The organism is Microbacterium sp. 16-032 (genome assembly GCF_041079455.1).
GTDB classification, from domain to species: domain Bacteria; phylum Actinomycetota; class Actinomycetes; order Actinomycetales; family Microbacteriaceae; genus Microbacterium; species Microbacterium testaceum_A.
In genome coordinates this window covers 443,777-500,277 of sequence record NZ_JBFYGQ010000004.1, presented here as the reverse complement: position 1 = coordinate 500,277, position 56,501 = coordinate 443,777, and the positions used below count along the sequence as shown (strand labels likewise).

At 70.8% G+C, this 56,501-nt stretch carries 51 protein-coding genes and 1 tRNA gene (2 of these 52 running past the window's edge); 18 read left to right on the top strand and 34 right to left on the bottom strand.

The genetic code is table 11. The features are described 5' to 3' along the window. From AB6V31_RS11255 to AB6V31_RS11245, 3 genes are all read right to left on the bottom strand, one after another. Positions 1 to 924, bottom strand: partial view of an MFS transporter gene (locus tag AB6V31_RS11255; RefSeq protein ID WP_369365700.1) — the 5' portion only. 492 nt of this gene lie to the left of the window's left edge; only the first 924 of its 1,416 coding nucleotides appear in the window; the start codon lies at positions 922 to 924; the stop codon falls past the left edge of the window. Positions 925 to 1,297: 373 nt separating this feature from the next. Further along, the gene (locus tag AB6V31_RS11250; protein ID WP_056228602.1) at positions 1,298 to 2,092 is read right to left on the bottom strand and encodes an IclR family transcriptional regulator; all 795 of its coding nucleotides are present in this window, start codon (positions 2,090 to 2,092) and stop codon (positions 1,298 to 1,300) included. Between the two features lie 41 nt (positions 2,093 to 2,133). After that, positions 2,134 to 3,189 (bottom strand): D-2-hydroxyacid dehydrogenase, encoded by a 1,056-nt coding sequence (locus AB6V31_RS11245; protein WP_369365698.1) that lies wholly within the window; start codon positions 3,187 to 3,189, stop codon positions 2,134 to 2,136. Between the two features lie 110 nt (positions 3,190 to 3,299). Between AB6V31_RS11245 and AB6V31_RS11240 the strand changes: the two genes are divergently transcribed. After that, complete coding sequence (locus AB6V31_RS11240; RefSeq protein WP_369365696.1) at positions 3,300 to 4,178, top strand: NAD(P)-dependent oxidoreductase; 879 nt, start codon at positions 3,300 to 3,302, stop codon at positions 4,176 to 4,178. Positions 4,179 to 4,244: 66 nt separating this feature from the next. On the opposite strand, the gene AB6V31_RS11235 is transcribed toward AB6V31_RS11240, so the two are convergent. From AB6V31_RS11235 to AB6V31_RS11225, 3 genes are read right to left on the bottom strand one after another with little or no spacing between them, the layout of a single operon-like run. Further along, positions 4,245 to 5,246: a zinc-binding dehydrogenase gene (locus AB6V31_RS11235; RefSeq protein ID WP_056229763.1), complete on the bottom strand. Its 1,002-nt coding sequence runs from the start codon at positions 5,244 to 5,246 to the stop codon at positions 4,245 to 4,247. Between the two features lie 17 nt (positions 5,247 to 5,263). Continuing rightward, positions 5,264 to 6,043, bottom strand: coding sequence for an SDR family oxidoreductase (locus tag AB6V31_RS11230; RefSeq protein ID WP_369365694.1), 780 nt, complete (start codon positions 6,041 to 6,043; stop codon positions 5,264 to 5,266). Then, on the bottom strand, positions 6,040 to 7,428 hold the full coding sequence (locus AB6V31_RS11225) for a GntP family permease (RefSeq protein ID WP_268104283.1): 1,389 nt from the start codon (positions 7,426 to 7,428) through the stop codon (positions 6,040 to 6,042). The genes AB6V31_RS11230 and AB6V31_RS11225 overlap by 4 nt, the downstream gene beginning before the upstream one ends. Before the next feature lie 143 nt (positions 7,429 to 7,571). On the opposite strand from AB6V31_RS11225, the gene AB6V31_RS11220 reads away from it, so the two are divergent. From AB6V31_RS11220 to AB6V31_RS11195, 6 genes are all read left to right on the top strand, one after another. Beyond that, complete coding sequence (locus AB6V31_RS11220) at positions 7,572 to 8,267, top strand: FadR/GntR family transcriptional regulator (RefSeq protein ID WP_074696792.1); 696 nt, start codon at positions 7,572 to 7,574, stop codon at positions 8,265 to 8,267. A 35-nt stretch (positions 8,268 to 8,302) separates the two neighbouring features. Beyond that, positions 8,303 to 8,821: a gluconokinase gene (locus AB6V31_RS11215; protein ID WP_056228625.1), complete on the top strand. Its 519-nt coding sequence runs from the start codon at positions 8,303 to 8,305 to the stop codon at positions 8,819 to 8,821. A gap of 88 nt (positions 8,822 to 8,909) precedes the next feature. Further along, positions 8,910 to 10,505, top strand: a complete 1,596-nt coding sequence (gndA, locus tag AB6V31_RS11210) for an NADP-dependent phosphogluconate dehydrogenase (protein WP_144786132.1) — start codon at positions 8,910 to 8,912, stop codon at positions 10,503 to 10,505. A gap of 16 nt (positions 10,506 to 10,521) precedes the next feature. After that, positions 10,522 to 10,989, top strand: a complete 468-nt coding sequence (locus tag AB6V31_RS11205; RefSeq protein ID WP_056228634.1) for a VanZ family protein — start codon at positions 10,522 to 10,524, stop codon at positions 10,987 to 10,989. Between the two features lie 5 nt (positions 10,990 to 10,994). Beyond that, positions 10,995 to 11,729: a response regulator transcription factor gene (locus AB6V31_RS11200; protein WP_056228637.1), complete on the top strand. Its 735-nt coding sequence runs from the start codon at positions 10,995 to 10,997 to the stop codon at positions 11,727 to 11,729. A gap of 155 nt (positions 11,730 to 11,884) precedes the next feature. Further along, a complete protein-coding gene (locus AB6V31_RS11195) occupies positions 11,885 to 13,348 on the top strand; it encodes a sensor histidine kinase (RefSeq protein WP_369365693.1) in 1,464 nt (487 codons plus the stop codon). A 19-nt stretch (positions 13,349 to 13,367) separates the two neighbouring features. Here AB6V31_RS11195 and AB6V31_RS11190 read toward each other — a convergent pair whose 3' ends face one another. From AB6V31_RS11190 to AB6V31_RS11155, 8 genes are all read right to left on the bottom strand, one after another. Continuing rightward, entirely contained in the window at positions 13,368 to 13,529 is a 162-nt protein-coding gene (locus AB6V31_RS11190) for a hypothetical protein (RefSeq protein WP_369365692.1), read from the bottom strand. After that, positions 13,526 to 14,128 carry a hypothetical protein gene (locus tag AB6V31_RS11185; protein WP_369365690.1) on the bottom strand — a complete coding sequence of 201 codons (603 nt, stop codon included), beginning with the start codon at positions 14,126 to 14,128 and terminating at the stop codon, positions 13,526 to 13,528. Before AB6V31_RS11185 ends, AB6V31_RS11190 begins: the two co-directional genes overlap by 4 nt. 43 nt (positions 14,129 to 14,171) lie before the next feature. Continuing rightward, positions 14,172 to 15,725: an FAD-dependent oxidoreductase gene (locus tag AB6V31_RS11180; protein WP_369365688.1), complete on the bottom strand. Its 1,554-nt coding sequence runs from the start codon at positions 15,723 to 15,725 to the stop codon at positions 14,172 to 14,174. A 49-nt stretch (positions 15,726 to 15,774) separates the two neighbouring features. Further along, complete coding sequence (locus AB6V31_RS11175; RefSeq protein WP_369365686.1) at positions 15,775 to 16,653, bottom strand: FAD:protein FMN transferase; 879 nt, start codon at positions 16,651 to 16,653, stop codon at positions 15,775 to 15,777. Between the two features lie 5 nt (positions 16,654 to 16,658). Next, a complete protein-coding gene (locus AB6V31_RS11170; protein WP_074696781.1) occupies positions 16,659 to 17,156 on the bottom strand; it encodes a hypothetical protein in 498 nt (165 codons plus the stop codon). A 208-nt stretch (positions 17,157 to 17,364) separates the two neighbouring features. Further along, entirely contained in the window at positions 17,365 to 18,399 is a 1,035-nt protein-coding gene (locus AB6V31_RS11165) for a ribose-phosphate diphosphokinase (RefSeq protein WP_268104290.1), read from the bottom strand. Further along, positions 18,389 to 19,837: a bifunctional UDP-N-acetylglucosamine diphosphorylase/glucosamine-1-phosphate N-acetyltransferase GlmU gene (gene glmU / locus AB6V31_RS11160; protein ID WP_369365684.1), complete on the bottom strand. Its 1,449-nt coding sequence runs from the start codon at positions 19,835 to 19,837 to the stop codon at positions 18,389 to 18,391. Before glmU ends, AB6V31_RS11165 begins: the two co-directional genes overlap by 11 nt. A 1-nt stretch (position 19,838) precedes the next feature. After that, a tRNA-Gln gene (locus AB6V31_RS11155) sits at positions 19,839 to 19,910 on the bottom strand. A gap of 103 nt (positions 19,911 to 20,013) precedes the next feature. Here AB6V31_RS11155 and AB6V31_RS11150 point away from each other — a divergent pair. Further along, a complete protein-coding gene (locus AB6V31_RS11150) occupies positions 20,014 to 20,511 on the top strand; it encodes a MarR family winged helix-turn-helix transcriptional regulator (protein WP_143017973.1) in 498 nt (165 codons plus the stop codon). Then, the gene (locus tag AB6V31_RS11145) at positions 20,508 to 21,020 is read left to right on the top strand and encodes a hypothetical protein (protein ID WP_056228662.1); all 513 of its coding nucleotides are present in this window, start codon (positions 20,508 to 20,510) and stop codon (positions 21,018 to 21,020) included. The genes AB6V31_RS11150 and AB6V31_RS11145 overlap by 4 nt, the downstream gene beginning before the upstream one ends. A gap of 47 nt (positions 21,021 to 21,067) precedes the next feature. Here AB6V31_RS11145 and AB6V31_RS11140 read toward each other — a convergent pair whose 3' ends face one another. Beyond that, complete coding sequence (locus AB6V31_RS11140) at positions 21,068 to 21,805, bottom strand: hypothetical protein (RefSeq protein WP_369365682.1); 738 nt, start codon at positions 21,803 to 21,805, stop codon at positions 21,068 to 21,070. Positions 21,806 to 21,959: 154 nt separating this feature from the next. Between AB6V31_RS11140 and AB6V31_RS11135 the strand changes: the two genes are divergently transcribed. Beyond that, positions 21,960 to 23,627 (top strand): PHP domain-containing protein, encoded by a 1,668-nt coding sequence (locus AB6V31_RS11135; protein ID WP_369365680.1) that lies wholly within the window; start codon positions 21,960 to 21,962, stop codon positions 23,625 to 23,627. 67 nt (positions 23,628 to 23,694) lie between these two features. On the opposite strand, the gene AB6V31_RS11130 is transcribed toward AB6V31_RS11135, so the two are convergent. From AB6V31_RS11130 to AB6V31_RS11100, 7 genes are all read right to left on the bottom strand, one after another. Then, positions 23,695 to 25,488 (bottom strand): ABC-F family ATP-binding cassette domain-containing protein, encoded by a 1,794-nt coding sequence (locus AB6V31_RS11130; protein ID WP_369365679.1) that lies wholly within the window; start codon positions 25,486 to 25,488, stop codon positions 23,695 to 23,697. 230 nt (positions 25,489 to 25,718) lie between these two features. Next, a complete protein-coding gene (locus tag AB6V31_RS11125) occupies positions 25,719 to 26,636 on the bottom strand; it encodes an ABC transporter substrate-binding protein (RefSeq protein ID WP_056228676.1) in 918 nt (305 codons plus the stop codon). A 38-nt stretch (positions 26,637 to 26,674) separates the two neighbouring features. Then, complete coding sequence (locus AB6V31_RS11120; RefSeq protein WP_369365678.1) at positions 26,675 to 27,436, bottom strand: ABC transporter permease; 762 nt, start codon at positions 27,434 to 27,436, stop codon at positions 26,675 to 26,677. Then, on the bottom strand, positions 27,433 to 28,113 hold the full coding sequence (locus AB6V31_RS11115; RefSeq protein WP_056228682.1) for an ABC transporter permease: 681 nt from the start codon (positions 28,111 to 28,113) through the stop codon (positions 27,433 to 27,435). Before AB6V31_RS11115 ends, AB6V31_RS11120 begins: the two co-directional genes overlap by 4 nt. Further along, on the bottom strand, positions 28,110 to 28,934 hold the full coding sequence (locus AB6V31_RS11110; protein ID WP_056228686.1) for an ABC transporter ATP-binding protein: 825 nt from the start codon (positions 28,932 to 28,934) through the stop codon (positions 28,110 to 28,112). Before AB6V31_RS11110 ends, AB6V31_RS11115 begins: the two co-directional genes overlap by 4 nt. A gap of 14 nt (positions 28,935 to 28,948) precedes the next feature. Further along, complete coding sequence (locus tag AB6V31_RS11105; RefSeq protein WP_056228689.1) at positions 28,949 to 29,251, bottom strand: DUF427 domain-containing protein; 303 nt, start codon at positions 29,249 to 29,251, stop codon at positions 28,949 to 28,951. 135 nt (positions 29,252 to 29,386) lie between these two features. After that, entirely contained in the window at positions 29,387 to 30,319 is a 933-nt protein-coding gene (locus AB6V31_RS11100; RefSeq protein WP_369365676.1) for a 4-(cytidine 5'-diphospho)-2-C-methyl-D-erythritol kinase, read from the bottom strand. A gap of 241 nt (positions 30,320 to 30,560) precedes the next feature. On the opposite strand from AB6V31_RS11100, the gene AB6V31_RS11095 reads away from it, so the two are divergent. Further along, complete coding sequence (locus AB6V31_RS11095) at positions 30,561 to 32,141, top strand: stealth family protein (RefSeq protein WP_369365675.1); 1,581 nt, start codon at positions 30,561 to 30,563, stop codon at positions 32,139 to 32,141. Here AB6V31_RS11095 and AB6V31_RS11090 read toward each other — a convergent pair. Both AB6V31_RS11090 and rsmA read right to left on the bottom strand, forming a co-directional pair. After that, positions 32,092 to 33,027 carry a phosphodiesterase gene (locus AB6V31_RS11090; RefSeq protein WP_369365673.1) on the bottom strand — a complete coding sequence of 312 codons (936 nt, stop codon included), beginning with the start codon at positions 33,025 to 33,027 and terminating at the stop codon, positions 32,092 to 32,094. The genes AB6V31_RS11095 and AB6V31_RS11090 overlap by 50 nt on opposite strands. A gap of 288 nt (positions 33,028 to 33,315) precedes the next feature. Beyond that, positions 33,316 to 34,158, bottom strand: coding sequence for a 16S rRNA (adenine(1518)-N(6)/adenine(1519)-N(6))-dimethyltransferase RsmA (rsmA, locus tag AB6V31_RS11085; RefSeq protein WP_369365671.1), 843 nt, complete (start codon positions 34,156 to 34,158; stop codon positions 33,316 to 33,318). Between the two features lie 67 nt (positions 34,159 to 34,225). Here rsmA and AB6V31_RS11080 point away from each other — a divergent pair, with 67 nt between their 5' ends. Next, positions 34,226 to 35,686 carry a sugar porter family MFS transporter gene (locus AB6V31_RS11080; protein ID WP_056228707.1) on the top strand — a complete coding sequence of 487 codons (1,461 nt, stop codon included), beginning with the start codon at positions 34,226 to 34,228 and terminating at the stop codon, positions 35,684 to 35,686. Between the two features lie 97 nt (positions 35,687 to 35,783). Here the strand turns inward: AB6V31_RS11080 and AB6V31_RS11075 are convergent, their stop codons facing one another. From AB6V31_RS11075 to rsmI, 3 genes are all read right to left on the bottom strand, one after another. Then, the gene (locus AB6V31_RS11075; protein ID WP_268104925.1) at positions 35,784 to 36,674 is read right to left on the bottom strand and encodes a TatD family hydrolase; all 891 of its coding nucleotides are present in this window, start codon (positions 36,672 to 36,674) and stop codon (positions 35,784 to 35,786) included. 107 nt (positions 36,675 to 36,781) lie between these two features. After that, the gene (metG, locus tag AB6V31_RS11070; RefSeq protein ID WP_268104306.1) at positions 36,782 to 38,356 is read right to left on the bottom strand and encodes a methionine--tRNA ligase; all 1,575 of its coding nucleotides are present in this window, start codon (positions 38,354 to 38,356) and stop codon (positions 36,782 to 36,784) included. 146 nt (positions 38,357 to 38,502) lie between these two features. After that, on the bottom strand, positions 38,503 to 39,321 hold the full coding sequence (gene rsmI, locus AB6V31_RS11065) for a 16S rRNA (cytidine(1402)-2'-O)-methyltransferase (RefSeq protein WP_369365668.1): 819 nt from the start codon (positions 39,319 to 39,321) through the stop codon (positions 38,503 to 38,505). Positions 39,322 to 39,344: 23 nt separating this feature from the next. On the opposite strand from rsmI, the gene AB6V31_RS11060 reads away from it, so the two are divergent. Continuing rightward, the gene (locus tag AB6V31_RS11060; RefSeq protein WP_369365666.1) at positions 39,345 to 40,916 is read left to right on the top strand and encodes a dolichyl-phosphate-mannose--protein mannosyltransferase; all 1,572 of its coding nucleotides are present in this window, start codon (positions 39,345 to 39,347) and stop codon (positions 40,914 to 40,916) included. Between the two features lie 106 nt (positions 40,917 to 41,022). Further along, positions 41,023 to 41,784, top strand: a complete 762-nt coding sequence (locus AB6V31_RS11055) for an AAA family ATPase (protein ID WP_268104310.1) — start codon at positions 41,023 to 41,025, stop codon at positions 41,782 to 41,784. Positions 41,785 to 41,790: 6 nt separating this feature from the next. On the opposite strand, the gene AB6V31_RS11050 is transcribed toward AB6V31_RS11055, so the two are convergent. Continuing rightward, positions 41,791 to 43,608, bottom strand: a complete 1,818-nt coding sequence (locus AB6V31_RS11050) for a thioredoxin domain-containing protein (protein WP_369365664.1) — start codon at positions 43,606 to 43,608, stop codon at positions 41,791 to 41,793. A gap of 19 nt (positions 43,609 to 43,627) precedes the next feature. Continuing rightward, complete coding sequence (locus tag AB6V31_RS11045; protein ID WP_369365663.1) at positions 43,628 to 44,464, bottom strand: aldo/keto reductase; 837 nt, start codon at positions 44,462 to 44,464, stop codon at positions 43,628 to 43,630. A gap of 104 nt (positions 44,465 to 44,568) precedes the next feature. Between AB6V31_RS11045 and AB6V31_RS11040 the strand changes: the two genes are divergently transcribed. The 3 genes from AB6V31_RS11040 to AB6V31_RS11030 all read left to right on the top strand — a co-directional run bounded on the left by AB6V31_RS11040 (position 44,569) and on the right by AB6V31_RS11030 (position 51,510). Next, complete coding sequence (locus tag AB6V31_RS11040; protein ID WP_369365661.1) at positions 44,569 to 45,822, top strand: LCP family protein; 1,254 nt, start codon at positions 44,569 to 44,571, stop codon at positions 45,820 to 45,822. A 64-nt stretch (positions 45,823 to 45,886) separates the two neighbouring features. Then, positions 45,887 to 47,038, top strand: coding sequence for a glycoside hydrolase family 3 N-terminal domain-containing protein (locus AB6V31_RS11035; protein ID WP_369365660.1), 1,152 nt, complete (start codon positions 45,887 to 45,889; stop codon positions 47,036 to 47,038). 158 nt (positions 47,039 to 47,196) lie between these two features. Continuing rightward, on the top strand, positions 47,197 to 51,510 hold the full coding sequence (locus AB6V31_RS11030; RefSeq protein ID WP_369365656.1) for a DUF3418 domain-containing protein: 4,314 nt from the start codon (positions 47,197 to 47,199) through the stop codon (positions 51,508 to 51,510). A gap of 63 nt (positions 51,511 to 51,573) precedes the next feature. Here AB6V31_RS11030 and AB6V31_RS11025 read toward each other — a convergent pair whose 3' ends face one another. Further along, complete coding sequence (locus AB6V31_RS11025) at positions 51,574 to 52,065, bottom strand: MarR family winged helix-turn-helix transcriptional regulator (protein WP_369365655.1); 492 nt, start codon at positions 52,063 to 52,065, stop codon at positions 51,574 to 51,576. 39 nt (positions 52,066 to 52,104) lie between these two features. Here AB6V31_RS11025 and AB6V31_RS11020 point away from each other — a divergent pair, with 39 nt between their 5' ends. Then, positions 52,105 to 52,992: a DMT family transporter gene (locus AB6V31_RS11020; protein ID WP_369365654.1), complete on the top strand. Its 888-nt coding sequence runs from the start codon at positions 52,105 to 52,107 to the stop codon at positions 52,990 to 52,992. 15 nt (positions 52,993 to 53,007) lie between these two features. Here the strand turns inward: AB6V31_RS11020 and AB6V31_RS11015 are convergent, their stop codons facing one another. From AB6V31_RS11015 to mmsB, 4 genes are all read right to left on the bottom strand, one after another. Beyond that, entirely contained in the window at positions 53,008 to 53,832 is an 825-nt protein-coding gene (locus AB6V31_RS11015; RefSeq protein WP_369365652.1) for a hypothetical protein, read from the bottom strand. Then, the gene (locus AB6V31_RS11010; RefSeq protein ID WP_369365651.1) at positions 53,829 to 54,494 is read right to left on the bottom strand and encodes a LuxR C-terminal-related transcriptional regulator; all 666 of its coding nucleotides are present in this window, start codon (positions 54,492 to 54,494) and stop codon (positions 53,829 to 53,831) included. The genes AB6V31_RS11015 and AB6V31_RS11010 overlap by 4 nt, the downstream gene beginning before the upstream one ends. Further along, on the bottom strand, positions 54,482 to 55,810 hold the full coding sequence (locus tag AB6V31_RS11005; protein WP_081349880.1) for a histidine kinase: 1,329 nt from the start codon (positions 55,808 to 55,810) through the stop codon (positions 54,482 to 54,484). Before AB6V31_RS11005 ends, AB6V31_RS11010 begins: the two co-directional genes overlap by 13 nt. A 213-nt stretch (positions 55,811 to 56,023) precedes the next feature. After that, positions 56,024 to 56,501, bottom strand: the final stretch of a protein-coding gene (mmsB, locus tag AB6V31_RS11000) for a multiple monosaccharide ABC transporter permease (protein WP_235556977.1). Its footprint extends 788 nt past the window's final position; the window shows 478 of its 1,266 coding nt (coding positions 789–1,266); the start codon falls outside the window, past its right edge — the gene reads right to left on this strand; it ends in the stop codon at positions 56,024 to 56,026.

Sequence of the window (56,501 nt, the reverse complement as noted above, 5' to 3'; positions counted from 1 at the left end):
CGTCAGCGGCACCGAGAAGATGCCGATGAGCGAGCCGAGCGTGACACCCCACGTCAGCAGGCTGCGGTCGGCCTGGCCGCCGACCGTCGCGACGAAGAACGTCAGCGCCAGGGTGTTGAACATGTAGGAACCGCCGTTCTCGGCCATGCGCAGGCCGATGCCGACGATGACTCCCGGAAGACCGCGCGTGAAGATGTCGCGGATAGGTCGCTCGGCGATCTGCTCGTGCTTCTCGAGCTCGATGAAGGTCGGCGTCTCGCGCAGGCGCATGCGGATGAACAGCGCGAGCAGGATGAGCGCGAACGACGCCAGGAACGGCACGCGCCAGCCCCAGCTGAGCAGCTGGTCTTCGGGCAGCAGCGAGATGAGGCTGAACACGACGGCCGCCAGGAGGGTACCCGCCTGGATGCCGATGAAGGGCAGCGCCGAGAAGAAGCCACGGCGCTTCACCGGGGCGTACTCGGCCATCAGGACCGTGGCCCCCGCCTGCTCGGCACCGGCGCCGAAGCCCTGCAGCAGGCGCATGATCACGAGCAGGATGGGCGCGAGGACGCCCACCGCCTCGTACGTCGGCAGGAGTCCGATGGCCGTGGAGGCGCCGCCCATCAGCAGGATCGTGATGACCAGCACCCACTTGCGTCCGAGCTTGTCGCCGAGGACGCCGAAGAACAGTCCGCCGAACGGGCGCGCGAGGAAGCCCACGCCGTAGGTGGCGAAGGCTGCGACCGTGGCGAGGGCGGGATTGTCCTGCGAGAAGAACAGGACGTTGAAGATCAACGCCGTCGAGAGGCCGTAGAGCGCGAAGTCGAAGTACTCGAGCGCGCTGCCGATGCTCGAGGCGAGCGTTGCGCGGCGGAGGTTCGCTGCGTATTCGGGGTCATCCGTCGGCTGCGTCGTCGTGGTGGATGAAGTGGTCACGGCCATCTCCTTCGATCGGCTGGGGTCTTGCGACTCGGCCGACTGTACCAACAGAGTGGACAGAGTTCAATATGTTGAACAGAATTCGAGGGGCGAGGTGTGGGCAGCGCGGGTTCGGGCGTGATTCGTCGTGGGGAACGGGAATTTCCGCCAGGAACGACGGGATCCGCCCCGAACGGCGCGCGGGGCGCGGCGAGCGCGACGCGCACGCTCATCGGTCGCGATGAGGCGTTGGGGACGCGCGGCGTGCCTGGCAGGCGCGCGGCATGCCCGGCAGGCGCGCGGCACGCCCGGCAGGGCACCGGCGGAGCGCGACGCGCGTGGCGGGGCGACGAGGGCGCGCACGGCGTGCGCGCGTCGAGTGGGGCGGCGCTGCGGGTCAGCCTGCGCGGGACGCGCTGAACGGGTTGGTCAGCGCCGCGGCGGCCTCGCGCAGTGCCGCGCCGACGCGCGCGATGCGTTCGGGCGTGGCATCCGCCGCCGGAAGACCGACCCCCAGCGCCAGCTGCGGGTCGCCGGGCGCCCACCCCTCGAGGGGCACCGCGACACCGACGATGCCGCGGAACGACTCCTCTTCGTCGACCGACCACCCGCGTTCGCGCGAGGCGGCGATCTTGGCGATCACGGCGTCGACGTCGAGGGTGCTGTGGTCGGTGAGCTTGGGCAGCGGGCGTCCGTGCGTGAGAAGAGCCCGCACGTCGTCGTCGGTGCGGGTCATGAGCAGTGCGCGGCCCGTGGCCGACAGTGCCGCGGGGAGGCGCGAGCCGAGGGGCGTGCCCATGCGGATCGAGCGCGAGCCCTCATAGCGGGCGAGGTACAGCGCGTCGGCATCGTCGAGCACGGCGACCTGCACGAGCTCGCTCGCGAGCACCGGCGACGTCTCGCACACGGCGTAGAACTCGCGCACCTGATTGAACTGCGCGGCGAAGGCACCGCCCAGCTCGGCGGTGCGGATGCCGAGACGGTAGCCGAGGGGGACGCGCTCGATCATGCGCCCCGCCTCGAGCGAGAGGCAGAGGTTCGCCGTCGACGACTTCGCCAGACCGAGACCCGCGGCGAGCTCGGTGAGGGTCAGGGTGCGCCCCGCCTCGGCCAGCAGGCCCAGGAGCCGGATGCTGCGCCCCACGGCCGGCGCCGGATCGCGCGCGATCTCACTCACGTCGTCGTCGCTCACCGCGGCCCCCTCGTCTCGCCGGCATCGCGGATCGCGACACCTCAGTAGAACTCGACCGTATCGACAACGGCCCGCATCGGCTCGCCGTCGATGAGGCGCGTGGCGTTCTCGGCGAAGCGGCGGGCGATGCGCTCCTCCTCTTTACTGCTGAGCGCGGCGGTATGCGCACTCACCAGGACCGACGGATGCCGCCAGAGCGGCGAGTCCTGAGGAAGGGGCTCCACCTCGAACACGTCAAGAGCGGCGAACGACACCCGGCCGTCCTCGAGGGCCGCGAGCAGGGCGTCCTCGTCGATCACCGTGCCGCGCCCCACGCTGGCGAGGATCGCGCCGGGCTTCACCGCGGCGAGCACGTCGGCGCCGATCAGGTGATGCGTCTGGTCGGTGCCGGGGAGAGTGACGACGATGGCATCCACCTCGGCGACGGCCGACACCAGCTCGTCGAGCGGCACGAGGCGATCGACCCCCTCGACGGGGGCGCCGCTGCGCGTGGTCCCCCACACCTCCGCGCCGAGCGCATGGAAGCGCCGCGCGCACTCGGCACCGATGCCGCCGAGACCGACCACGAGCACCGTCATCTCGTCGACCTGGCGCATCTCCCAGCGCTCGCTCCAGTGCTTCTCGGCCTGGTCGCGCGCGAGGCGAGGCAGCCCTTTGGCCCCGGCCATCACGCCGAAGACCGCGAACTCGGCGAGGGGTCCGCCGTGCACGCCGGCACTGGTGGTGAAGGTGACACGGTCGAGGGCCTCACGGTCGAGGCCGGCGGCCTTGACCTGTCCCCCGCCTCCGGCCGCGGTGGTCATGACCCAGCGCAGGCGCGGGTTGGCCGCGACCGTCCGGGCGAGAGCCGCGGGATCGACGTCGGGGATGCCGAAGAGCGCCTCGGCGGAGTCGACCATCTCGTCGAAGGCCCGCTGCTGTTCGGCAGTACGCTCGTGGTCCGGGTCGCCCGACCAGTCGGCCGGTCCGCGCATCGGGTGCGTGAGCGAGGGATCGCGCACGAGCTCGAGGCGCGGCTCGAGACGTTCGATGAGCCGGCAGTGCTCCTCTTTCAGGGGTACCGCGACTACTGCGCGAAGACTGGACCGTGTCGACATCGTCGTCCTTCCCTCCGCCGCCGCGGGTGCGCCCCGCAGCGGTCTCTCTCGAACTCTGTTCACCATATTGAACCCTGTTCAACCTGTTGTCCAGCCGATAGGATCGACTCATGACGACGCTCGATGACGTGCGACTCGGCGTGTGGGGCCTCGGCGCCATGGGCGAGCCGATGGCCCACCACCTGCTCTCCGCCCGCGGATCCCTCACGGTTCACGCGCGGCGAGAAAGACCCGGACTCACCGACTCCGGAGCCCACTGGACGGCCACCGCCCGCGAGCTCGCAGAGGCGACGGATGCCGTGCTGGTGATGCTCCCCGACCTCCCGCAGCTCGAAGAGCACCTCGACGGCCCTGACGGACTGCTCGCCGGCGTCGGCGAACGGGACTTCCTGCTCATGATCGGCTCGACATCGTCACCCGTCGGCGTGCGGGAGCTCGCCGACCGCCTACCCGGCGGCATCCGGATCGTGGACTGCCCCGTCTCGGGCGGCGAAGACGGCGCGAAGGCCGGGACGCTGTCGATCATGCTCGGCGGCGACGAGGCCGACACCGACCGGGCGGCCGCCTTGCTCGCTCCGTGCGGCACCCCCGTGCGGCTCGGCCCTCTGGGCGCGGGAGAGGTCGCGAAGGCCTGCAACCAGATGGTGGTGGCGGCGACGATCCTCGCCCTCGGCGAGGCGACCGAACTGGCCGCGCGATCCGACGTCGATCCCGCCGCCCTCTGGGACCTGCTCGGCGGCGGCTACGCCGGGTCGAACCTGCTGCAGAGCCGGCGCGAGAAGCTCGTCAGCGGCGACGACTCCCCCAGCGGCGTCGCCTCGTACATGGTGAAAGACCTGCGCTTCGCCGCCGACATCGCCGAGGCGACGTCGACCCGGCCCGCCCTGCTGCCCGCGCTGCGCGCCGCGTTCGACGAGATCGTCGAGCGCGACCTGGGCGACCGCGACATCGCGGTGACGCGCCGGTTCACCGCCGAGCGCAGCCGCTGACGCCGGAACCACTCCGAGAACGACGAAGCGGAGCGGCCCAAGGGTCGCTCCGCTTCGTCGTTCGGATCAGAGGGCGAAGACCACCTTGCCCGAGCGCTCGGAGTCGCGCGCGACAGCGAAGGCCTCGCCGGCATCTGCCACCGCGAACTCGTGCGTGATCGCACTCTCGATCGCCGGATTCGCCGCGAGCAGCTCCACCGCCGCGTCGATCTCGTCGCGGAAGCGGAAGGCGCCGAAGTAGCGCACCTCCTTCGAGATGAAGGGCGCGAGGTTCACCGGCCGCGCATCGTCAGGGAGCATGCCGACCTGCACGACCGTGCCGCCCGCCCGCACCGCCTTCAGGGCCGTCGAGATCGACACGGGCACGCCCGAGCACTCGAGCACGACCGCGTACGCACCGGCCTCGACGACCTCGGTCGAGACGTCGATCGTCGCCTGGGCGCCGAGGGTCCGGGCCCGCTCGAGGGGACCGGCGAGCACATCGGTCGCGGTGACGCGCGCCCCCGCGGCGGTGGCCGCGGCGACGGCCATCAGACCGATCGGACCGGATCCGGTGACCAAAACCTCGAGACCCTCCACCGGGCCCGCCTTGCCGAGGGCGTGGAGGGCGACCGCGAGTGGCTCGGCGAGAACGGCCCGGCGCACCGGCAGGTCGGCCGGCAGCGGGCGCACCATGTCGCTCTCGACGATCAGGTACTCGGATGCCGCGCCCTGGGTGTGCGGCCAGGTCGAGGCACTGCCGAGGTACGAGCCGCCGGGCCACAGGTGCGGGGCGTCTTCGATGCCCTCGCGCGGAGTTCCGAAGCGCGCGGGGTGCACCGTGACGGGCGTGCCCGCAGCGAAGGTTCCCGAGGGGTCGAGATCGACGGCGCCCGATAGCTCATGCCCGGGCACGAGCGGCTCGCGCACGACGAACGCGCCGTTCGCGCCGTCGAAGAAGTAGTGCAGGTCGGATCCGCAGATGCCGACGTAGGCGACCCGCAGGCGGACCTGCCCCTCGCCCGGTTCAGGCACGGCGACCTCGCGCACGGCGGCGGTGCGAGCCGACTCGATCAGCAGCGACTTCATGGTGTGCTCCTCCACGATCAGACGACCGCCGTCATTCCGCCGTCGACGAAGATGTTCTGCCCCGACACGAAGCTCGAGGCGGCGGATGCCAGAAAGAGCAGCGCCCCGCGCAGTTCGTCGAAGTCGCCCCAGCGGGCGGCCGGCGTGCGCTGGGTCAACCAGCGGGTGAACTCGGGGTCGTCGACGAGGTCGCGGTTCATCTCGGTCGCGAAATAGCCCGGGCTGAGGGCGTTGACCTGGATGCCGTGGCGGGCGAGGTCGGCCGCCATGCCGGCGGTCAGCTGCGCGACGCCGCCCTTGGTGGCCGAGTACGGCGCGATGGTCTGGCGCGCAAGGCGCGACTGCACCGACGCGACGTTGACGACCTTGCCGGACCCGCGGGCGACCATGGCGGGGGTGACGAAGCGCGAGACGTAGAAGACGCCCGAGAGGTTCGCCGCCACGATGTCGTCCCAGTCCGACACCGCGAACTCGTGGATCGGCGCGCGGCGCTGGACGCCGGCGTTGTTGACGAGGATGTCGGGGACGCCGACCGCCTCGACCACCCCGGAGATCGCAGCCTCGACGGCCGCGGCATCCGTGACGTCGAAGACGACGGCGTGGGCGGGCCGACCCGACAGCTCTTCGGCCTCGGCGCGGGTCTGCTCCACGGCATCCGCGTCTCGACCGTGCACGATCAGCCGGGCACCGCCGCGCGCGAGGGTGAGGGCCAGCGCGCGGCCGAGGCCACGCGAGGAACCGGTGACGAGCGCGAGTCGGTCGGAGACGTCGAACAAGTCGGCGTTCGAGCCCGTCACAGCAGCGCCCCGATGCCGAAGACGGCCAGGGCCGCGACGAAACCGAGCACCGACTCGATCGCCTGCTGCACGGTCCAGGTCTTCAGGGTGGTCTTGACGTCCATGCCCATCAGGCGGCCGACGAGCCAGAAGCCCGAGTCGTTCACGTGACCGGCGAACACCGAGCCGGCGGCGGTCGCGAGAGTGATCGCCACCACCTGCAGCGGCGAGAAGTCGCCGGCCATGACGGCGGGGGCGGCGAGACCCGCGGCGGTCACGAGCGCGACCGTGGCCGAGCCCTGCGCCAGACGCAGGATGACGGCGATGATGTACGCCGCGACGATGACCGGCAGTCCCAGGTCGCCGAGGCTGTCGGCGAGGGCGTCGCCGATGCCCGAGGCGCGCAGGACCGCGCCGAACATGCCCCCGGCGCCGGTGATGAGGATGACCGAGCAGACCGGGCCGAGGGCCGAGTCGACGACCTTCTCGAGCGCGGTGCCGTTCTCGCCCCGGCGGAAGCCGAAGACGATCGTGGCGACGAGGACGGTGATGAGCAGGGCGACCGGGGAGTTGCCGAGCAGGACGAGCACCTGGATGACGGTGTTGTCGGTGTCGACCACTCCGGCCGAGCCGAGGGTGGTGAGGCCGGTGTTGAGGAAGATCAGCAGCATCGGCAGCAACAGCACCAGGATGACGGTGAGGGGCTTGGGCGGGTTCTTCGGCTGGTCGGCGTCGACGTCACCGAACAGCAGCGGCACGGGGAGGACGATGCGACGGGCGATGAACTTGCCCCAGAGGTAACCCGAGAGGTACCAGATCGGGAAGGCGATGATGAGGCCGACGATCAGCAGCAGGCCGAGGTTGGCGCCGTACAGCTCGCTCGCGGTCACCGGGCCCGGGTGCGGCGGGAGGAAGACGTGCATCACCGAGAACGCGGCGGCGGCCGGCAGGCCGAACAGCAGGACGTTGTTGCCCGACACCCGGCGCGCGATGGCGAAGATGATGGGCAGCATCATGACGAGCCCGGCGTCGAAGAACATCGGGAACCCGAGGATCAGCGAGACGATGCCGAGGGCGAAGGGGGCGCGCTTCTCTCCGAAGACGCGCACGAACGTCTCGGCCAACGATTGCGCGCCGCCGGAGTGTTCGATCAATCGACCGAGCATCGCGCCCAGGGCGACCAGCAGGGCCACTGTGCCGAGGGTTCCGCCGAACCCTCCGGTGAGCGTCGACACGATCGCCGACACCGGGATGCCCGCGACGAACGCCGTCACGAGCGACACGATGATGAGGGCGAGGAAGGCGTGCACCTTCAGCCAGATGATGAGCACGAGGATGAGCGCGATGGCGCCCGCGGCGATGGCGAGCAGGGGCGCCGTGCCGAGTGTCTGAGTCCAGTCGTCCAAGAGATCTCCGTTGATTCAAGCCGTCGTACGCGTCATCGGGCATGCTGTGTCCGCCCCGCATCCGCCGGAGCGGTCAGGGCATCTTCACACAATGATCATATCTTTGACAAGATAAGGTCGTACCTAAGACCCGAGGAGGGGGAATGGCTCGAGCGACGCACGGCTCGCTGGTCGACGCGATCGGCATCCGCATCGTCGACGGCGACCTGCCGCCGGGCACCGTCCTGACCCTCGCCGCCCTCGAGGCCGAGTACGCCGTCTCGCGCACCGTCGTGCGCGAGGCCGTCCGCTCGCTCGAAGCGATGGGCCTGCTCTCGCAACGCCGTCGCGTCGGACTCACCGTGCGCGAGCCCGAGCACTGGAGCGCCCTCGACACCCGCCTCATCGGGTGGCAGCTCGCCGGTCGCCGGCGCGACCAGTTGATCGTCAACACCACGGAGCTGCGCGCGGCGGTCGAACCCGTCGCCGCTCGGCTGAGCGCCCGGCGCGCCACCGACATTCAGCGCGGTGAGATCCTGCGTCTGGCCGACGAACTCGCCCGCCTCGGCGCGGCCGGCCTCGGCAACTCCCCCGAGTACCTCGCGGCCGACATCGCCTTCCACGACCTCATCCTCATCTCGAGCGGCAACCTCATGCTCGCCGCGGCCCGCGCCCCGATCGCCGCCGCGATCGAGGGACGCGCGATGCACGGGCTCACCCCGGGGGTCCCACACCCCGACGCGCTCGACAACCACGTCGCCACGGCCGAGGCGATCGGACGCGCTGACGCCGACGCCGCCGAGGAGCACACGCGCCTGTACGTCGCCGCGGTGCTCACCGAAGTCCGCCGCACCATCTGACACCGAACCGATCGCTTTCGACGAAGAGAGATTCCATGACCGCTCCCGTTCCCGTCCTGGTCTTCATGGGCCCCGCCGGCACCGGCAAGTCCACCGTCGCCGGCATGCTCGCCGGTCGTCTCGGCTGGGACTTCCAAGAGGGCGACGACCTGCATCCGGCCGAGAACGTCGCCAAGATGGCATCCGGTCACGCCCTCAATGACGACGACCGCTGGCCCTGGCTCGATCGCGTCGCCGGGTGGATCGACGGGCGGATCGCCGCCGGTCGCCCCGGCATCATCACGTGCTCGGCCCTCAAACGCAGCTACCGCGACGTGCTGCGCCGCGACGACGTCACCTTCGTGCTGCTGATGGGCGACCCGAAGCTCGTGCTCGAGCGCCTGCTGCGCCGCCAGGGGCACTACATGCCGCCCTCGCTGCTTACCTCGCAGTTCGAGACCCTCGAGATGCCGGATGCCGATGAGCAAGCGATCCGCGTCGACCTCGACCTCACTCCGCAGGAGCAGGTGCAGCAGGTCGTCGACCGCCTTCAGCTCACCCCTACCCCGTCCTGAAACACACGCGGGCCGAGCCGATAAAGTGGCGAAGGCGGCCCGCGTGAGCCCGCCCACCCCTTCCTCGCACCTGAACACGGAGCAACGAATGACGTCGACCCCCTCCCCGACCGGACCCTCGAGTGACCAGGATCAGGCCCCGCACACGGCCGCACAGGTGCACGAGGGTGCACCCGGCATCGAAGAGGTGGATCGTCCCACCGCCGAGGCCGACTCCCGCCCCGAGGGCGAGGGCGACGGCCGCGCCAACATCGGCGTCGTGGGCCTCGCGGTCATGGGCTCGAACCTCGCCCGCAACCTCGCGAGCCGCGAGGGCAACACGGTCGCGATCTTCAACCGCAGCAAGGACAAGACCGAGCACGTGCTCGAGCAGCACCCCGAGGCGAACTTCGTCGCCTCGTTCTCGTACGAGGACTTCGCCGCGTCGCTGTCGAAGCCGCGCACCGCGATCATCATGGTCAAGGCCGGCCGCCCCACCGACTTCGTCATCGACGAGCTCGTCAAGGTCTTCGAGCCCGGCGACATCATCGTCGACGGCGGCAACGCCCTGTTCACCGACACCATCCGCCGCGAGAAGGCCGTGCGCGACACCGGCATCAACTTCGTCGGCATGGGCGTCTCGGGCGGCGAAGAGGGCGCGCTGCGCGGCCCCTCGATCATGCCCGGCGGCTCCGACGAGGCCTGGGCCACGCTCGGCCCGATCCTGAAGTCGATCGCCGCGGTCGCCGAGGGCGAGCCCTGCGTCACGCACGTGGGCCACGACGGCGCCGGCCACTTCGTCAAGATGGTGCACAACGGCATCGAGTACGCCGACATGCAGCTCATCGCCGAGGCCTACGACCTCATCCGCCGCGCCACGGGCAAGAGCCCGGCCGAGATCGCCGACGTGTTCGCCGAGTGGAACCGCGGCGAGCTCGAGTCGTACCTCATCGAGATCACCGCCGAGGTGCTGCGCCAGACCGACGCCGACACGGGCAAGCCGCTCGTCGACGTGATCCTCGACCAGGCCGGCGCCAAGGGCACCGGCGCGTGGACGGTGCAGACCGCCCTCGACCTGGGCGTGCCGGTGTCGGGCATCGCCGAGGCCACCTTCGCGCGGTCGCTGTCGAGCCACCCCGAGCAGCGCTCGGTCTCGCGCGAGCTCCCCGGCCCCTCGGGCACCGAGGTGCTGTCGGGAGAGGACGCCGACGCGTTCATCGAGCAGGTGCGCCTGGCGCTGTACGCCTCGAAGATCGTCGCGTACTCGCAGGGCTTCGACGAGATCCGCGCCGGTGCCGCGCAGTACGACTGGAGCATCGACCTGGGCGCCGTGTCGAAGATCTGGCGCGGCGGCTGCATCATCCGCGCGCAGTTCCTCAACCGCATCGCCGAGGCGTACGACGCCGAAGCCGAGCTGCCGGTGCTGCTGACCGCTCCGTACTTCGTCGAGGCGCTCGGCCGCGCCCAGGACGCATGGCGCCACATCGTGTCGCTGTCGGCGGCCAGTGGCATCCCGGCCCCCGCCTTCAGCTCGTCGCTGGCGTACTACGACGGCCTGCGCGCCGAGCGTCTGCCCGCCGCCCTCATCCAGGGCCAGCGCGACTTCTTCGGTGCGCACACCTACCGTCGCATCGACAAGGAGGGCACCTTCCACACCCTCTGGTCGGGCGACCGCACCGAGATCGAAGCCGAAGACACCCACTGATCCCGAGGGATCGACGGTGACGAAGCGGCGACGGGCATGGCTCGTCGCCGCTTCGTGCGTCTACGCGGTCGCGGTGTGGTGGATGACGCTGCGCCCCTCGATCTACGACGCCGAGGTGGGCGGCATCCTGGGTCGTCTGCTCGACGCGCTCCGGAAGTCCCCCGCGACGGCGTGGATCACCTTCGACGTCGTCGAATCCCTGTCGAACGTCGTCATGTTCGTGCCGCTGGGTCTGCTCGTGATCGCGTGGCGGGGACGCCGGTGGCACGGCATCCTGCTCGGCCTGACCGTGAGTTGCGCGATCGAGATCACGCAACTGCTCTTCTTGCCGACGCGTGTGGCCGACGTCGGCGACGTGGCGGCCAACGCTCTCGGGGCGACGATCGGGGTGCTCGTGGGGCGCGTTCTCAGCCGCCGGATCTCGCGTTCCCAGGATTCCCATAAGGCTCGCCATAGAAAGCTCATAGATACGAGAGCACAATGAGTTCTATGACCGCGACCGCCGCCGCCCCCACCTTCACCCGCCCCGACGGAAGTGCCCTCCGCGTCCTCGTCGTGGACGACGAGCAGATGCTCACCGACCTGCTGTCGATGGCGCTGCGTATGGAGGGCTGGGACGTCAAGACCGCCGGATCGGGCTTCGACGCCCTGCAGTCCGCACGTGATTTCGAGCCGGATGCCATGGTGCTCGACATCATGATGCCCGACCTCGACGGCATGGCCGTCCTCCAGCGCCTGCGCCACTCGGGCAACGACGTGCCCGTGCTCTTCCTCACCGCGAAAGATGCCGTGGCCGATCGCGTCGCGGGTCTGACCGCCGGCGGCGACGACTACGTCACCAAGCCGTTCAGCCTCGAAGAGGTCGTCGCGCGTCTGCGGGGCCTCATGCGTCGCGCCGGCACGGCCCTGACGCGCGACTCGGAGCCGATCCTGCGCGTCGGCGACCTCTCGCTGAACGAGGACAGCCACGAGGTCATCCGCGGCGGCAAAGAGATCGAGCTCACCGCCACCGAGTTCGAGCTGCTGCGCTTCCTCATGCGCAACCAGCGCCGCGTGGTGTCGAAGGCGCAGATCCTCGATCGCGTGTGGAACTACGACTTCGGCGGTCGGTCCAGCGTCGTCGAGCTCTACATCTCGTACCTGCGGAAGAAGATCGACGCCGGGAACGACCCGCTCATCCACACCGTGCGCGGCGTGGGCTACATGATCAAAGCCCCTCAGTGAGTACCCCGCCGCGACCTGCTCCCCCCGTTCCCCCCGCCGAGGTCTGGGAGACCGACGCCCCCGACGCCGATTCCCCGCAGGAGTCGACCCCGAGGCCCAAGAAGGAGCCTCTGTCGCTGAGGCTCCGTCGTCCCTGGACGCTCCAGGCGCGCTTGATGACGGCCGTCATCGGCATGGTCGCCTTCATCCTCGTGATGATCGGGATCTCGACCAGCGCCATCCTCAGCCAAGTGCTCTACGTCAACCTCGGCGCCCAGGTCGACGAGGCGGCCGCGTCCATCCAACCGCGTGCCGCCTTCCAGAGCTCGGCGGAACAGGTTCTGGAGTCGGGGTTCTTCGACTCCGGCACCCTGCTCGTCATGAACTCGCGCGGCACGGGCATCTCGGGCGCCGTGGTCGGCGACAACGGAGCGCGCGCGCTCACCACCGACGATCTCGGCCGGATCGCCGACAGCCTGCAGGCCGCCGCCGCCGACCCCAACGCCCAGACCGTCGACCTGCCGAACCTCGGCGAATACCTCGTCCGCACCTTCCAGACGCCCGGCAGCGACAGCATCTTCTTGGTCGGACTCCCCCTCTCGAGCGTCACCAGCACCGTCGGCGCGATCCTGACCACCGTCGCCCTGGTCACGACGGGCGGCCTGCTGCTCCTCGCCGTCATCATCGCGATCGTCATCCGGCTAGGACTCCGGCCGTTGCGCGCCGTCGCCGAGACGGCCACCCGCGTGGCGTCGCTGCGCATGGATCAGGGCGACGTCTCGATCACCGAGCGCGTGCCCGCCGACCAGGTCGACGACCACACCGAGATCGGGCAGGTCGGCACGGCCCTGAACACCCTGCTCGACCGCGTCGACGCCTCCCTCAGCGCCCGCCAGCGCAACGAAGAGCTCATGCGCCGATTCGTCGCCGACGCCAGCCACGAACTGCGTACGCCCCTGGCATCCATTCGCGGCTTCTCGGAGCTGTCGCTGCGCGCCATGCGTCAGGCGCAGGACGACGAGAGTCGCCAGCGCATCTCTCTGGCCGTCGAGACCACCGAACAGTCGCTCGAGCGCATCCAGGCGCAGTCCCTGCGCATGACCACGCTCGTGGAGGATCTGCTGCTGCTCGCGCGACTCGACGAGGGCCAGGAGCTCGTCTACGGGTCGGTCGACCTGACGCGCCTCGCCGTCGAGGCGGTGGGCGATGCCCGCCCGGCCGGGCCGGACCACTCGTGGACCATCGACGTCCCCGATACGCCCGTCGAGCTCGCCGGCGATGCCGCCCGCCTTCACCAGGTGGTGGCGAACCTGCTCGCCAACGCCCGCACGCACACGCCCGCGGGCAGCGAGGTCAACGTATCGGTGGCCCACGAGGGCGCCGAGGCCGTCCTCCGGGTGCACGACAACGGTCCCGGGATCGATCCCTCGGTCGCCTCGCAGCTCTTCGAGCGGTTCGCCCGCGCCGATCGCTCGCGCGACCGCAAAACCGGTGGTACCGGCCTGGGGCTGTCGATCGCGCGAGCGATCGTCGACGCCCACCGCGGAACGATCTCGGTCACGAGCACTCCCGGCGACACGACCTTCGAGGTGCGCCTGCCCGCGAAGCCCGCCGATCCGGTGATCGCGGACACGGTCTGAGACCACGGGATGCCGGAGGTCAGGCGCACCGCGACCTGACCGCCGCCCGCGCCGCCTCGAGGTCGGGACCGGGCGCGACCTCGATGTCGGGCGCGAGGGGGCCGTCGTAGACGGTACCGGTGCGGTCGACGTCGTACGCCACCGTCGCGAGCACCGCGACGGCCCCCCGAGCGCGCTTCACCCCCACAGCGGCCGCACGCTCGCTGCGAGAGCGCTCAACGCTCCCCCGTCGAGGATGACCCGCGACTCGGGAATACCGAACGCGGGCCACTGGACGACGAGTTCGAGCGGGCCCTCCGGGGGCAGCGGGTGCAGCCAGAGCTGGCTGCACATGGTGTAGCGGTGGTCGTCCCCGCTCCCGCTCCCGCCGTTCACCCGCACGGAGGCGCCGCCGTCCACGCCGTCAGCCGGGGCCCCGAAGCGGTCCTCAGCGAAGAGCCGCGTGCCGTCGCCGAGCACGAGGCCCCAGCGCAGCCGCTCGGGCGTCAGCGGCGCCCTCCCCCAGTGCTCGGCGAACATTCCGTGCATCTCGCGCCAGCCGCGTTCGTCGGCCGTCCCGCGCCGCAGGTGCCGCTCGGTAAGAAGTTCGACGCCGTCGGAGAAGATCCGCACGCCCGTCAGCGCGATGACGAGGTTCTCGCCCCGCGCGATGACCTCCGACACGGCGAACGGCGCCGGAAGCTCGTCGGCGGACGGCTCGAACGAGGGCGTCCGCTCTCGACGCGGCTCGACGGCAGGCTCGGCGGCGGGCAGGTCGGCGGGAAAGAATCCGGACTCCATGCCCCCACTCTTCCCGCTCGGGCCCCGCACCGCCACCGTGGTGTCAGTACCCCGCGAACGCGTCCGTCGTCAGCGACCTCGCCTTGCCCAGGGCGGGCGCGAGCGCCGAGATCAGTCGCGGCGGGCCCGAGACGTACGCGGCGCGCTGTGCGATGTCGGGGACGTTCCGCAGGAGCGCCTCGGCATCCACTCGATCCGGTCCGGCCCACACCCAGCGCTGGGGCAGATCGCGCGGCTCGTCGCGCGAGAAGACGATCACGGGGATCCCCGCGGCGGCGATCTCGTCGCGGAAGGCGAGCTCGGACGCCTCGGACACCACGTACACGAGAACGACGTCGCGGTCCTGGTTCGTCGCCACGAGGTGGCGCAGCTGCGAGACGAACGGGGTCACACCGATCCCGGCCGCGACCAGCAGCACGGGCGAGGTCGGCCGCGAGGGGAGCACGAAGTCGCCCCACACCCCCGTAACGGCGAGGGTCGCCCCCGGCTCGACGGCGGTCAGGGCCCGCTTGTACGACGACTGCGAACCGTCCTTGAAGGCGATCCGCACCTCGGGCAGGTCTTCCGGCGCGGAGACGATCGAGAACTCGCGGCGCGTTCCCCGAGCGTCGGGTCGGCGGTGCGGGACGTCGAGTTCGAGGTACTGCCCGGGGTGGAACGAGAAGGGCCGGGCAGCCCGGAACGAAAGTTCGCGCACCGTCGGGGTGACATCGCGCCGACGGTCCAGGCGCAGGCGCACGGCCGCGCGCAGGCAGAACAGGAAGGCGAGCAGATTGCCGACGAGCAGCGCGCGCTCCTGACCGAGCGTGATCTCGCCCACCGGCAGCGGCCACCCGGCCAGGACGCCGACGACGATCGCCACCAGATACTGCTGCACGCGACGGGGCGGAAGGGTCAGGGGCTCGGACAGCATGAACGCGCCCAGGAACAGGAAGGGCGAGGAGAACGCCACCTGCAGCAGCACGCTCGGCACATCGACCGGGAATCCCGCGGCCTGGAACTGCACGCTCGTGCGGAGGAAGGCGACAGCCATCGCGACGACCCAGAAGACGACCACGATCGGCAACTTGTCGGTGCGGAGCAGAAGCAGCACTCCCAGCACCAGGACGGGTGCCGCGAGCCACGGCGAACCGACCCACCACGCCGAAGACCCCAGGTCGGGCGCCCAGATGCTCACGATCGTCAAGACGGTCGCGCCGGTCGCGGCGGGGTTGAAGATGTGCCGACCGCGCCAGGCGAGCACGTATTTCGAGGCGGATGCCACGACACCGGCGAGAGCGAGGCCGGCCAGGCCCATCGGCTCCACCGACGGACGCAGGACGAACAACAGGATACCGGCCGTGATCAGTGAGGACTCCAGGCGTCGCGGCATCCGGAGCAGACTCTGCGCGACGAGATCCGCGAGGGCGCACGCGGCGGCGAGCACCACGGCGCTCGCGACGATCGCCAGAGGTTGCGGGACCACCAGGCCCGCGAACGACAGGACGAGCGAGAAGACGGCGAGAAGACCGAGCGACGCCATGACGAGCCGGTACATCGAGACGCGACCGATGAGGCCGAGGACGCGGGTCGAACCGGCGGTGAGCGTGGTGCTCATGGGGGAACCCTTCAGAGGAGGCGAAACGGGGGGGATGGGAAGGACGGGCTCAGGAGAAGATCTCGCCGGAGAAGCCGGGAGACCACTCGACGCGGCCATCGGTGCGCATGCGCACCCATTCGGCGTCCCGGGATGCCGCCAACTCGGGCCCACCGTCGAAGAACAACGCGGTGGCCAGGGCGTCGGCGCGCATCGCCGTCTCGGCGAGGGCCCACGTGGCGGCGTACGCCCGGACGGGCGCACCGGTGCGGGCGTCGAGGACGTGGTGGAGACCGTCCCCCCACGCGCGGCGGTTGATGGCCGAGGCGCAGAGCGACTGGTCCGCCACGGTGACCACGCCGATGGCGCGGGTCGGGTCGTAGGGGTGCTCGAGACCGACGCGCACGGGCGCCCCGCGGACGGCGAGGTCTCCCGACGCGTCGACGACGGCGTCGCCGTCCACGTGGGATCTCACCGCGTCGAGCACCAGGTCGACCAGTCGCCCTTTGCCGAGCGCTCCGACGTCGACGGTGGCGGGAGCGGTGACCCGCACGTGGTCGTCGTCCCACGTGAGGACCTCGCTCCAGGTGGGCGCCGGCTGCGGCGCTCCCCACGGAGCGAGAGTCAACCGGGCGTCGTACCCCAGGCGCGCCAACGCGTCGCCGACGAGCGGATTGACGGCACCGGAGGTCGCCGCATCGAGCTCGCGGTAGAGCGAGAACATGGCATCCGCGTCTCGAGGAGCGGGAACCGACGCGGTACGCCCCTCGGCGAGCGAGGACACGAGAGAGTCGTCGCGGAATCGCGACCACTCGCGGTCGAACCGCTCGATGAGGGTCGACACCGCGTCGCGGGCGACCGAGGGCAGCGGATGCGCCGTCTCGATCGCCCACGACGAACCGATCGCGTCGAAGGTCCAGATCGACCCCGTGGCGAGCGGCGTGCTCATGGCTGTCAGGCCTTGGCCTCGGACTTGATCGAGTCGACGGCCTTGTTGAAGCCGCCGCTCGTGAGCGAGGAACCGGCCACCTTGCTGACCGAGATCTCGTCGAGCTTCTTGCCCACGACCTCGCTCTGGATGCCGCCGATGAACTCGCCCTGGTAGCGCTTGGACTCCGCGGCCTGCGGGTCGCCGGTCACCTTCACCGCGGTCACGGTGTCGCCGGCGATCGTGAGGGTGACGTCGATGGTCTCGACGCTCTCGGGCGTCGCGTACTGGCCGGTGGCCTCGTACTCGCCGTCCTTGTAGGTGCCCGACGCGGTCGAGCCACCGGCGGCGGCATCCGAGGTCGTGGCGGGGGCCGAGCTCGCGGCGGGGGCCGCGGTGTCGGCGGGGGCGGCGTCGCCGGTGGTCGCGCCGCCGGCGCACCCGGCGAGGGTGGCGATGCCGGCGACACCCAGCAGAGCGGTGCCGATGCGGACGGGACGGGGTACGGCTGTGGTGCGGATCATGAGGGTCCTCCTTCGGTCGTGCCTCGCGGCGCGTACGTGCTCACGGTAGGAACACGACCTTGGCCGCCACCGGGTTCATTCTTTTGTGCGAGCTGTGCGAGGACGGACGCCGCCGGAGGGGCCTGCCTCGAGAATCGACCCTCGGACGGAACGCATTGGGCCGCCTCCCCCTGGGGAAGACGGCCGGATGCGAACGGAACGGCGGTGGTCAGGCGTCGCCACCGAACATGCTCGTGACCGAGCCGTCCTCGAAGACCTCGTGGATCGCGCGCGCGAGCAGGGGCGCGATCGGCAGCACCTCGAGACGCTCGAACCGACGCTCGGCCGAGATCGGCACGGTGTCGGTGACGACGACCTGGTCGATCGCGGGGTCCTGCAGACGCTGGGTGGCCGGGTCGCTGAAGATCGCGTGGGTCGCGGCGACGATGACCTTGCGGGCGCCCGAGGCCTTGAGGGCCTGAGCGGCCTTCTGGATGGTGCCGCCGGTGTCGATCATGTCGTCGACCAGCAGGCAGGTGCGGCCGTTCACGTCGCCGACGATCTCGTGCACCGAGACCTGGTTGGCGACCTTCGGGTCGCGACGCTTGTGGATGATCGCGAGGGGGGCGCCCAGGCTGTCGGACCAGGTGTCGGCCACGCGCACGCGGCCCATGTCGGGCGACACGACGGTGAGGGTCTCGCGGTCTTCGGCGGAGAGGCCCCGCTCGAAGTGGTCGAGCAGCACCGGCTTGGCGAACAGGTGGTCGACCGGACCGTCGAAAAAGCCCTGGATCTGCGCGGCGTGCAGGTCGACGCTCATGATGCGGTCGGCACCCGCGGTCTTGAGCAGGTCGGCGACCAGGCGGGCGCTGATGGGCTCGCGACCGCGGCCCTTCTTGTCCTGACGCGAGTACGGGAAGTACGGCGCGACGACCGTGATGCGCTTGGCCGAGGCCCGCTTGAGGGCGTCGAGCATGATGAGCAGCTCCATGAGCCACTCGTTGACCGGAGGACCGAACGACTGGACGACGAACACGTCGCAGCCGCGGATCGACACCTCGAAGCGGGTGTAGATCTCACCCGAGGCGAAGGTGCGGTGCTCGGTGGGGGCGAGCTCGGTACCGAGGTGCTCGGCCACCTGCTTCGCGAGTTCGGGGTGCGAGCGGCCCGAGGCGACGACGAGTCGCTTCTTGGTCTTGGCGACGAGCCCGGGGGCGATGCCGTTGTCGCGGTCGAGGTCTACACGATTCTTCTTACGAGCCATCGGCCGCTTCCTGTTCAGCCCGAGCCTGAGCGGCCACGTCGGCCGCTCTGGTGCCCGGTCGGTTCTTCTCGACCCACCCCTCGACGTTGCGTTGGGGTGCCACGCTGAGCGCCAGCGCACCGGCCGGGACATCCTTGCGGATCACCGCGCCGGCACCCGTCTTGGCGCCCGCTCCAATCGTAACCGGCGCGACGAAGACGTTGTGCGATCCGCTGTGGACCTCGTCGCCGATGACGGTGCGGTGCTTGGCGATGTCGTCGTAGTTCGCCGTGATCGCACCGGCACCGAGGTTGACGCCGCGTCCGATCTCGGTGTCGCCGATGTACGACAGGTGCGGGACCTTGCTCCCCTCGCCGATCGAGGAGTTCTTCACCTCGACGAAGGTGCCGACCTTGCCGTTCACGCCGACGCGCGCGTTCGCGCGGAGGTAGGCGAACGGGCCGACCCTGGCGCCGGCCTCGACGACCGCGAGGGTGCCGTCGGTGCGGGTGATCGTCGCGTTCTCGCCGACCTCGCAGTCGACGAGGCTCGTGTCGGGGCCGATGGTGGCGCCCGAGGCGATGACGGTCGCCCCGCGCACGTGCGTGTTGGGGAGGATCGTGACGTCGGGGGCGAGGGTCGCGGTCACGTCGATCCACGTCGTCGCCGGGTCGACGACCGTGACGCCCTCGAGCTGCCAGCGGCGCACCGTGCGCGCGTTGAGCGTGCGCCCGGCCTCGGACAGCTGTACACGGTCGTTCACGCCGAGTGCGGCGGACGCATCGCCGGTGACGGACGCCGCGACCCCCATCTCCGCGTCGCGCAGGAGCCCGACCACGTCGGTGAGGTACTTCTCGCCCTGGGCGTTCGCGGTCCCGACGAGGGCGAGCTGCGCACGCAGCGGACCGGCCCGGAAGACGTAGACCCCCACGTTGATCTCGGTGACCGCGGCCTCGTCGGCCGTGGCGTCCTTCTGCTCGACGATGCGGCGCACGCCGTCGGTCTCGTCGCGCAGGATCCGGCCGTACCCGAAGGGCTGGTCGACCCGCGCACTCAGCAGGGTGACGGCGGTGCCGCCGCTGCGGTGGGTCGCGAGCAGCTCGGTGAGCGTGCCGGTCTCGAGCAACGGCACGTCGGCGCTGAGCACGAGGACATCGCCCTCGAAGCCGTCCAGCGCGTCGAGGGCGACCTCGACCGCGCGACCCGTGCCGGGCACCTCGTCCTGATCGACGATCACGACGCCCGGGGCGAGCTCCGCCACGGTCTCGGCGACCATCTCGCGCTCGTGACGCACGACCACGACGATGCGGGCCGGATCGAGGGATGCCGCGGTGTCGAGCACGTGGCCGACGAGCGGGCGACCGCCGACCGGGTGCAGGACCTTCGGTGTGCGGGAGCGCATGCGCGTTCCCTGACCCGCAGCGAGGACGACGACGGCCAACTCGGTCGGTGATGTCATGCTCCGCCGCCAGGATTCGAACCTGGACCTAACAGCTCCAAAGGCTGTCGTGCTGCCGTTACACCACGGCGGACCGTGCCCGAGGGCACCGGTCAAGTCTGCCAGACCCGGACGCCGGGCGTTCCGCCCGCCCGCGCGCGCCGACCGACCTGCCGAGCACTCGACATAATGAGACCGTGACCCGGGACAGCGACGAAGTCGACCGCATCGTCGATGCGTGGATGCGTCAGCGCCCCGATCTGGACTTCTCGCCCCTCGAGGTGCTCTCGCGCGTGGCACGCCTGTCGCGACACCTCGACTTCGCCCGCAAAGAGGCGTTCCGCCGCAGCGACATCGAGTCGTGGGAGTGGGACGTACTCTCGGCGCTGCGCCGGGCGGGCGAGCCGTACCAGCTGAGCCCGAAGCAGCTGCTGCAGCAGACGCTCGTCTCGAGCGGCACGATGACGAACCGTATCGATCGTCTCGTCGCCCGCCGTTTCGTGCGTCGCGAGGCCGACCCCGGAGACGGACGGAGCATTCTGGTGACGCTGACCGACGACGGACGAGTACGGGTGGATGCCGCGATCACCCGCCTCGTCGACGCCGAGGCCCTCTTGCTCGAGGGACTCTCGCGCGGCGACCGCGAACGACTCGCCACCCTGCTGCGCAAACTGAGCCTGGGGTTCGACGCGTGAGCGCGCCGGCGGAGTCGCTGTCGCGCTGGGCGCGCGTCCGGGCGTGGTTCGGCGTCCGCTTCCGTTCCCCCGCGGCGATCTACGGCCTGATCGTGTTCGCGGCGTTCGTCTCGATCGCCGACGACCACACCGAGAACGTGTGGGAGGTGATCGGCAGCGCCTCGCTGTCGCTCGTCGTCTTCTTCATCGCGCACGTGTTCGCGCACACCCTGACCGAGCACGCCACCCACGGGCTCCGCCGCGCGACCCGCGAGGGCATGCGGCACGGGGCGGGGATGCTCTACGCGTCAATCCCCTCGATCCTCGTGCTCGTCTGGGCCGGGATGACCGGCGTCTCGGTGAGCGACGCGTTCGAGTTGTGCATGTGGGCGACCTTCGCCGTGCTCGCCCTGCTCGGCTACGGCGCGTACGCCCGGCGGAAGGCGTCGATCCCCGTCCGACTCCTCGGCGCCTTCGCCACCGCCTGCCTCGGCGTCTTCATCGTGGTGCTGGAGTACGCGGTCCACTGACGGCGACGGGGCCGCCGCAGCAGCGACGACCCCGAGCGGACGGGCGATCAGTCCTGCGCCGCCGTGCGACGACGAGCGCGCGCACGGAACACGAGACCGGCGGCGACGGCGAGCACGGCGCCGACGCCCGCAACGCCCGCCACCTGTGCACCCGTGACCGCGAGGTCCGAGCCGGAGGCCGCGGCCGCAACCGGGGTGGCCGAGGTCGAGGGGCCAGGGGTGGCCGAGGCGGCTGCCGCGGGGTCGGGGGCGGCCGATCCCGAGGCCGACGGGGACGGCGCGGGGCCGGTCGGCGACGTGGTCGGTGAGGGGCTCGGCTGACCGGGGACCGCCCAACCCGACGCGGACAGGGTGACCGGCAGGCTGGCGACGGGGAGGATCGACGAGGGCACCCCGGACGACAGCGCGAGGCACTCCAGGCTCAGGGTCGCGCTCGTCGTGCCCATGGGAACGACCGCCGTGAACGAGGAGCCCATCGGGACGCTCACCGCCGCGCCCGCGGTGACCGGCACGGTCGCCGAGACGACGACGGTGCTGCCTCCGGCCGCCACCGACAGGCGCGCCCCATCGCTCGTTCCGGAGGGGCAGCCGTCGGCGAAGGTCGCGGTGCCGAAGGAGGGATACGCGGCGGCGTCACCCGAGAAGACGGCCGTGCCCGCGGCATCCCGCAGCACGAGGGGGCTCGCCGCGGACGCGGCCAGGGCACCGAGCGGCACGAGACCCGTGACGAGGACCGCGGCTGCGGCGAAAGGGAGGAGGCGGGTGGGCACGGGGGTGGACGACATGGCTGCTCTCGATCGGGTGGTGAGGTCGAACGGACTGTGCCGCACCGTGCGGTCCACCGGGTGAACGGATGGTGACGTCAACATCACCGCGCGTCCACCCGCGATTCATCCGCGGCCCCTACGTTCCCGGCGACCCCTCTCACGAAAGTCTGCGATGCCCTCTCACACCCCTTCCGGCTTCTCCCGCCGCACCTTCCTCGCCGCAGCCGCCGCCGCGGTCACGACCGCGTCCGCCGCGTCGTCGTTCGGGCCCGCAGCCGCCGCGAGCGCCGTGGCCGCGACCACGCCCACGGCCGTGACCGACCCAAAGGCCCTGCGCTGGCTCGTCTTCGACCATCACGTGCACTCGGTCTACTCGCACGACGCCAAGTACGCGATGACGACGATCCTCGACCAGGCGCAGCGTTTCGGGGTGGATGCCATCGCCTTCACCGAGCACAGCAACGTCGGTCACGCGAACGTCGGCGGCGTCTTCAACGCGGCGCGCGAGATCGAGGCGGCGCGAAGAGCCCGACCCGATCTCCTCGTCTTCCAGGGCCTCGAGTGGTACATCCCGGCCGCCGAGCACGGCACCGTGCTGGTCGCCCCCGGCCCTCGCGTGACCGAGGTGCTGCGCCACTTCGAGCTGACCTACGACGGCAAGCTCAACCAGTGGGAGAAGCCCCGACCCAACACGAGCGACGCCGCCGACTGGCTGCAGCACGCCGTCGACGGGATCTCGTGGCTCGGCCAGCAGCGCAAGGCGGGCGTGGTCGACGACGTGCTCGTCCTGGCCAACCATCCCAGCCGACTCGGCATCGACTCCCCCGGCGAACTGCGCGCGTGGCAGGATGCCGACCCCGACGTCTTCGTGGGCTTCGAGGGGGCTCCGGGGGCGCAGGCCTCGGGTCTCGCGGCGAACACCACCGACCGTTCGCAGCGTGGCGAGTACGAGAACTCCCGCAGCGACTACTCGTTCCCGGGATTCCCCACGAGCGCGTACCGGGCGCACGGCGGATTCGACTGGATGACCGCGGTCGTCGGCGGCATGTGGGACGCTCTGCTCAGCGAGGGCCGGCGCTGGTGGATCACCACGAACAGCGACCTGCACCTGAAGAACTTCGACAACACCCGCGTGGGCGACTTCCCCACCGGCTCGGGGTGGGACAACGGGGCCACGCTGGCCAACTTCAACCGCGCGGGTCGCCGACCCGACCCCGTGTCGACCGCCTCCCCGCAGGGCGGCAGCGACCTGTGGCCGGGCGAGTTCAGCCGCACCCACGTCGGCGCCGCCGACAAGACGCACACCGCCGTCCTCGACGCCGTGCGCGCGGGACGCATGTGGGTCGACCACGGGCACCTCGTCGCCGGACTCGCGGTCACCCTGCGCGCCGCCGACGACACCGCCAACACCGCCACACTCGGCGGGACCCTGCGGGTACCGACGGGCACGAAGATCGAGATCGTCATCGACGTCGAGCCCACCACGGAGCGCAACTCCGCCGGCATCCTGCCCCGTCTCGCGCACCTCGACGTGATCCGCGGCGAGATCACGGGCGCCGCGAGCGACCGCGACACGATGGCCGCTCCCCGAACCCGCGTCATCGAGCTGCGCGACGTGAGCGACCGCAGCGGTTCGGCGTTCCAGATCGTTATCCCGGTGGGCACCGCCGACGTCGACGGCTACGTGCGCGTGCGCGGAAGCGACGGCAAGGTGCACGGCACCGGCCCGCGCGGGGCGGACGTGGACCCGCGGGCCCCGCAGCCGCACGCGGCCGGTCAGGGGAACCCCTGGCTCGACACGTGGCTCTACACGAACCCGATCTTCGTGTCGGTGCGCTGATCGTCGATCGAGCACGGCCCGTTCCCTCCGGGGGACGGGCCGTTCGCCGTCGCGGCGTCCCGAGGGCTCAGCCGATGGATTCGGTGAGCTCGAACCAGGTCATCTCGAGTTCGTCGCGCTCGCCCTCGAGGGCCGAGATGCGCTGCATCTCTTTGCCGAGCCCCTCGTAGTCCGCCTGGTCGTGGTCGGCCAACGCCGCCTTCGCCTTGTCGATCTGCTGCTGCAGCTTCTCGATACGGCGTTCCACGGCGGACGCCTCCTTCTGCGCGGCGCGGAGCTCGGCGCCCTGCAGGCCCGGGGTCGCGGAGGCACCGGAGGACGTCGCGGACCGCGAGGGTTCGGCATCCTGCAGCGCCCTCAAACGCAGGTACTCGTCCACGCCCCCGGGAAGATGACGGAGCCTGGCATCGAGGATCGCGTACTGCTGGTCGGTGACGCGCTCGAGGAAATAGCGATCGTGCGAAACGACGATGAGGGTGCCGGACCACGAGTCGAGCAGGTCTTCCATCGCCGCGAGCATGTCGGTGTCGAGGTCGTTGGTGGGCTCGTCGAGGATCAGCACGTTCGGCTGATCGAGGATGACGAGCAGCAGCTGCAGGCGCCGCTTCTGGCCACCCGAGAGGTCTTTCACCGGTGTCGAGAGCTGCGCGCTTGAGAAGCCGAGGCGCTCGAGCAACTGCCCGGGGGTAAGCTCCTGCGACTTCGAGCCGGCGCCGAACGCGTAGGTGGTGCGCAACCCGGCGATGACCACGCGCACGGGGTCGTTCAGGTGCTGGTCGAGCTCGTCGAGGCGCTGGGTGAGGGTGGCGACCTTGACCGTCTTGCCGCGCTTGACGCGGCCGCTGGTCGGCTCGAGGGAGCCGGTCACCAGGCTGAGCAGCGTGGACTTGCCCGCACCGTTCACGCCCAGGATGCCGGTGCGCTCCCCCGGCGCGATCCGCCACTCCACGTCCTTCAGAACCGTCTTGTCGCCGAAGGTGACCCCCGCGTCGAGCAGGTCGACGACGTCTTTGCCCAGGCGGGCGACCGCGAGCGACTGCAGGGCGACCTTATCGCGGATCTCGGGCACATCGGCGATGAGCTCGTTCGCCGCGTCGATGCGGAACTTCGGCTTCGACGTGCGCGCCGGCGCCCCGCGGCGCAGCCACGCGAGCTCCTTGCGGGCCAGGTTCTGACGGCGTTGTTCGATGGATGCCGCCTGCCGGTCGCGCTCCACGCGCTGCAGGATGTACGCCGCGTAGCCGCCCTCGAAGGGCTCGACGATCCGATCGTGCACCTCCCACGTCGCGGTGCAGATCTCGTCGAGGAACCACCGGTCGTGCGTGACGACGAGCAGGCCGCCGGCCGAGGGCGCCCACCGCTTCTTGAGGTGACCCGCGAGCCACGTGATCGCCTCGACGTCGAGGTGGTTGGTGGGCTCGTCGAGGAACAGCACGTCCCAATCGCCCGACAGGAGCTTGGCCAGCGCGACACGGCGCCGCTGACCACCCGAGAGGTCCCCCAGACGGGCGTCCCAGGGCAGATCGCCGAGCAGGCCCGCGATCACGTCGCGCGTACGGGAGTCGCCCGCCCACTCGTGCTCGGGTCGATCGCCGACCACCGCGTGGCCGATGGTGTCGTCGTCGTCGAGGGTGTCCTGCTGGTCGAGCACGCCGACGGTCACCCCGCCGCGCACGGTCACGCGCCCGCCGTCGGGCTCGCGGATACCGGCGAGCATGCCGAGCAGACTCGACTTGCCGTCACCGTTGCGGCCGACGATCCCGATGCGATCGCCCTCGTTCACGCCGAGCGAGACGGAGTCGAAGACGACCTTGGTCGGGTATTCCAGGTGCAGGGCTTCGCCCCCGAGCAGATGTGCCATATCCGTCCCAGGCTACGCGGTGCCCGAGGCGATCGCGCGCGCCGGGGTGCCGGCATCCACCCGGCCCTCCCCGTGCGAGGCGCTCGGGCGGGTTTCCCTGCGCCGAGACGGCAAACTCCTGACGAATCAGGCGCGATCTGACGCCGACATGTCAGCGGGGTGCCGTCTCGCGGGCGAAAACGACGGCGGGGCCGCCCGGTACCCCGGACGACCCCGCACGACGAAGAGACTCAGAAGCCGTTGGCCGAGAGCCACTCCTTGGCGATGTCGGCGGACGACTTCTGGTCGACCGTGGACTCGACGTTCATCGCGACCAGCGCGTCCTCGGTGAGGGCGGCGCTGACCTTGTTCAGCACATCCGACACCTCGGAGGCGACGTTCGAGTTGACGACCGGCACCACGTTCGACGCCAGGAACAGGCCCTTGGGGTCGGTCAGCGTGAGCAGGTTGTCGGTCTTGATGCGGGGATCGGCCGTGTAGACGTTGGCGACCTGGATGGTGCCCGCCACGAGGTCGTCGACCGTGGTCTCGCCCGTGGGCGAGAACTGGACGTTGACCCCGTAGGTCGACTGCAGTCCGGCCGGCCCGTACGGACGCTCGGCGAGCTCGGCGTTGCCACCGAGCGTCAGGCCCGAGGTCACCTTCGACAGGTCGGCGATCGAGGTGAGGCCGTTGGCGTCGGCGAAGGCCTTCGTGACGGTGTACGAGTCCTGGTCGGTGGCCTGCGACTGGTCGAGGACCTCGAGACCCTGGGGCAGAGCCGCCGGGAGAGCCGCGTAGACGTCATCGGACGTGCGGGCGGTGGTGTCCTTCTGGAAGAACTGCAGCAGGTTGCCGGTGTACTCGGGGAACACCGAGACGGTGCCGTCTTCGAGCAGCGGGATGTACGCATCGCGCTGACCGATCTGGAACTGACGCTTCACGGTCTTGCCCGCGCCCTCGAGCGCCTGAGCGTAGATCTCGGCGATGATCTCGTTCGAGTAGTAGGCCTGCGAGCCGACGACGATCGTGTCGGACGACGCCGAGGCGTCACCGCCGCCGTTGCTGAGGGGGTCGCTCGATCCGCCGCTGCAACCGGCGAAGGCGAGGGAGGCGACCGCGAGGCCTGCGACGAGGCCGAGGCCCTTCTTGGTTCGTGCTGTGAACATGGGTGCTCTCTTTTCTGGTGATTCGGGAATCGGGTGGGTCAAGGGGTCGCCGGAGGCGCCGTGGGCGCCCCGACGGCGAGGGCTTCCGCGCGACGCTGACGAGCGGAGCGCGGCTGGGGCTGGGCGGACCCCGCGGCACGGATGCCACGGGGGACGACCAGATGCTGGAGAAGGGCGAAGAGGCCGTCGATGACCAGCGCGAGGACGGCGACGAGGATCGCCCCGCCGATCAGGATGTCGAAGCGGCGGAGGGGGATCGCGGCGATGATGTACTGGCCGAGCCCGCCGAGACCGATGTACGCCGCGATCGTCACCGTGGCGAGCACCTGCAGGGTCGCCGCGCGAATGCCCCCGACGAGGAGCGGCAGCCCGAGGGGCACCTCGATACGCCACAGGATCTGCGACTCGGTCATCCCCATCGATCGACCCGCGTCGATCACGCGGCGGTCGATCGCCTCGAAGCCGGTGTAGGCCCCGGCGAGGAGGGACGGGATGGCGAGGACCACGAACGAGATGATCGCCGCTTCCGGCTTGTGCAGCACACCGAGAAGGAGCGTCAGCAGAATGAGCAGACCGAACGACGGGATGGCACGAGCGGCGCCCGAGATCGCGACGGCCGTCTCGCGTCCCTTGCCGGTGTGACCGATGTACCACCCCAGCGGGACGCCGATCGCGCCGGCGATGAGCACGGCGACGACCGTGTAGAGCAACTGCACGCCGATCGCGACGGGGATGGCGTCGAAACCTCGACCGGGGTCGCCCGAGAAGATCCACCCGATCGCGTCGCCGAGGAGGTTCATGCCTTCACCAACGTCCGGTTGGCCTGCCGTGAGACGGTCTTCGTCCCGCGCGTCCACGGCATGAGCAGGCGCCCCGCGATCACCAGCAGCAGGTCGATCACGAGGGCGAGCACGACGACCGCCACGACGCCCGCGAAGACCTCGGGGATGATGCGCCGCTGAAGCCCGTTCGTGAACAGGTAGCCGATGTTCTGGATGCCGACGAGGATGCCGACGGTGGCCAGAGCGATCGTGCTCGCCGAGGCGACGCGCAGCCCCGCCAGCACGACGGGACCGGCGAGGGGGAATTCGACCGCCCAGAAGCGTCGGAAGGAGCCGTAGCCGATGGCGGTGGAGGCTTGACGCACCCCGGCGTCCACCGAGTCGAGTCCGTCGGCGACCGCGCGGACGAGGATTGCGACGGCGTAGATGGCCAGGGCGACGATGAGATTCGTCTCGCTGACGATGCTGTACCAGCCGGTGACGACGGGCACGAGGATCAGCAGGGCCAGCGACGGGATCGTGTACAGCAGCCCGGTGATCGTGATGACGCCGCTGCGCACGAGCCGATAGCGCCACGCGACCCACCCGAGCGGAACGCTCAGCACGAAGCCCGCGATCAACGCGACGATGCTCTGACGCAGGTGGATCAGCGTCAGTTCCCCGATGAGGTCGAGATTGTTGCCTACCCAGTTCACGGGTGGGAGTCCTCCACGAGCGCCCCCTGCGTGCGACCCTCGGCATCGACGACGACCGTCCCGGTCGGGGTCTGCTTCAGGTGCAGCGCGCGCTTTCCCTTCACCGCTCCGATGAAACTCGCGACGAAGTCGCTGGCGGGGTTCTCGACGATCTCGCTCGGCGTGCCGACCTGGGCGATCTTCGCGCCCTTCTCGAGGATGACGACCTGGTCGCCGAGGAGGAACGCTTCGTCGATGTCGTGGGTGACGAAGACGATGGTCTTTCCGATCTCGCTCTGCAGCCGGATGAGCTCCTGCTGCAGTTCGTCGCGCACGATCGGGTCGACCGCGCCGAAAGGCTCGTCCATGAGCAGGATGTTGGGGTCGGCGGCGAGACCGCGGGCCACGCCCACGCGCTGCTGCTGCCCGCCCGAGAGCTGGCTCGGATAGCGGTCGGCCATGGCGCTGTCGAGACCGACCGTCGCCATGAGCTCGAGGGCACGCGTGCGGGCGGCTTTGCGGCTCTGGCCCTGGAGCACGGGGACGGTCGAGATGTTGTCGGCCACGGTGAAGTGCGGCAGCAGACCCGAGTTCTGCATGACGTAGCCGATGCTGCGACGCAGCTGCACCGCGGGCTTGCCGCCGATGTCGGCACCGTCGATGGCAATCGTGCCCGACGAGGGCTCGACCATGCGGTTGATCATCCGCAACAAGGTCGTCTTGCCGCAACCGGACGAGCCCACGAAGACCGTGGTCTTGCGCGAGGGGATGACGAGGTGGAAGTCGTCGACGGCGCGGGTGCCGTCGGGGAAGACCTTGGAGACGGCCGAGAACTCGATCATGTGCTCACCCGACCTCAGTCGGAGACCACGACCTTCCGGTCGAACGCGACGAATCCGGCGAAGTCCTTGCCCACTCGTTCCACGGCTCCCGGGTAGAGGTCGGGGTACGACCACGCGCCGTCGGTCAGCTCGGCACCGTCGAGTGAGACGTTCCAGTACTGGGCGGCACCCTTCCAGGGGCAGGTGTACGGGGTGGGGCTCTTGTGCAGCGCGCCCTCGCGGACGGACTGCGGCGGGAAGTACCAGTTCCCCTCGATCGAGGCCAGGTCGTCGCGGTCTGCTTCGGCGATCACGACGCCGTCGAGCACTGCCTTCATGGGAAACCCCCTTCGTGGCACCCCGCGGGCACGGCACCCAGCGGTGGCGGTCCACCTCGACTGAGGCTAACCAGGTGGTCGGCACGAAAAGCGAACATTGCTCCGTGTGTCGACCTCGGCTATGGTGCGGCGCGGTCAGACCACACGAGCACCCGGCACGGGCCCGTGCACGTGCAGAGCGACGAGGCCCGCGGCACTGAGGGTGACCTGCAGGTCGATCGCGGAGGATTCGTCGACGGCCAGGAACGCGAGGGTCGGGCCGGATCCCGACACGATCCCGGCCAGCGCTCCCGAGCTCTCTCCGCGTTCGAGGACGCGGGCGAGGTCGGGACGCAGGTGCAGGGCCGGCGCCTGGAGGTCGTTGCGAAGGGTCGCGGCGAGCATCCCGGCGTCGCCCTGGCGCAGAGCGTGCAGGACGTCGCGATCGACCGCGGGAACGCGGGGCGCGGGCCCGATGTCGACGGCGTGGCGCCGACGGTGCGCGTCGAGCTCGCCGTAGACGACGGGGGTCGACATGCCCGTCTCGTTCGGCACCAGCACCCAGTCGAAGCGTCCGCGCGCGAGCGCCGGGCTCAGCTGATCGCCGCGACCGGTTCCGACGGCGGTTCCGCCGAGCAGGGCGAAGGGCACGTCGGCGCCGAGGCGAGCGGCCAACCGGACGAGCTCGCTCGTCGGCATCCCGAGTCCCCAGAGGGCATCGCACGCGACCAGTGCGGCGGCCGCGTCGGCGGAACCGCCGCCCATGCCGCCCGCGACGGGAACGGCCTTGCGGACGGCGAGGTGGGCACCGCGGTCGATGCCCGCGGTCTGCGCCAGAAGTCGAGCCGCGCGGACGGCGAGGTTGCGATCGTCGGTGGGGACGCCCTCGATGTCGACCGGACCGCGCGCCGAGACGTCGATCGTGATCTCGTCCGCGGGCGTTGCGACCATCTCTTCGTAGAGCGAGACCGCCTGGAACGCCGTGGCGAGCTCGTGATACCCGTCGTCCTGGACGTCACCCACCTCGAGGAACACGTTGATCTTGCCGGGGGCGCGGACGCGGACGGATGCCGGAGTCTGCGCACTCATCGCGACGACCGCCGTCCTGCGCGCCGGGGGCTCTCACCGTGTGCGAAACTGGAACGTCGGCCTGCTTCCCGCCGTCGCTCGCAAGGCGGTACGGGGAGGTCCGGGCCGGAGCGAGCGATCTGAGTCACTCTTCGACAGTAGTGCTCCGCTCCCCGTCGTTCGGCGCTGAGGCCGAAACGTCTTCGTAACCCCGGAACCATACGGTGACCGGATCCCATGCACCCACCCCCGAGGAGGCAGAATGCGCCCGATGGTCCCCCTGTCGATCGACACCGACCCCTGGCGCGCCCTGCTGTCCCGGTCCGACATCCGCATGCACGACGGCATCCTGCACGTCGTCGACGACTCGTCGACGCCCGCGATGGCCGAGCGCGACGACCTGCTCACCGCGGCGTCCGCGATCGAGGCGGCCGGCGCGAAGGTGCTCCTCGTGCGCGACGCGAACCGTCGCCCGAAGCTCGTCGTCGACACGGCGGATGCCGAGGCGGCGCTCACCGCTCTGCGCGACCCCGAGCTGGGCCCGGTGTACCTGAAGGCCCGCGGCGAGGACCCCGTACCCGCGCACAGCGTGCACCCCGCGCCCGGATCGGTCCAGGCGTACGCGGTGTTCCGCCCGCGCACTTCGACCGAGGGGTCGTACCGCTACGGTGCCTCTCTCGCTCCGCGACTCGAGCTGTGGCGCTTCGGCGAGAAGACCATCGAGGCCCCGCGCCCGAGCGCCCTCACCCGCCGCAAGTTCGCCGCGGCCGACCTCGACCTCGTCGAGGTGGAGCGGTACGGGCGCCGGTGGATGACCGTCTCGGGGATGTTCGACCCGCACCCCAACGAGTTCACGGCCGACGTCGACATGGTCTTCTCGTGGGTCGACGGCTCGTCGAGCGAGTTCCAGCGCCAGCGTGCCGCGCGCATGAAGGGGTACGTCGTCGGCGACGGCGACGACAATGCCGCGCGCTACCGCCAGGTCGACGAGCTGCGTTACGCGCTGCGCAGCGTGCACATGTACGCGCCGTGGGTGCGCCGCATCTTCATCGCGACCGACTCCCCCACCCCCGAGTGGCTCGCCGACCACCCCAAGGTGACGATCGTGCGCAGCGAGGAGTTCTTCGCCGACCCCTCGGTGCTGCCCACGCACAACTCCCACGCGGTCGAGGCGCAGCTGCACCGCATCCCCGGGCTGGCCGAGCACTTCCTGTACAGCAACGACGACATGTTCTTCGGCCGCCCCGTCACCCCCGAACTGTTCTTCAGCGGCGGTGGGGTCAGCCGGTTCGTCGAGAGCGGCGTGCGCATCGGCAGCGGCCCGGCGCACATCGAGCGCTCGGGCCACGACAACGGCCTGCGCGTGAACCGCGCACTGCTCAGGGAACGCTTCGGCCGGGTCATCACGCTCGACCTCGAGCACTGCGCCACCCCGTTGCGTCGCTCGGTGGCGTTCGAGCTCGAGAAGGAGTTCGCCGACGACTACGCCCGCACCGCCGCGAGCCGGTTCCGTTCGGCCACCGACATCTCGGTGACGAACAGCCTGTACCACTACTACGCGCTGGCGACCGGGCGCGCGATCATCACGACCGAGCCCCGCACCCGCTACGTGCAGACCACGCAGCTCGACTCGCTGCGCACCATGGAGCGTCTCGTCTCGCGCCGCGACACCGACATGTTCTGCCTCAACGACGGCAGCGTGCCCGAGATCCCCGAAGAGGTGCGCGTCCCCGCGCTCCGGGCGTGCCTCGAGCGTTACTTCCCGGTCGCCGCCCCCTGGGAGAAGACCTCGATCAGCGAAGGATCGGCAGCGGCGTCGTCGGCGGCGACACCGGTCCGCTGAACGCCCGCGAGGTCGGGACGACGATCCCGGCATCGCGCAGTCGACGCTGGGACTCCTCGGCATCCACGTACTGCAGGGCCGCGCTGGCGGCCAGGGGCACGACCGAGTGCACCACCGTGTCGTCGTAGACGTGCACGATGTTGAAGCCCTGGGCCGCGTCCTGAGGGCGCGTCCCGCCGACCGGGACCATGAGGTCCTGCGTGTAGCAGGTGGCGGATGCCACGGACACGGGGATTCCGGCGAACGTGGCGAACGTGGAGTAGTGCAGGTGACCGGCCAGGATCGCGCGCACGTCGGTGCCGCGCAGCACCCCCGCGAGGCTCCGCTGGTCGCGCAGCTCGACGGAGGCCGCGAGGTCGAGCACGCTGGGCACGGGCGGGTGGTGCATCGCGAGGATCGTGCCGAGCGGGGCCGGCGTCGCGAGCACCTCGGCGAGCCACTCGCGCTGCGCGGCGGTGACCTCGCCGTGGTGCGACCCGGGCACCGAGGTGTCGAGGGTCACGATGCGCAGGCCGTCGAACTCGTCGATGCGATCGACCGGGGCGGTCGCCTCGGCGTCGTCGGCGGGAAGCAGCCGCGACCGGAAAGCCGCTCGATCGTCGTGGTTGCCCATCACCCACACCACGCGGGTCCGCAGGCGCTCGGCGAGCGGCTCGACGAGGGCGCGGACGCGGTCGTACGCGTCGGTCTCACCGAAGTCGGCGAGGTCGCCGGTGAAGACGAGGGCGTTGGGGCGGATTCCCGACGTCTCGATCGCCTCCACGGCGCGGGCGAGGTAGGCCTCGGAGTCGACGTCGTCGTAGAGCGGTGCACCGCCGGCTCGGAGATGGGTGTCGCTCAGGTGGAGCAGCACACGTTCGGCTCGGGGGTACTCGGCGTAACGCATCTCGATCCTCTCGGGCCGTCGGGTACGACCTCGTCACCGGCGTGATGCTCCCGGTTGGCTCGAAATGTTACAGACATGTTTCGGGAACGCGTGATGAACACGGCGGGAATTCACCCCGCGCCGGATCTGGCTCGGCCGCAGCGCAGTGGGCTGAGCACAACCGCGGACGTCGTCGTCGACACGCCGCGTACCGGCCGGCCCGCACGGCGAGTCGCCGAACGCCCCGCCGTCGGGCACACGCGGGCCGCCTGCCGCGCCCCGGCACGGCGGCCGCGATCAGCCGAACCGTCAGGACGACGCGGCGATGCGGGCGTAGTCCTCGACCGTGAGCTGCTCTCCGCGGAGGGTCGGGTCGACCCCGGCCGCCTCGAGGCGCGCCGAGGCTTCGGCCGCGGTGCCGCCGAGCACGCCCGACAACGCCTGACGGAGCATCTTGCGGCGCTGCTGGAAGGCGGCATCCACGATCTGGAAGGTGCGCAGCCGGTGCTCCTCGGTGCCCCGGGGCTCGGCATCCCGATCGAAACCGACCAGCACGCTGTCGACGTTGGGCACGGGCCAGAACACCTGACGCGACACCGTGCCGGCCAGACGCCACGAGCCGTACCAGGCGGCCTTGACGCTCGGGGCTCCGTAGACCTTCGACCCGGGAGGGGCGGCCAGGCGCGCCCCCACCTCGGCCTGCACCATCACGACACCGCGGTGCAGATAGGGGAAGGTCTCGAGGAAGTGCAGGAGGACCGGCACCGACACGTTGTACGGCAGGTTCGCGACCAGCACGCTCGGCTCACCGGGGAGCTCGTCGACGCGCAGGGCATCGGCGTCGATGACCGTGAGGCGATCGGCGGGAACGTCGTGCGCGGCCGCCGTGGCCGGAAGACGCTCGGCGAGGCGGTGGTCGATCTCGACGGCGACGACCGAGGCGCCCGTCTCGAGGATCGCGAGAGTGAGGGATCCGAGGCCGGGACCGATCTCGACGACACGATCGGATGCCGTCACCCGGGCCGCCTGCACGATCTTGCGGACGGTGTTGGCGTCGACGACGAAGTTCTGCCCGAGCTTCTTGGTGGGAGTGACGTCGAGGTCGGCGGCGAGCCGACGGATCTCGGCGGCACCGAGCAGGGAAACGGGCATTGTTCCACTGTAGTCAGCGATCCCGCCAGTACCCGCCTCGTCGGATACGCAGGAGTAGCGTGATGAGGTGAGTCAAACGCAGTCCATCCCCTCGAACGCCTTCACCCTCAGAAGCCCCTACGGGCGACGAGCCATCGGCCTCTCGGTCGCGGCCGCGGTGGGCGGTTTCCTCTTCGGCTTCGACTCCTCCGTCATCAACGGCGCGGTCGACGCGGTCGACGGCAACTTCGAGCTGGGGCAGGTGCTCACCGGTTTCGTCGTCGCGGTCGCCCTGCTGGGCTGCGCGGTGGGAGCCATCATCGCCGGCGCCCTCTCGGACCGCTGGGGCCGGTTGAAGGTCATGCTGCTCGGCGCCGTGCTGTTCTTCGTGTCGTCGATCGGCGCGGCCCTCACCTTCAGCGTGCCCGATCTGATCCTCTGGCGCGTGATGAGCGGCCTGGGCATCGGCATCGCCTCGGTGGTCGCTCCCGCGTACATCGCCGAGGTCGCGCCCCGCCAGATCCGCGGCTCGCTCGCGTCACTGCAGCAGTTGGCCATCACCCTCGGTATCTTCGGCGCGCTGCTGTCGGACGCCCTGCTCGCCAACTCGGCCGGCGGTGCGGCGAACCAGCTGTGGCTGGGCCTCGAGGCTTGGCGCTGGATGTTCCTGGTGGGCGTGATCCCCGCCGCCGTCTACGGCATCCTGTCGTTCACCGTCCCCGAGTCGCCGCGCTACCTGCTCGCCAAGGGCAAGCGCGACGAGGCGAAGGCGATCTTCGCGCGCCTCGTTCCGCCGGCCGATCTCGACAAGACGATGAACGAGCTGTCGAACACGATCGAGGCCGATCGCAAGAACAAGAACGTGTCGCTGCGCGGACCCGTGCTGGGCCTTCAGGGCATCGTCTGGACCGGCATCCTGCTGTCCATGTTCCAGCAGTTCGTCGGCATCAACGTGATCTTCTACTACTCCACGACGCTCTGGAAGGCCGTCGGCTTCGACGAGAGCAACTCGCTGCTGATCTCGGTGATCACCTCGATCACCAACGTCGTGGTCACCTTCGTCGCGATCTTCCTGGTCGACCGCGTCGGCCGCAAGCCCATTCTGCTGACCGGCTCGATCCTCATGACCGTCTCGCTCGGAGCCATGGCCCTGTCGTTCGCGTTCGCGACCGGCTCCGGCCAGGACGTCTCGCTTCCCGCCCCGTGGGGAAGCGTCGCGCTCGTCGCCGCGAACGTCTTCGTCGTCGGCTTCGGAGCCTCGTGGGGCCCGCTCGTATGGGTGCTGCTCGGCGAGATCTTCCCGAGCCGCATCCGCGGCAAGGCGCTCGGTGTCGCCGCCGGCGCGCAGTGGATCGCCAACTTCGCCATCACGGTGTCGTTCCCGGCGATGTCGAGCTGGTCGCTCCCGCTCACCTACGGTATGTACGCGCTGTTCGCCGGGTTGTCGTTCGTCTACGTGCTGCTGCGCATTCCCGAGACCAAGGGCATGGAGCTCGAGCAGACCGAGACCCTGTTCGTCCGCAAGCCGAAGGACAAGGCCAAGGCCTGATCCCGGATGCCAGAAGGCCGGCGCCCCGCGGGGTGCCGGCCTTCGTCGTTCTCAGGGTGGCGTCGAGGGCGAAACCCCGACGGAGATCCGCGCGCGCTCAGTCCTCGAACGCGCCGTAGACCTCCAGCGTGTTCGCGGCGACCTGGGCGCCGAGCTCGTCGGCATCCATCGCCAGCTCTGCCGCGAGGAAGCGGAGCGTCACCGGGATCAGGTACGGCGCGTTGGGGCGGCCGCGGTACGGCGCGGGCGTCAGGAACGGGGCGTCGGTCTCGACGAGGATGCGGTCGAGGGGCGTCACCGCGAGCGCGTCGCGCAGGTTCTGCGCGTTCTTGAACGTGACATTGCCGGCGAACGAGAGGTAGTAGCCACGGTCGGCGGCGATGCGCGCCATGCCGGCGTCGCCCGAGAAGCAGTGGAAGACCGTCTTGTCGGGAGCACCGACGCGCTCGAGGGTCTCGAGCACGGCGTCGTGGGCGTCGCGGTCGTGGATCTGCATCGCGATCCCGTGCTTCTTCGCTAGCGCGATGTGCGCCTCGAACGAGCGGATCTGGGCCGGGATGCCGTCGGCCTCGGTGCGGAAGAAGTCGAGCCCCGTCTCGCCGATGGCCCGCACCCGCGGCTCGGCGGCGAGCTCGTCGATGACGGCGATCGCGGCATCCAACTCCCCCGCCTGCTCGTACGCGGGAGCCTCGTTCGGATGGATCGCCACGGCTGCGAGCACGCGCGGGTGCGAGCGCGCGGCCCACGCCGACCACCGCGAGGAGTCGATGTCGCCGCCCGCCTGCACGACCCCGTGCACACCGACCGCGAGAGCGCGCTCGAGCTGCTCGTCCAACGAAAGGCCGGTCTCGCCGTCTTCGATCTCGAGGTGCGTGTGATTGTCGTAGACCGGGATGCCGAGAGGCTCGGGCGCCGGCGGATAGCTGACGTCGCGACGACCGTCGACCGAACGCTCGCGCACGTACTGGCTCGGATCGCCGTCGCCGATCGTGTCGCGGGGACGCTCGACCGGCGTCGAGCCGGGGGCGGCGGCCGCTGCGGAGGACCCTTCGACGGACCCAGGGACCGCCGCCGCCGACTCGGAAGGCACCTGCGTCACGCCTGCTCGACGCGCGGGAAGAGCGGGGTGAGCGACGTGACCGTGGCGCCCGCGGGCAGCAGGCCCCAGGCGCCCGCCTGGCGGATCGGCTGCGCGACGAGAGCGCCGAGGCCGTCGGCCGCGCCCAGCGCGACCCACAGCTTCGACGTCGACTCGGGCATGACCGGCGACAGCAGCACCGCGAGGGCGCGCAGGCCCTCGGCCGCGGTGTACAGCACCGTGCCCAGGCGCTCGCGCGTCGACACGTCCTTGGCCAGGGCCCACGGCTCGTTTTCGGTGATGTAGCCGTTCAGCGCGTCGACGATCGTCCAGATCGCGGCGATCGCCTCGTCGGTGCGGAATCGCTCGATGGCCGCGTCGGCGGTGGTCGCGGCATCCGCCACGATCTTCTGGATGGTCAGGTCGCTCTCGGTGTACGCGGCCGGCGCCGGCACGACGCCCTCGAAGTACTTCGAGATCATCGCGACCGTGCGCGAGGCCAGGTTGCCGAAGCCGTTGGCGAGCTCGGCCTGGTAGCGGGCCGACAGGTCTTCCCACGAGAACGAGCCGTCCTGGCCGAACGCGATCGCCGAGAGGAAGTAGAACCGGTACGCGTCGGAGCCGAAGACGTCGGTGATCTCGGTGGGCGCGATGCCGGTGAGCTTCGACTTCGACATCTTCTCGCCGCCGACGAGCAGCCATCCGTGCGCGAAGACGCCGCGCGGCACGTCGAGGCCCGCGGCCATCAGCATGGCCGGCCAGATCACGGCGTGGAACCGCAGGATGTCTTTGCCGACCACGTGGAACGCCGGCCAGCGACGCTCGAACTCGGCGGGGTCGGTGCCGTAGCCCACGGCGGTGGCGTAGTTGAGCAGGGCGTCGACCCACACGTAGATGACGTGCGAGGGGTCCCACGGAACCGTGATGCCCCAGTCGAACGCCGAACGCGAGATCGAGAGGTCCTTCAGACCGCTACGAACGAACGACACGACCTCGTTGCGCGCGGACTCGGGGCGCACGAAGTCGGGCTCCGTCTTGTACAGCTCGAGCAGCCGGTCCTGGAACTCGCTGAGCTTGAAGAAGTAGTTCTTCTCCTGCAGCAGCTCGAGGGGCTTGGAGTGGATCGCGCAGACCTTGAGGCCCTCGAAGGGGCCGGTTCCGTCGACGATCTCGGCCTCGGGCTTGAACTCCTCGCAGCCGACGCAGTACAGCGCCTCGTACTCGCCCGCGTAGATGTAGCCGCGGTCGAAAAGCGCCTTCACGAACTGCTGCACCCGCTCTTCGTGGCGGGGCTGCGTGGTGCGGATGAAGTCGTCGTTGGCGACGTCGAGCGTCTCGAGCAGCGGGAACCACGACTCGGTGACGAGCTTGTCGACCCACTCCTGCGGGGTGACGCCGTTGGCGGCGGCGGCGCGGAGCATCTTCTGCCCGTGCTCGTCGGTGCCGGTCAGCATCCAGGTGTCGTCCCCCGCCTGGCGATGCCAGCGGGCGAGCGTGTCGACGGCGACGGTCGTGTACCCGTGCCCGATGTGGGGCAGATCGCTGGGGTAGTAGATCGGCGTCGTGATGTAGAAGGATCGGCCGGAAGTCACCTGGAGATTCTACGGGGAGCCTCCGACACGGCCGACCGTGTGACGGGCCCGCCGGCGCTCCTCGCGCGTGAGGGGTCAGTTGGTGTCGCCGAGAAGCGCGCCAGGCGACACATATCGACCCCTCACGCGAAGACGCGCGGAGACGCTCAGCGCTTCACGGCGAGCGCGGCCTGGTACAGCTCGCGCGACGAGTGACCCGTCTGCGACGCCACCTCCGCGGCGGCCTCTTTGAGCCGCGTGCCGCCGCGCACGAGCTCGAGCACCTGGGTCACGGCATCCGGGAACGCCACCTCGCGCGCCGAGGCGCCGCCGACGACGATCGCGATCTCCCCACGCACGCCCTCGGCCGCCCACGCGGCGAGCTCGGCCAGGGTGCCGCGCTTGACCTCTTCGTACAGCTTCGTCAGCTCGCGGCAGACGGCGGCGGGACGATCGGAGCCGAACGCGCTCGCGAGATCTTCGAGAGTGGATGCCAGGCGCGAGGGCGACTCGAAGAAGACGAGGGTCCGCTCCTCCGAGGCGAGCTGCGCGAAGGCCTTGCGGCGCTCCCCCGGCTTGCGACGCGGGAAGCCCTCGAAGGCGAAGCGGTCGGTGGGGAGCCCGGCGACCGCGAGCGCGGTGACGACGGCGCTCGGCCCGGGGATGGCCGTGACGGTCACGCCGGCGGCGGCCGCAGCCGCGACGAGCCCGAAGCCCGGGTCGCTGACGGTGGGCATTCCCGCGTCGCTCAGCACGAGCAGGTCGTCTTCGCGCGCGAGTTCGACGAGCTCGGCCGCGCGCTCCTTCTCGTTGTGGTCGTGCAGGGCGATCAGGCGCGGGCGGTTCTCGACCCCGAGGCCGGCGAGCAGGCGCTGCGTGGTGCGGGTGTCTTCGGCCGCGACGACCGTGGCGTTCTCGAGCGCCTCGATCAGACGCTTCGAGGCGTCGCCCAGGTTGCCGATGGGGGTCGCCGCGAGGATGATCACCGTTCCACCTTAGGCTGGGGCCCGTGACCACCGCCGTCCCTCCGCTGCTCCCCGTCGTCGAGCAGACGCGCATCGACCGGTGGCGCGACGCCCTGCTCGCGAGCCCCCGCGGATCCCGCCTGTGGCGCTGGCTCGCTCCCCTGCTCGTCACCGTCGTCGCGGCGGTGCTGCGGCTGATCGACCTCGGCAACCCGCACCAGCTGGTGTTCGATGAGACCTACTACGTGAAGGACTCGTGGAGCCAGTGGGTGCTCGGTTACCCCTCGACCTGGCCCGACGGCGCCGACGCCAGCTTCGTCGCGGGTGACACCGACGTCTTCACCGGCCTCGGCAGCTACGTCGTGCACCCCCCGCTCGGGCGTATCCTCATCGGCGCGGGCATGGCGCTGCTGGGCCCCGACTCCGCGACCGGTTGGCGCATCTCGGCCGCGGTCTTCGGCACCGCGACCGTGTTGCTGGTGTATCTGCTCGCGCAAACGCTCATCCGCTCGATCCCGTTCGCGACCGTGGCATCCGGTCTGATCGCGATCGACGGCCTCGGCATCGTCCTGAGCCGCATCTCGCTGCTCGACATCTTCTTGACGTTCTTCGTCGTGCTGACCTTCTGGTTCGTCGCGCTCGACCACCGCCGCACCGCCGACCGCCTGCGAGCCGCGATCGCGGCCCTCCCGGGCGAACGGCACACCTGGGGCCCCGTGCTGTGGAACCGTCCGTGGTTGGTCGCCGCGGGAGCCGCCGCCGGAGCCGCCACCGCCGTGAAGTGGTCGGGGCTGTACGTGCTGGCCGCCGTCGGCCTGTACGCCGTGATCACCGACGCGCTCGCCCGTCGCCGCGCGGGGATCGATCAATGGCCGATGGATGCCGTCCGCCAGGGGCTCGCATCGTTCGTGCTGCTCGTACCGGTCGCGGTCGTCGTGTACGTGGCGAGCTGGTCGGGTTGGCTGTTCACCAACGGCGGGTGGATGCGCGGCACCCCGGTCGCCGCGACGGGTATCTGGGGGTGGATCCCCGAGCCGCTTCGACAGCTGTGGGCGTACCACCAGGAGATGTACAACTTCCACGTCGGACTCGTCACTCCGCACAGCTACGCGAGCCCCGCCTGGCAGTGGCCGCTGCTCATCCGCCCCACCTCGATGTACTGGCACCAGGACCAGACCGGGGTCAACGGGTGCGCCCTGCCGACGGGGTGCACCGAGGCCATCTCGAGCATCGCGAACCCGATCATCTGGTGGGCCGGGGTCGCGGCATCCCTCTACCTGCTCGTACGATTCGTCGTCGTCCGCGACGGGCGCTTCGCTCTCGTGCTGACCGGGCTCGCCGCCACCTACGTGCCGTGGCTGCTCTACCCCGAGCGCACGATCTTCCAGTTCTACACGGTGGCGATGCTGCCGTTCCTCGTGCTCGCCCTCGCCTTCGCGCTGCGCGATGTCGCCCGCGGGGTGAAGGACGCCTCGAGAGCGAGCGGGCAGGTCCTCGTGCTGGTGTTCCTGGGACTCTGCCTCGTCATCTCGGCGTTCTGGTACCCGGTGTGGGCGGGTCTTCCCGTCCCGTACGAGTTCTGGCGCCTGCACAACTGGCTGCCGACCTGGATCTGAGCCGGATGAGCGGGCGGCGGGAGCGGACGGGTGGAGTGCATCCGGCGCGCCGGGGGCTCGGCATCCGCCGCTCTGCTCGCCACCGACCGAGCACCGGGTGGGGGCGATGACCCGCGGGGATGAGTGGCTGAACGATCCGCGGCCGGTGCAGCGGGTCAAGGTGTTCAGCGATGCCGCCGTGAACCCCGCCGCGTGGCCGGCCACCGTTCCCGCGGTCGCGCAGTTCCTCGAGGTGGCGAGCGGCGAGGGATGGGAGTTCGGGCCCGGCGTGACCTTCCTCGTCGGAGAGAACGGGTCGGGCAAGTCGACGCTCATCGAGGGCATCGCCGAGGCGGCCGGCCTGCCGGCCGAGGGCGGCTCGACCAACGGCGGCGGCGAGACTCGGCGAACCGAGAGTCCGCTCGGCGAGTGGCTGCGCATCGAGCGGAGCCCGCGCGCCCCACGGTGGGGGTTCTTCCTGCGGGCCGAGACGATGCACGGCTACTACAGCTGGAGGGACGACCTGGGCGGCCCGGCCCCGAGCCTGCACACGATGAGCCACGGCGAGTCCTTCAACGCCTTGCTCGACGAGACGCTCGACCACCCGCACTATGTCTCGGGCCTCGCCTGCCTCGACGAGCCCGAGGCGGCGCTGTCGTTCTCATCGACGCTGCGCTGGCTCGCCTCCCTCGACCGCATGCGCTCCCGCGGCACCCAGGTGATCTGCGCCACCCACTCCCCCGTGCTGGCCGCGTTGCCCGGGGCGACGATCCTCGAGCTGGGCGACTGGGGCATCCGCGAGAGCGCCTGGGAAGACCTGGAGCTGGTGCGGCTTCAGCGCGGGTTCCTCGAGTCGCCGGGGCGGTACCTGCGGCATCTGTTGGAGTGACCGCCCTCAGCCCAGCCGCCCCGCATCCGTCGTCGGCAGCGCGCAGGCGAAGGCGCGGCAGTCGTACGCCGTCGCCTCGCCGCCGAGTGCGACCTTGCCCTCGAACAGCGTGAACCCGGCCTCGGCGAAGGCGAGAGCCTGCGCGGGCGACACCACCGCCACGACATCGGCGGCGACGCGCCGCGCGGCCTCGGCGATCTCGGCATCCGTCTCGCCCACCACGACAAGCTGGCGCGGGGCCGACACCAGGCCGAGGGCGACCTCGAGGATCGCTCCGTGCGCCAGCGGCGACGCCAGCGCGGCATCGGCGGCGGCGCGCACGAGCGTCTCGGCCGCGGTGCGGTACGGCTCCCCCGCCCCGAGGCGCCAGAGGTCGAGAGCGGCCGCGGCGAACACCGACGGGCCCGAGGGCGAGGCGCCGTCGGTGGGCACGGCGTGCGACTGCATGCCCTGAGCGACGAGCACGGGGTCGCCGCCGCCCGGAGGATGGATGCCGTCTGCGCCGAGGCACAGATCGACCAACGCCCGGGCCCGCGACGCGTAGGCGACCTCGCCGGTCGCGCGAGCGAGCGCCAGGAGGCCCCGAGCAAGACCGCCGTAGTCCTCTAGCGTCGCCGGGGCTGCGGAGCGGACCTCGTCGAGCGAAGCCCGTCGGAGGGTTCCGTCGTCGGCGACGTTGCTCTCGAGCACGGCGTCGGCGGCCCACCGGGCCGCCTCGAGGAAGCGCGGGTCGGTGCGGGTTCCGGCGGCGGCGAGAGCGGCGATCGCGTGTCCGTTCCAGCCGGTGACGACCTTCGCGTCGAGCGCCGGAGGCTGCAGCCCCGAGCGATCGGAGGCGCGGTAGTACCCGCCCTCGGTGCGGACCCCGTCGATCACCGACTCGGAGTCCTGGGCTGCGGCGATTCCGCCCGAGGGCAGCTGCAGCACGTCGACGAGGAACCGCGCGGCATCGGTGGCGACGGCGTCGTCGCCCGCGGCGAGCGCCACCTCGACGAGACCCGCGTTGTCGGTGAGCATGCGCTCGTAGTGCGGCACACTCCAGTCGCGGCGGGTGGCGTAGCGGAAGAAGCCCCCCTCGACCAGGTCGTGCAGGTCGGAGCGGGCCATGGCGGAGAGGGCGCGGGATGCCACGTCAGCGGCATCCGGAGCATCCGCCGTCAGAGCCGGGTGCTGCAGGAAGCGCAGAACGGGAGTGTTCGGGAACTTCGGGGTCTCGAACGCGGGCCCGGCGGCGAAGCCGGAGTACTCGCGGTCCTCGCGGGCCACGACGGTCCGCGCCGCGGCGGCGAGTTGCTCGAGGGAGGGAGGAGCGTCTGCCGCTGCGGTGGCGGCGGCGGCCAGAGCCTCGCGGAGGGAGGAGCCCGTGGCATCCACTTCGTTCCGGCGTTCGGTCCACGCCTCGCGGACCGCGGCGAGCACCTGACGGAACGAGGGCTGGGGAGGGCGCGGGGCCGGCGGGAAGTAGGTGCCGGCGTAGAAAACGCGCCCCTCGGGCGAGGCGAAGACCGTCAGGGGCCACCCGAGGTGCGGGGTGAAGGCGGATGCCGCGTCGAGATAGGCGGCGTCGACGTCGGGATGCTCCTCGCGATCGACTTTGATCGACACGAAGCCGGCGTTGAGTTCGGCAGCGGTCTCGGGGTCTTGGAACGACTCGCGCGCCATCACATGACACCAGTGACAGGTGCTGTACCCGATCGAGACCATCACGGGGACGTCTCTCTCGGCCGCGAGCGCGAACGCCTCGGCCCCCCAGGGGAACCACGCGACGGGATTGTCGGCGTGGGCCCGCAAGTAGGGGCTCGAGGCGTTCGCGAGGCGGTTCATGCGCGCGGGTGCGCCGACCTCAGTTGAGGTCGTCGGGGTGCGTGCCCACGCGGCCCGAGCCGTCGCCCGGGTCGACCGCGTCGATCGCGGCCATCTCGTCGGCGGTGAGCTCGAAGTCGAACAGGTCGAAGTTCTCCTCGAGGCGCTCGCGGCGCACCGACTTGGGGAACACGATGAACCCGTGCTGGATGTGCCAGCGCAGCACGGCCTGAGCGGGGCTCTTGCCGTGGGCTTCGGCGGCATCCTTCACCGCGGGGATCTCGAACAGGTCGTACTTGCCCTGGCCGAGCGGGCCCCACGACTCGATGTGCATGTCGTGCTCCTGGCCCCAGGCCGCGATCTCGCGCTGGCTGAGGGCGGGGTGCAGCTCGATCTGGTCGACCACGGGGGTCACACCGGTCTCGGCGACGATGCGGTCGAGGTGCGGCACGAGAAAGTTCGAGACGCCGATCGAGCGGGCCTTGCCGGCCTCGCGGATCTCGATCATCTTCTGCCACGCGTGGACGTAGTTGTCGTTCTTCGGCGTGGGCCAGTGAATGAGGTAGAGGTCGACGGCGTCGAGCTGGAGCTTCTGCAGGCTCTCGTCGATCGCGGCGAGCGGCTCGTCGCCGTCGTGGCGGTCGTTCCAGAGCTTGGTGGTGACGAAGAGCTCGTCACGAGGGATGCCGCTGGCCGCGATCGCGCGGCCGACACCCTCTTCGTTCTTGTAGATCGCGGCGGTGTCGATGTGGCGGTAGCCCACCTCGAGGGCCTCGGACACGGCACGCTCGGCGTCGTCGGCGGGCACGAGGAACACGCCGTAGCCGAGCTGGGGGATGGAGTTTCCGTCGTTGAGCTGAACTGAAGGAACGGTCATGAGAAGAGCCTAGGAGCGGTGTCTCGAAGGGTTCTCGGGGTTGACGCGCGGGTCGAGTCCTTTATCCCCCGCCTTCTCGCACCCCGGCGTGGTTGACTACCGAAATGACGCCGCAGCCTCCCACCCGGCACGCTCGACGCGACCCTTCCTCGGCCTGGCGTCGGGGAGCGAAGCTCGTCGCCATCGCCGTGACCGTCGTGCTCGTCGCGGCCGTGGCGGTCGGAGGGTTCTACGCGTTCTCGCTGTCGCAGCGTCTGCAAGACGCCGCCGTTCCCCTCAAGGACGCCCCCGCCGAACCGCCCGCGCTGAGCGCCTACAACGAACCCTTCTCGGTGCTCGTCGTCGGTACCGACGAGTGCGACGACCAGGTGAAGGCGGCTTTCGGCGCGCGCTGCTCCGACCCGGGCAACGAGGGCACCCGCAACGACGTCAACATGCTCGTGCACGTCTCGACGAACCCCCGTCGCGTCACCGTCGTCTCGTTCCCCCGCGATCTGCAGATCGGCATCCCGGAGTGCACGGGAGCCGACGGCTCGACCTCGTCGGCGTCGTCCAAGGCCCCGATCAACTCCGCGTACGAAGCCGGCGGACTGACCTGCGTCGCAGACACGGTCTCGGAGCTGAGCGGACAGAGCATCCCGTTCGCCGCGAAGGTGAGCTTCGGAAACGTCGTCAACATCACCGACGCCATCGGCGGCGTGGAGGTCTGCATCGGCGGCGACGGCATCGACGACCCCGACGCGGGGATCGACTGGGAGCCGGGCCCGCGCGTCGTCAAGGGCTACGATGCCCTGGCGTTCCTGCGCACACGCAAGGGCATCGGCGACGGCAGCGACCTCGCCCGCATCGGAAACCAGCAGCAGTACCTCTCGCGGCTGATCAACAAGCTGCGCAGCGACGAGGTGCTCTCGAACCCCGGCACCCTCATCGGGCTCGCCAACACCGCGGTGAACAACATCGAACCGAGCGAGAGCCTCGCCGACCCGATCCGCATCGCTCAGCTGGCCTACACCCTCAAGGACGTGCCGTTCAGCGACATCACGTTCGTGCAGTTCCCGGTGGTCGACGACCCCGCGGACAACAACCACGTGATCCCCGACCAGGCGTCGGCCGCAACCCTGTGGGAGGCGCTCGACACCAACGCCCCTCTGCAGCTGACCGGCGAAGAGGGAGCCAACGGCGGAGTCATCGCCGACCCCTCGGCCCCGACCCCCGCGCCGAGCGAGCCCGCCCCCGCGGCGAGCACCCCCGCACCGGATGCCACGGACTCCAGCGCCGCGCCGGGTGTCGTCGAACTGCCGAGCAACGTCAGCGGAACGAAGGCAAACCAGGCCACCTGCTCCGCCGGCAACGGGTGATCGCCGCGCGCGGATCAGCGTCAAGACCCGGGGACCGTCCAGAGTCATCGGCGACGATCGAGGAGTGAAAACCGCCACGCGCTCGACGACCCTCCTCCTGCTCGCGGCCCTGACCCTCACCGCGTGCGCCCCGGCCGCGGCGCCCGCGCCGACGGCATCCCCCTCTCCGTCCCCGACGCCGACGCCCACCGCGACCCCGGATCCCCTCGCGGGGATGAGCCTGCAGGACAAGGTCGGCCAGATGTTCATGGTCGGCACGTCGGTGGAGGGCGCCAACCCCACGACGCTCGCCGCCGTGCGCGACGATCACGTGGGCGGGATCTTCCTGCACGGAAGGTCGGATGCCGGCACCCAGGCCACCGCAGACCTGATCGGGCAGTTCACCTCCACCGTCGGCGCGGCCGCTCCGCAGCTGTGGGTCGCCACCGACCAGGAGGGCGGCACCGTCCAGGTGCTGAAGGGTCCGGGCTTCGACCGCATCCCCTCGGCCGTCGAGCAGGCCGCCCAGACCGACGCGGCCCTGCGTTCCTCCGCCGCGACCTGGAGCACGCAACTCGCGCAATCGGGGGTGAACATGAACCTCGCTCCCGTCGCCGACATCGTCACGAGCCCGGAGTTCGCGGCATCCAATCCTCCGATCGGCGCGCTCGCGCGTGAGTACGGCTACGACGAGACCACTGTCGCCGCCAAGGTCGGCGCGTTCGCCGCCGGGATGCGCGACGGCGGGGTGATGCCCACGCTCAAGCACTTCCCGGGCCTGGGGCACGTCGACGAGAACACCGACACCCGCACGGGCGTCACCGACGACACGGTCACCGCCGACGGCGCAGACGTGGGCGTGTACGCGAGCGTCCTGCCCCAAGGGGACGCGATCGTCATGATGTCGACCGCGATCTACGCCCGGATCGACCCGAGCGCGCCCGCCGCGTTCTCACCCGCGGTGGTGGACGTGCTGCGCGACCGCGTCGGGTTCGACGGCGTGATTACCGTCGACGACCTGTCGGCGGCGCGCCAGGTGCAGCCCTGGTCTCCGGCCGATCGCGCCACCCTCGCCGTGGACGCCGGGGTCGACCTGCTGCTGGTCTCGGCCGACCCCTCGGTGTACCCCGACATGCACCAGGCGGTGCTGTCGCGCGCCGAGAGCGACCCCGCGTTCGCCGCGAAGGTGGATGCCGCGGCCCGGCGGATCGTCGAGCAGAAGGCGTCGATGCCGTAGGCGCTCCCCCCGTGAGCGGTCGCTTTATGTCGCCCAGGCACGGGCCAGGCGACAGGAAGTGACCCCTCGCGCGAGTCGCCAGGAAATGTCGCTTCGAGCAGCCCCAAGCGACGGAAATTGGCGACTCGCGCGATGGGTGGGCGATACGCTGGAAGGCTGTGTCTGTCGAACCCGTCATCGTCTACCCGCCCGAGCTGCCCGTCAGCGCCGCGCGGGACGAGATCGCGCGCGCGATCCGCGACCACCAGGTCGTGATCGTCGCCGGGGCCACCGGCTCGGGCAAGACCACGCAGCTGCCCAAGATCTGCCTCGAACTGGGCCGCACCTCGATCGCTCACACGCAGCCGCGCCGCATCGCCGCGCGCACGATCGCCGAGCGCATCGCCGACGAGATGCAGGTTCCCCTCGGCTCGACCGTCGGCTACAAGGTGCGCTTCACCGACAAGGTGTCGGCCGACACGCGCGTGGCGCTGGTCACCGACGGCATCCTGCTCAACGAGATCCACCGCGACCGACTGCTGCGCCGCTACGACACGATCATCGTCGACGAGGCGCACGAGCGCTCGCTCAACATCGACTTCCTGCTCGGCTACCTGCGCCGCATCCTGCCGAAGCGCCCCGACCTCAAGGTCATCGTCACCTCGGCGACCATCGACCCCGAGAGCTTCGCGCGGCACTTCGCGGCGGCTCCCACCGAGCCGGGCGGCGAGCCGACCCCGGCGCCGGTCATCGAGGTGTCGGGCCGGACGTATCCGGTCGAGATCCGGTATCGGCCGGTGGACGGCGCGGATGAGGTTTCCGACGACGCCGACGACGAGACCCCGGATGCCGGGACCCCGGCGCCGCAGCCGAAGAAGCCCCGCAGCCCGGCCCGACCGGCCGCCAAGCCGGGGCGCTCCGACGACGACGGGGACGAGGTCGGAGCCGTCGTCGCGGCCCTCCGCGAGCTCGATCGCGAGGCCCCGGGCGACGTGCTCGTCTTCTTCCCCGGAGAGGCCGAGATCCGCGATGCGGCGGATGCCATCCGCGGGGCGTACCAGAAGGACACCTCCCCCACCGAGGTCCTGCCCCTGTACGGGCGCCTGTCCGCGGCTGAACAGCACCGCGTGTTCGAGCGCTCGAGCGTCGCGGGCGTGCGTCGCCGCGTCATCCTCGCCACGAACGTCGCCGAGACGAGTCTCACCGTCCCCGGCATCCGGTACGTCGTCGACACCGGAACCGCCCGCATCTCGCGCTACAGCAACCGGTCGAAGATCCAGCGCCTGCCGATCGAGGCCGTGTCGCAGGCGTCGGCGCAGCAGCGCTCGGGGCGAGCGGGGCGCACCTCGCCCGGTATCGCGATCCGGCTCTACTCCGAAGACGACTTCACGCGTCGCCCCGAGTACACCGAGCCCGAGATCCTGCGCACCTCGCTGGCATCCGTCATCCTCCAGATGCTGTCGCTCGGCTTCGGCGACATCCAGGCCTTCCCGTTCCTCACCCCGCCCGACTCGCGGGGCGTGAAGGCGGCGTTCGACCTGCTCGTCGAGCTCGGCGCGGTGAAGCTGCCCGTTGCGGGCATGCGCGGTGCCGACACCTCACGCGAGCGCGACGTCCGCGGCGACGGCGACCCGTCCCGGCACCGCGGCGGACGGGGTCCGCGCGAGGACGGCCCCCGCCTCACCGAGATCGGACGCGAGATCGCGCGCCTGCCGATCGACCCGCGCTTCGCCCGCATGCTCATTGAGGCGCGCCGGAACGACGTGCAGCCCGAGGTGCTCGCGATCGTGTCGGGCATGTCGATCCAGGACGTGCGCGAACGGCCCGAGGAGCGCCGCGAAGAGGCGGACCGCTTCCACGCGCGGTTCACCGATCCCACCAGCGACTTCCTCTCTCTGCTGAACCTGTGGGACTACCTGCAGGAGAAGCAGGCCGAGCTGGGCTCGAGCGCGTTCCGGCGCCTGTGCCGCAGCGAGCACCTCAACTACGTGCGCGTGCGCGAGTGGATGGACGTGCACCGGCAGCTCCGATCGCTCGGCGGCGAGCGCGGGTCGGGCGAGGGCGGCGCGCGTGGGTCGGGCGACGGCGGCGCGCGCGGGTCGGGCGACGGCGGCGAGCGCGGGTCGGGCGACGGCGGCGCGCGGGACTCCGGCGACGGAGGCCGTCGCGGCGGGCGCTCGAGAAACCATGTCCCACTTTCGGCTGGTTCAGACCCCTCCAGGCCGCACAATTCGGGACATGCAGCGCGAAAATCGGGACATGGTTCGACAGCCGCCGACCGGAACGCCGCCCCCGAGGGGCACGCCGCCGGCGACGCGATCCACCGCGCGATCCTCTCCGGGTTGCTGTCGCACCTCGGCATCCTGGATCCCCGAACCATGGCGCAGGCCAAAGACCGCAAGGCGCCGGGTGATGCCCGCCCCACTAAGGGCGAGTACATCGGCGCGCGCGGGGCGCGGTTCGCGATCTTCCCGGGCTCGGGGCTGAAGAAGAAGCGCCCCTCGGCCGTCATGGCCGCCGAGCTCGTCGAGACCTCGCGCCTGTTCGCCCGCACGGTCGCCGCCGTCGACCCGGCGTGGGCGGAGGATCTCGCCCCCGACCTGGTCAAGCGCTCGCTGAGCGAGCCGCACTGGTCGAAGGATGCCGGCTCCGCCGCCGCCTACGAGAAGGTCACCCTCTTCGGGGTCGAGCTCGTCGGGCGTCGCCGGGTGCAGCTCGCGCGCTTCGACCGGCCGCTCGCGCGCGAGATGTTCGTGCGCCACGCGCTGGTCGAGGGCGAGTGGGACCCGTCGGTGCTCGACAAGCGCCTCACCGCGTTCCTCCGCCGCAACCAGGAGCAGCGCCGCCTGCTCGAGAAGATCGAGGAGCGCGAGCGTCGCCGCGACATCCTCATCGGTGACGAAGCCGTGTTCGCGTTCTACACCTCCCGCATCCCGGCCGACGTCACTGACGTGCGCTCGTTCGAGACGTGGTGGAAAGACGCTTCGAACCGCACCCCGCACCTGCTCGACCTGCGCGAGTCCGACCTCACCGGCGACCGCGCCCAGGGCGACGACCGGGCCTTCCCCGCGCGCTGGCGCCAGGGCGATCAGACGCTCAACCTCGCGTACCGCTTCGAGCCGGGAGCCCCCGATGACGGCGTGACGGTGGTCGTGCCGCTGCCCCTGCTCGCGCAGCTGCGGCCCGACGGGTTCGACTGGCAGGTCCCCGGCATGCGCGACGAGCTGGTCACCGCTCTGCTGCGCGCGCTGCCGAAGACGATCCGCCGCAACGTCGTGCCCGCCGCCGACTGGGCGGAGAAATTCTCGGCCGAACTCGCCGAGAAGGGCCCCGAGCACGCCAACGGCCTGCCGAAGACGACGCTCGTCGACGCCCTCGCCGCCCTCGTGCAGCGCGTGGCGAACCAGCGGGTGAGCGCCGCCGACTTCGAGCTCGAGCGGGTTCCCGGCCACCTCACGCCGTCGTTCCGCGCCGTGGATGCCCGCGGCCGCGCGATCGGCAGCGACCGCGACCTGGCGACCCTGCAGCGCCGTCTCGCCGACAAGGCCCGGTCCAGCGTCGAGTCGACGATCGCCCGCCCGGCGCAGAGAGCCGCGAAAGTCGCCGAGGCCTCCCCCGCTTTCGCGTCGCGCTCAAGACTGACGACCTGGGATCTCGACGAACTCACCGAAGTCGTCGACACCCCCGTCGCCGGTGGCGTCGTGCGCGGCTACCCCGCCCTGGTCGATGAGGGCGACAGCGTGGCCCTGCGCGTGGAGGCGACCCCCGAAGACGCGGCGCGGCACACGCGGGCCGGCATCCGGCGTCTCCTGCTGCTGGCCGTCCCCTCCCCCGCGACCTACGTGCTCGACCACCTCACCGCGAACGAGAAGCTCGCGCTGGCTGCCTCGCCGTACCAGAACGCCAAGGCGCTCATCGAGGATGCGCGCGTGGCCCTCGCCGACGACGTCCTGCTGCGCGAGGCGCCGAGCGGCGTCGTGCGCACGAAGGCGGATTTCGAACGCGTGCGCGACGCCTTCTCCACGGCATCCGTCGACCGGACCTTCCAGACGGTGTCGCTCGCGGCGAGGATCCTGCTCGCGCAACGCGAGGTCGACCGCGCGATGAAGGACGCCTCGTCGATCACACTGCTGGGCGCGCTGAACGACGTGCGCGGGCAGGTGAAGGGCCTGATCTTCCCGGGATTCCTCTCGCGTACGGGCCTCGCGCGCCTGCAGCACCTCCCGCGCTATCTCGCCGGAGCGCTGGAGCGGGTGAGGACGCTGTCCGACAACCCCGGTCGCGATCGCCAGCGCATGACCGAGTACGAGCGCGCGGCCACGGGCTTCGTCGAGGCTGGGGGCGCGGTTCCGCTTCCCGCCGATGCGGCGGCGAACCTCGTGCAGACGCGCTGGCTGCTCGAAGAGCTGCGCGTCAGCCTGTTCGCTCAGCGCCTCGGCACGGCAGAGCCCGTGTCGCCGCAGCGTATCGCCAAGGCGCTCAAGAGCGCCTGATCCGCCGTCTTCTGTCGCTTCCGGGGCCGGGAGGCGACAGAATCCGTCGAGGCGCACGAGGGGTCAGACGCCGAGCGCCCGTCCCCACTCTCGCAGCAGCGCCTCGAGCGTGCGCCGCTGATCGGCGTCGAGCCCGGACAACAGCCGCTCCTCATTGGTCAGGTGGGCGACGACGGCCTCGTCGATGACCCGGCGGCCTTTCGCGGTGAGCGAGATCACGCGTCCGCGCCCGTCGTCGTCGCTGGCGCTCCGGGACACGAGACCGGATGTCACGAGCCGGTCGACGCGTTTCGTCACCGCGCCCGTGGTCACCATCGTGTGACGCGCCAGCTCACCCGGCGTGCGCGCGAACGGCTCGCCGCCGCGGCGGAGGGTCGCGAGGATGTCGAACTCCCCCTCGCCCAGGCCGAACCGGCGGAAGACCTCGAGCAACTCCGCGTCGAGGTGAGCGGCGATACGGCTCAGCCGACCGATGACCTGCATGGGTGAGGCGTCGACGTCGGGGCGTTCGGCGGCCCAGTGCTGGACGATCTCGTCGACGTGGTCGGCATCCATTTCCCCATTCTATCTTCCACGGAAGCTAGACTGTCTTCCATGGAAGATAAGTGGCGTCTCGTCGCGATCACCGCCGTCGCTCCCGTGGCCTGGGGCGCGACCTACGTGGTGACCCGACACCTGCTGCCCGCCGACGCTCCGCTGTGGGGAGCCGCACTGCGGGCCCTCCCCGCCGGCCTGTTACTCTGGGCGCTCGCGCGCCGTCGTCCGCGCGGCGATTGGTGGTGGAAGGCGCCCGTTCTCGGTCTGCTGAACTTCGGCGCCTTCTTCGTGCTCGTCTACATCGCGGCGCAATTGCTGCCGTCCTCGATCGCCGCGTCGATCATGGCGCTGGCCCCCCTGGCTCTCGCGGGGCTCGCCTGGCCCCTGCTCTCGCAACGGCCCACGGCGCGATGGGCCGTCGGCGCGCTCCTGGGTCTCGTCGGCGTGCTGTCGGTGGTGGGGCTCGGCACCGGAACGATCCCGGTCGCGGGGGTCGTGGCATCCGTGATCGCACTGCTGGCGTCGTCGCTGGGAGCGATCCTCACCACCCGCTGGAGGGACGAGACGCCCCTGCTCGCGACCACCTCGTGGCAGCTGACCGCCGGGGGTGTCGCCCTGGTCGCGGTGGCGGCGATGGTCGAGGGCCGACCACCCCGAGTGGATGCCGCGGGCCTGCTGGCCTACGTCGGCATCGCGGTCATCGCGACGGCACTGGCGTTCGTGTGCTGGTTCACCGGACTGCGTCACCTGCCCGCGGGCACCGTGGGGCTCATCGGATTGCTGAACCCCGTGACCGGGGTACTGCTCGGGGTGGCGGTGGGCGGCGAGTCGCTCGCTGTGCCGCAGGTGGGGGGCATCGTGCTGGTGCTCGCGGCGATCGCCGTCACGAGCGGCGCGAGGGGTCGGAGTCTGTCGCCCGGACGGTCCGTCGGCGACAGATCCTGACCCCTCGCGCGGGCGTCACGACTGCAGCGACACCTGCCCCAGAGACGCTTCGACGTCCACGACCGCCGTCGCCGACGACGAGGTGCGCAGGCGGTTGTCGATCCGACCGAGACCGCTGTCGGTGGTGACGTTGTACTCCTCGTCGGGCAGGGTGATGTCGGCGGAGCCGGCGGTGACCGTGATCCTGGTGCGCGCGGGGGCGTCTCCCGCCAGCGTCGAGGCGAGGCTGCCGCCGGCGACCTCGAAGGTCGCGTCCCCCACCCCCGTGAGGGTCCCCGACGCCGACCCGCCCGAGACCGACACGTCGAGGGTGCGGACGTCTCCGGCGAGATCCACGTCACCTCCCGCGAGTTGCACGTTCAACGACCCGAAGTCGGCGTCGACCGACAGGGCGCCGCCGGCGACCTGGATCCGCGCGTCGAGGTTCGTCGTGGCGGAGGCCCGGGGCAGCACCAGGGTGGCGGATCCGGCGCCGTTCGACCAGCCGACGAAGTTGGTCTGCGGAGAGCTCACCCGCAGGGTGCTGCCCTTCCGTTCGAACGTCCACCCGTCCGCCCCGCTCCCGACGTCGAGCTGCGCCTCCGAGACGTCGCCGTACGCGATGGTGAGCGAACCGCCCGCCACATCGACGTCGAGATCGGTGAGTCCGTCGGTCGCGGTCTCGCTCATCGCGTACCCCGACCCGCTGTCGCGCAGCGTCGCGGCCGCGGTCACGCCCGTCCCGATGACCGTGCCCGCGAGCACGCATGCCCCGACGACGATCGTGGCGAGCGAGACGAAGAAGGGAACCCCGTGACGAGAGGGCGCGGTCGGCGGCGTGAGAGGGGTCGGCGAGGTCATGAGGTGGCTCCGGTGTGGTCGTGGCCCAGGTGCACGAGGGCGGCGATGACGCGGCGGTTGCCGGTCTCGTCCTGCTCGAGTCCGAGCTTGGTGAAGATGGCGGTGATGTACTTCTCGACGCTGGCCTCCGAGACGAACAGCGCCTGGGCGATCGCCTGATTCGAGCGCCCCTCGGCGATCAGCGAGAGCACGGAGCGTTCGCGCTCGGTGAGGCTCTGCAGCCGCTCGTCGCGGCGGCGCCGCGCCAGCAGCTGGCCGACGACCTCGGGGTCGAGCACGGTCGCTCCCCCGGCGATCCGGGCCACCGTGTCGAGGAAGTCGCGCACGTCGGCGACCCGGTCCTTGAGGAGGTAACCGAGCGAGCCCTGCCCGTCGGCGATCAGGTCGCTCGCGTACTGCTCCTCGACGTACTGCGACAGGACGAGGACCGAGAGACCGGGATGCCGGGACCTCAGCGCGATCGCAGCACGGATGCCCTCGTCGGTCCAGGTCGGCGGCAGACGTACGTCGAGGATGCACAGGTCGGGGGTGGTCTCCGCGGCCGCGGCCTCGAGGCCCTCGGCATCGGGCAGCGCCGCGACCACCTCGTGGCCGTCGTCCGCGAGCAGGCGCACAAGCCCCTCGCGCAGGAGGACCGAGTCCTCGCAGATCAGGATGCGCACGGGACGCTCACCTCCACCGTGGTCGGTCCGCCCTGCGGGCTGTCGATGCGGGCGGTGCCGCCGGCCGCGGTGACCCGGTTGACGATGCCGTCGAGGCCGCCACCGGGCACGATCCGCGCCCCGCCGAGGCCGTCGTCCTCGACCCGGGCCCACAGGGTCCCGTCATCGCGCAGTCGAACGTGGACACGGCATCCGGTCGCCCGGGAGTGCTTCGCCGCGTTCGTCAGCGCCTCGGCGATCACGAAGTACACCGCCGCCTCGGCCGGACGCGAGCACCGCCGCGGCACTCGCACATCGAGTGTCACCGGGATGTGAGATCGTGACGCGAGCGCCGAGAGAGCGGCATCGAGTCCCCGATCGTCGAGGACCGAGGCATGGATGCCGCGAGCCAGCTGCCGCAGCTCGGTGATGGCCGATTTGGTCGAGGCGTGCGCCTCGGCGACGAGGGCCTTCGCGGCCTCGGGATCGTCGTCGATCTTGGTCTGCGCCAGGCCCAGCGTCATGCCGATCGAGACGAGCCGCGGCTGGACTCCGTCGTGCAGGTCGCGCTCGATACGGGTGCGTTCAACCTCGGCCGCCCGGACGGCCCCGGCGCGGCGTGTGTCGGAGGTGCGGGCCTGCTCTTCCAGCTGCGCCTCGCGGGAGGGGACGAGGATCGCGCGCGAGATGACCCCGTGGAGCACCGCTAGGCCCACGATCGCCGCGAGCGAGGCGACGAAGACGAGCAGACCCACGAGGGGAGCTGCCACGCCCTGCAGGGGCACGAAACCGAGCAGACGCGGGTGGGACCACCCGAAGATCGGGCTGATCATCAGACCCAGCCCCCACGAGGTGAGCCCGGCGACGCCGAGCGTGGCGAGACCCAGGATCGTCGCGATGGTGAACGATGCCACCGCCCGCCACTGACCCGGATCGATGGCCTGCAACCAGATGGTGTGCGCGACGCCGGTGAACCCGGTGCGCGGGCTGTGGCGGGGACGCAGGGGCGGCAGACCCAGGCGGTAGAGGCCGTCGAGACGCGCGCGTTCGAACCATGCGATCGCGAAGAGCGCGTAGACGAGGGCGACCAGGGCGATCACCCCGATGAAGAGGGCGGCGAGCAGCCCCACGCCGGCGCCGAAGAGCCCGAACAGGGTTCCCAGGATGCCGGGGCCGATGACGCCGAGCGCGGCGAGATGCACCACCGCACCGGCGATGCGACCGGGCGAGGCGATGCGCACCCGCGGCGCGAGGGGCTGGTCCACCCTCGGAACGGGAGCGCCGGCGACGGGCGCGGGCGTCGGCGGAGGAGGCGGAAGAACGGATGCCGTGGTCATGGGTTCCACGCTAGGGGTGGGCCCCGCGCCGGCGCCGCCCGGTCAGCCCCCGCGCGCTTTCGGGTTATCCCGAAAGATCCGCGTGAAGGGTCGGTTCCGGTCGCCGAGGGCGATCCTCGGCGACACGAAACGACCCCTCGCGCGGGCAGCGGCCGCGCACGAACGAACGCCCCGCCGCACGAGGCGACGGGGCGTTCGACGAAAGAGCGTGGATCAACCGCGCGTGCGGTTCTTGTTCCACACGTCGAAGGCCACGGCCAGCAGGAGCACGAGGCCCTTGATGAACTGCTGCACGTCGGTCGAGATGCCCATCAGCGACATGCCGTTGTTGAGCACACCCATGACCAGACCACCGGCGATCGCGCCGACCACGCGGCCGACACCACCCTGGACGGCCGCTCCACCGATGAACGAGGCGGCGATCGCGTCGAGCTCGAAGAGGTTACCGGCACCCGGGCCGGCCGAGTTCAGGCGACCCGTGAAGACGATGCCGGCGAGAGCCGCGAGGACACCCATGTTCACGAAGAGCATGAAGTCCACGCGACGGGTGTTGATACCCGAGAGCTTCGCGGCGGTGCGGTTGCCGCCGAGGGCGTAGATGTGGCGGCCGAAGACGCTGCGGCTCATGACCGTCGAGTAGCCGATGATGAGAAGCGCCAGGACGACGAGCACGATGGGCGTGCCGCGCGAT

Excerpts from the sequence above, each read along its gene's own strand:
- AB6V31_RS11245 (WP_369365698.1), bottom strand. The coding sequence starts at position 3,189 with ATGTCGACACGGTCCAGTCTTCGCGCAGTAGTCGCGGTACCCCTGAAA.
- AB6V31_RS11240 (WP_369365696.1), top strand. The coding sequence starts at position 3,300 with ATGACGACGCTCGATGACGTGCGACTCGGCGTGTGGGGCCTCGGCGCC.
- AB6V31_RS11235 (WP_056229763.1), bottom strand. The coding sequence starts at position 5,246 with ATGAAGTCGCTGCTGATCGAGTCGGCTCGCACCGCCGCCGTGCGCGAG.
- AB6V31_RS11220 (WP_074696792.1), top strand. The coding sequence starts at position 7,572 with ATGGCTCGAGCGACGCACGGCTCGCTGGTCGACGCGATCGGCATCCGC.
- AB6V31_RS11215 (WP_056228625.1), top strand. The coding sequence starts at position 8,303 with ATGACCGCTCCCGTTCCCGTCCTGGTCTTCATGGGCCCCGCCGGCACC.
- gndA (WP_144786132.1), top strand. The coding sequence starts at position 8,910 with ATGACGTCGACCCCCTCCCCGACCGGACCCTCGAGTGACCAGGATCAG.
- AB6V31_RS11200 (WP_056228637.1), top strand. The coding sequence starts at position 10,995 with ATGACCGCGACCGCCGCCGCCCCCACCTTCACCCGCCCCGACGGAAGT.
- AB6V31_RS11195 (WP_369365693.1), top strand. The coding sequence starts at position 11,885 with ATGACGGCCGTCATCGGCATGGTCGCCTTCATCCTCGTGATGATCGGG.
- AB6V31_RS11185 (WP_369365690.1), bottom strand. The coding sequence starts at position 14,128 with ATGGAGTCCGGATTCTTTCCCGCCGACCTGCCCGCCGCCGAGCCTGCC.
- AB6V31_RS11180 (WP_369365688.1), bottom strand. The coding sequence starts at position 15,725 with ATGAGCACCACGCTCACCGCCGGTTCGACCCGCGTCCTCGGCCTCATC.
- AB6V31_RS11175 (WP_369365686.1), bottom strand. The coding sequence starts at position 16,653 with ATGAGCACGCCGCTCGCCACGGGGTCGATCTGGACCTTCGACGCGATC.
- AB6V31_RS11170 (WP_074696781.1), bottom strand. The coding sequence starts at position 17,156 with ATGATCCGCACCACAGCCGTACCCCGTCCCGTCCGCATCGGCACCGCT.
- AB6V31_RS11165 (WP_268104290.1), bottom strand. The coding sequence starts at position 18,399 with ATGGCTCGTAAGAAGAATCGTGTAGACCTCGACCGCGACAACGGCATC.
- glmU (WP_369365684.1), bottom strand. The coding sequence starts at position 19,837 with ATGACATCACCGACCGAGTTGGCCGTCGTCGTCCTCGCTGCGGGTCAG.
- AB6V31_RS11140 (WP_369365682.1), bottom strand. The coding sequence starts at position 21,805 with ATGTCGTCCACCCCCGTGCCCACCCGCCTCCTCCCTTTCGCCGCAGCC.
- AB6V31_RS11135 (WP_369365680.1), top strand. The coding sequence starts at position 21,960 with ATGCCCTCTCACACCCCTTCCGGCTTCTCCCGCCGCACCTTCCTCGCC.
- AB6V31_RS11130 (WP_369365679.1), bottom strand. The coding sequence starts at position 25,488 with ATGGCACATCTGCTCGGGGGCGAAGCCCTGCACCTGGAATACCCGACC.
- AB6V31_RS11125 (WP_056228676.1), bottom strand. The coding sequence starts at position 26,636 with ATGTTCACAGCACGAACCAAGAAGGGCCTCGGCCTCGTCGCAGGCCTC.
- AB6V31_RS11120 (WP_369365678.1), bottom strand. The coding sequence starts at position 27,436 with ATGAACCTCCTCGGCGACGCGATCGGGTGGATCTTCTCGGGCGACCCC.
- AB6V31_RS11110 (WP_056228686.1), bottom strand. The coding sequence starts at position 28,934 with ATGATCGAGTTCTCGGCCGTCTCCAAGGTCTTCCCCGACGGCACCCGC.
- AB6V31_RS11105 (WP_056228689.1), bottom strand. The coding sequence starts at position 29,251 with ATGAAGGCAGTGCTCGACGGCGTCGTGATCGCCGAAGCAGACCGCGAC.
- AB6V31_RS11100 (WP_369365676.1), bottom strand. The coding sequence starts at position 30,319 with ATGAGTGCGCAGACTCCGGCATCCGTCCGCGTCCGCGCCCCCGGCAAG.
- AB6V31_RS11095 (WP_369365675.1), top strand. The coding sequence starts at position 30,561 with ATGCGCCCGATGGTCCCCCTGTCGATCGACACCGACCCCTGGCGCGCC.
- AB6V31_RS11090 (WP_369365673.1), bottom strand. The coding sequence starts at position 33,027 with ATGCGTTACGCCGAGTACCCCCGAGCCGAACGTGTGCTGCTCCACCTG.
- rsmA (WP_369365671.1), bottom strand. The coding sequence starts at position 34,158 with ATGCCCGTTTCCCTGCTCGGTGCCGCCGAGATCCGTCGGCTCGCCGCC.
- AB6V31_RS11055 (WP_268104310.1), top strand. The coding sequence starts at position 41,023 with ATGACCCGCGGGGATGAGTGGCTGAACGATCCGCGGCCGGTGCAGCGG.
- AB6V31_RS11050 (WP_369365664.1), bottom strand. The coding sequence starts at position 43,608 with ATGAACCGCCTCGCGAACGCCTCGAGCCCCTACTTGCGGGCCCACGCC.
- AB6V31_RS11045 (WP_369365663.1), bottom strand. The coding sequence starts at position 44,464 with ATGACCGTTCCTTCAGTTCAGCTCAACGACGGAAACTCCATCCCCCAG.
- AB6V31_RS11040 (WP_369365661.1), top strand. The coding sequence starts at position 44,569 with ATGACGCCGCAGCCTCCCACCCGGCACGCTCGACGCGACCCTTCCTCG.
- AB6V31_RS11025 (WP_369365655.1), bottom strand. The coding sequence starts at position 52,065 with ATGGATGCCGACCACGTCGACGAGATCGTCCAGCACTGGGCCGCCGAA.
- AB6V31_RS11020 (WP_369365654.1), top strand. The coding sequence starts at position 52,105 with ATGGAAGATAAGTGGCGTCTCGTCGCGATCACCGCCGTCGCTCCCGTG.
- AB6V31_RS11015 (WP_369365652.1), bottom strand. The coding sequence starts at position 53,832 with ATGACCTCGCCGACCCCTCTCACGCCGCCGACCGCGCCCTCTCGTCAC.
- AB6V31_RS11005 (WP_081349880.1), bottom strand. The coding sequence starts at position 55,810 with ATGACCACGGCATCCGTTCTTCCGCCTCCTCCGCCGACGCCCGCGCCC.